The organism is Nocardioides acrostichi (assembly GCF_015319165.1).
Lineage (GTDB): Bacteria > Actinomycetota > Actinomycetes > Propionibacteriales > Nocardioidaceae > Nocardioides > Nocardioides acrostichi.
Genome location: NZ_JADIVZ010000009.1, coordinates 1 through 57,365, shown reverse-complemented (window position 1 = coordinate 57,365; position 57,365 = coordinate 1). Strand labels below are relative to the sequence as shown.

At 71.0% G+C, this 57,365-nt stretch carries 53 protein-coding genes and 1 pseudogene (1 of these 54 running past the window's edge); 42 read left to right on the top strand and 12 right to left on the bottom strand.

Annotation, left to right across the window (positions count from 1 at the left end):
• Together metH and ISG29_RS15425 are read left to right on the top strand one after the other, a co-directional pair.
• On the top strand, positions 1-3,528 hold the 3' portion of the coding sequence (gene metH, locus ISG29_RS15430; RefSeq protein ID WP_194504344.1) for a methionine synthase. 201 nt of this gene lie to the left of the window's left edge; 3,528 of the gene's 3,729 nt are visible here — the last part of the coding sequence; the start codon falls outside the window, past its left edge; its stop codon occupies positions 3,526-3,528.
• Positions 3,521-4,219 carry an HAD family hydrolase gene (locus tag ISG29_RS15425; RefSeq protein ID WP_194504343.1) on the top strand — a complete coding sequence of 233 codons (699 nt, stop codon included), beginning with the start codon at positions 3,521-3,523 and terminating at the stop codon, positions 4,217-4,219. Before metH ends, ISG29_RS15425 begins: the two co-directional genes overlap by 8 nt.
• Positions 4,220-4,253: 34 nt before the next feature.
• Here the strand turns inward: ISG29_RS15425 and ISG29_RS15420 are convergent, their stop codons facing one another.
• On the bottom strand, positions 4,254-5,117 hold the full coding sequence (locus ISG29_RS15420) for a RecB family exonuclease (protein WP_194504342.1): 864 nt from the start codon (positions 5,115-5,117) through the stop codon (positions 4,254-4,256).
• Positions 5,118-5,174: 57 nt separating this feature from the next.
• Between ISG29_RS15420 and ISG29_RS15415 the strand changes: the two genes are divergently transcribed.
• The 4 genes from ISG29_RS15415 to ISG29_RS15400 all read left to right on the top strand — a co-directional run bounded on the left by ISG29_RS15415 (position 5,175) and on the right by ISG29_RS15400 (position 10,009).
• Positions 5,175-6,314, top strand: a complete 1,140-nt coding sequence (locus ISG29_RS15415) for a site-2 protease family protein (RefSeq protein WP_194504341.1) — start codon at positions 5,175-5,177, stop codon at positions 6,312-6,314.
• Between the two features lie 99 nt (positions 6,315-6,413).
• Positions 6,414-7,316 carry a tRNA (adenine-N1)-methyltransferase gene (locus ISG29_RS15410; RefSeq protein ID WP_194504455.1) on the top strand — a complete coding sequence of 301 codons (903 nt, stop codon included), beginning with the start codon at positions 6,414-6,416 and terminating at the stop codon, positions 7,314-7,316.
• A gap of 91 nt (positions 7,317-7,407) precedes the next feature.
• Complete coding sequence (gene arc / locus ISG29_RS15405) at positions 7,408-9,189, top strand: proteasome ATPase (protein ID WP_194504340.1); 1,782 nt, start codon at positions 7,408-7,410, stop codon at positions 9,187-9,189.
• A gap of 124 nt (positions 9,190-9,313) precedes the next feature.
• The gene (locus ISG29_RS15400; protein ID WP_194504339.1) at positions 9,314-10,009 is read left to right on the top strand and encodes a hypothetical protein; all 696 of its coding nucleotides are present in this window, start codon (positions 9,314-9,316) and stop codon (positions 10,007-10,009) included.
• On the opposite strand, the gene ISG29_RS15395 is transcribed toward ISG29_RS15400, so the two are convergent.
• Positions 9,979-10,641 carry a class I SAM-dependent methyltransferase gene (locus ISG29_RS15395; RefSeq protein WP_235960037.1) on the bottom strand — a complete coding sequence of 221 codons (663 nt, stop codon included), beginning with the start codon at positions 10,639-10,641 and terminating at the stop codon, positions 9,979-9,981. The two genes, ISG29_RS15400 and ISG29_RS15395, sit on opposite strands and share 31 nt — an antisense overlap.
• 53 nt (positions 10,642-10,694) lie before the next feature.
• Here ISG29_RS15395 and dop point away from each other — a divergent pair, with 53 nt between their 5' ends.
• The 14 genes from dop to ISG29_RS15325 all read left to right on the top strand — a co-directional run bounded on the left by dop (position 10,695) and on the right by ISG29_RS15325 (position 25,201).
• Entirely contained in the window at positions 10,695-12,203 is a 1,509-nt protein-coding gene (gene dop, locus ISG29_RS15390; RefSeq protein WP_194504338.1) for a depupylase/deamidase Dop, read from the top strand.
• A 31-nt stretch (positions 12,204-12,234) separates the two neighbouring features.
• Positions 12,235-12,432 (top strand): ubiquitin-like protein Pup, encoded by a 198-nt coding sequence (locus tag ISG29_RS15385; protein WP_194504337.1) that lies wholly within the window; start codon positions 12,235-12,237, stop codon positions 12,430-12,432.
• Positions 12,429-13,310: a proteasome subunit beta gene (gene prcB, locus ISG29_RS15380; protein WP_194504336.1), complete on the top strand. Its 882-nt coding sequence runs from the start codon at positions 12,429-12,431 to the stop codon at positions 13,308-13,310. The genes ISG29_RS15385 and prcB overlap by 4 nt, the downstream gene beginning before the upstream one ends.
• A complete protein-coding gene (prcA, locus tag ISG29_RS15375) occupies positions 13,307-14,089 on the top strand; it encodes a proteasome subunit alpha (RefSeq protein WP_194504335.1) in 783 nt (260 codons plus the stop codon). The genes prcB and prcA overlap by 4 nt, the downstream gene beginning before the upstream one ends.
• Before the next feature lie 164 nt (positions 14,090-14,253).
• Positions 14,254-15,273, top strand: coding sequence for a hypothetical protein (locus ISG29_RS15370; RefSeq protein WP_194504334.1), 1,020 nt, complete (start codon positions 14,254-14,256; stop codon positions 15,271-15,273).
• A gap of 86 nt (positions 15,274-15,359) precedes the next feature.
• Complete coding sequence (gene pafA / locus ISG29_RS15365) at positions 15,360-16,721, top strand: Pup--protein ligase (RefSeq protein ID WP_194504333.1); 1,362 nt, start codon at positions 15,360-15,362, stop codon at positions 16,719-16,721.
• A 25-nt stretch (positions 16,722-16,746) separates the two neighbouring features.
• Positions 16,747-17,751, top strand: a complete 1,005-nt coding sequence (locus ISG29_RS21740) for an FKBP-type peptidyl-prolyl cis-trans isomerase (protein ID WP_194504332.1) — start codon at positions 16,747-16,749, stop codon at positions 17,749-17,751.
• A gap of 3 nt (positions 17,752-17,754) precedes the next feature.
• Positions 17,755-18,729: a helix-turn-helix transcriptional regulator gene (locus tag ISG29_RS15355; protein WP_194504331.1), complete on the top strand. Its 975-nt coding sequence runs from the start codon at positions 17,755-17,757 to the stop codon at positions 18,727-18,729.
• Complete coding sequence (locus ISG29_RS15350) at positions 18,726-19,736, top strand: helix-turn-helix transcriptional regulator (RefSeq protein ID WP_194504330.1); 1,011 nt, start codon at positions 18,726-18,728, stop codon at positions 19,734-19,736. Before ISG29_RS15355 ends, ISG29_RS15350 begins: the two co-directional genes overlap by 4 nt.
• Positions 19,737-19,814: 78 nt before the next feature.
• Positions 19,815-20,093 carry a Sec-independent protein translocase subunit TatA gene (tatA, locus tag ISG29_RS15345; RefSeq protein WP_235960034.1) on the top strand — a complete coding sequence of 93 codons (279 nt, stop codon included), beginning with the start codon at positions 19,815-19,817 and terminating at the stop codon, positions 20,091-20,093.
• A gap of 28 nt (positions 20,094-20,121) precedes the next feature.
• Positions 20,122-20,958 carry a twin-arginine translocase subunit TatC gene (gene tatC, locus ISG29_RS15340; RefSeq protein WP_194504329.1) on the top strand — a complete coding sequence of 279 codons (837 nt, stop codon included), beginning with the start codon at positions 20,122-20,124 and terminating at the stop codon, positions 20,956-20,958.
• Between the two features lie 47 nt (positions 20,959-21,005).
• Complete coding sequence (locus ISG29_RS15335) at positions 21,006-21,437, top strand: hypothetical protein (RefSeq protein WP_194504328.1); 432 nt, start codon at positions 21,006-21,008, stop codon at positions 21,435-21,437.
• Positions 21,438-21,453: 16 nt separating this feature from the next.
• A complete protein-coding gene (locus tag ISG29_RS15330) occupies positions 21,454-22,350 on the top strand; it encodes a diacylglycerol/lipid kinase family protein (RefSeq protein ID WP_194504327.1) in 897 nt (298 codons plus the stop codon).
• Positions 22,351-22,387: 37 nt separating this feature from the next.
• Complete coding sequence (locus ISG29_RS15325; RefSeq protein ID WP_194504326.1) at positions 22,388-25,201, top strand: DEAD/DEAH box helicase; 2,814 nt, start codon at positions 22,388-22,390, stop codon at positions 25,199-25,201.
• A gap of 7 nt (positions 25,202-25,208) precedes the next feature.
• Here ISG29_RS15325 and ISG29_RS15320 read toward each other — a convergent pair whose 3' ends face one another.
• Both ISG29_RS15320 and ISG29_RS15315 read right to left on the bottom strand, forming a co-directional pair.
• Positions 25,209-25,862 (bottom strand): NAD(P)H-binding protein, encoded by a 654-nt coding sequence (locus ISG29_RS15320; protein ID WP_194504325.1) that lies wholly within the window; start codon positions 25,860-25,862, stop codon positions 25,209-25,211.
• 10 nt (positions 25,863-25,872) lie between these two features.
• The gene (locus ISG29_RS15315; RefSeq protein WP_235960032.1) at positions 25,873-26,799 is read right to left on the bottom strand and encodes a 5'-3' exonuclease; all 927 of its coding nucleotides are present in this window, start codon (positions 26,797-26,799) and stop codon (positions 25,873-25,875) included.
• 88 nt (positions 26,800-26,887) lie between these two features.
• Here ISG29_RS15315 and ISG29_RS15310 point away from each other — a divergent pair, with 88 nt between their 5' ends.
• Complete coding sequence (locus ISG29_RS15310; protein ID WP_207793198.1) at positions 26,888-27,358, top strand: Lrp/AsnC family transcriptional regulator; 471 nt, start codon at positions 26,888-26,890, stop codon at positions 27,356-27,358.
• On the opposite strand, the gene ISG29_RS21735 is transcribed toward ISG29_RS15310, so the two are convergent.
• From ISG29_RS21735 to ISG29_RS15280, 5 genes are all read right to left on the bottom strand, one after another.
• On the bottom strand, positions 27,339-28,292 hold the full coding sequence (locus ISG29_RS21735) for a GNAT family N-acetyltransferase (protein WP_194504324.1): 954 nt from the start codon (positions 28,290-28,292) through the stop codon (positions 27,339-27,341). The two genes, ISG29_RS15310 and ISG29_RS21735, sit on opposite strands and share 20 nt — an antisense overlap.
• A gap of 27 nt (positions 28,293-28,319) precedes the next feature.
• Complete coding sequence (locus tag ISG29_RS15300) at positions 28,320-29,726, bottom strand: KamA family radical SAM protein (RefSeq protein ID WP_194504323.1); 1,407 nt, start codon at positions 29,724-29,726, stop codon at positions 28,320-28,322.
• A 595-nt stretch (positions 29,727-30,321) separates the two neighbouring features.
• Complete coding sequence (locus ISG29_RS15290) at positions 30,322-30,924, bottom strand: GNAT family N-acetyltransferase (protein ID WP_194504322.1); 603 nt, start codon at positions 30,922-30,924, stop codon at positions 30,322-30,324.
• Between the two features lie 3 nt (positions 30,925-30,927).
• A complete protein-coding gene (locus ISG29_RS15285; protein ID WP_194504321.1) occupies positions 30,928-31,461 on the bottom strand; it encodes a uridine kinase family protein in 534 nt (177 codons plus the stop codon).
• Between the two features lie 29 nt (positions 31,462-31,490).
• Complete coding sequence (locus tag ISG29_RS15280; protein WP_194504320.1) at positions 31,491-31,907, bottom strand: cellulose synthase; 417 nt, start codon at positions 31,905-31,907, stop codon at positions 31,491-31,493.
• A 78-nt stretch (positions 31,908-31,985) separates the two neighbouring features.
• Between ISG29_RS15280 and ISG29_RS15275 the strand changes: the two genes are divergently transcribed.
• The 7 genes from ISG29_RS15275 (at position 31,986) to ISG29_RS15245 (ending at position 36,918) form a co-directional block, all read left to right on the top strand.
• On the top strand, positions 31,986-32,519 hold the full coding sequence (locus tag ISG29_RS15275; protein WP_194504319.1) for an SseB family protein: 534 nt from the start codon (positions 31,986-31,988) through the stop codon (positions 32,517-32,519).
• Positions 32,520-32,676: 157 nt separating this feature from the next.
• Complete coding sequence (locus ISG29_RS15270; RefSeq protein WP_194504318.1) at positions 32,677-33,510, top strand: phosphatase PAP2 family protein; 834 nt, start codon at positions 32,677-32,679, stop codon at positions 33,508-33,510.
• 160 nt (positions 33,511-33,670) lie between these two features.
• Positions 33,671-34,387 (top strand): translation initiation factor IF-3, encoded by a 717-nt coding sequence (infC, locus tag ISG29_RS15265; protein ID WP_235960028.1) that lies wholly within the window; start codon positions 33,671-33,673, stop codon positions 34,385-34,387.
• Positions 34,388-34,433: 46 nt separating this feature from the next.
• Positions 34,434-34,628, top strand: a complete 195-nt coding sequence (gene rpmI / locus ISG29_RS15260) for a 50S ribosomal protein L35 (RefSeq protein WP_194504317.1) — start codon at positions 34,434-34,436, stop codon at positions 34,626-34,628.
• Between the two features lie 41 nt (positions 34,629-34,669).
• Positions 34,670-35,056: a 50S ribosomal protein L20 gene (rplT, locus tag ISG29_RS15255; RefSeq protein WP_194504316.1), complete on the top strand. Its 387-nt coding sequence runs from the start codon at positions 34,670-34,672 to the stop codon at positions 35,054-35,056.
• Positions 35,053-35,838, top strand: coding sequence for a TrmH family RNA methyltransferase (locus ISG29_RS15250; RefSeq protein ID WP_328829496.1), 786 nt, complete (start codon positions 35,053-35,055; stop codon positions 35,836-35,838). The genes rplT and ISG29_RS15250 overlap by 4 nt, the downstream gene beginning before the upstream one ends.
• Before the next feature lie 18 nt (positions 35,839-35,856).
• Positions 35,857-36,918 (top strand): sensor histidine kinase, encoded by a 1,062-nt coding sequence (locus ISG29_RS15245; RefSeq protein ID WP_328829394.1) that lies wholly within the window; start codon positions 35,857-35,859, stop codon positions 36,916-36,918.
• A gap of 50 nt (positions 36,919-36,968) precedes the next feature.
• Here ISG29_RS15245 and ISG29_RS21020 read toward each other — a convergent pair.
• Positions 36,969-37,664, bottom strand: a pseudogene (locus tag ISG29_RS21020) (DUF817 domain-containing protein); the annotation flags it as partial.
• A 102-nt stretch (positions 37,665-37,766) separates the two neighbouring features.
• On the opposite strand from ISG29_RS21020, the gene pheS reads away from it, so the two are divergent.
• Genes pheS through ISG29_RS15230 form a run of 3 tightly spaced genes read left to right on the top strand, consistent with a single transcriptional unit; the run spans position 37,767 to position 44,514 of the window.
• Complete coding sequence (gene pheS / locus ISG29_RS15240; protein ID WP_194504315.1) at positions 37,767-38,864, top strand: phenylalanine--tRNA ligase subunit alpha; 1,098 nt, start codon at positions 37,767-37,769, stop codon at positions 38,862-38,864.
• Positions 38,865-38,878: 14 nt separating this feature from the next.
• The gene (gene pheT, locus ISG29_RS15235; protein ID WP_194504314.1) at positions 38,879-41,368 is read left to right on the top strand and encodes a phenylalanine--tRNA ligase subunit beta; all 2,490 of its coding nucleotides are present in this window, start codon (positions 38,879-38,881) and stop codon (positions 41,366-41,368) included.
• A complete protein-coding gene (locus ISG29_RS15230; protein WP_194504313.1) occupies positions 41,365-44,514 on the top strand; it encodes an AAA family ATPase in 3,150 nt (1,049 codons plus the stop codon). The genes pheT and ISG29_RS15230 overlap by 4 nt, the downstream gene beginning before the upstream one ends.
• Before the next feature lie 32 nt (positions 44,515-44,546).
• On the opposite strand, the gene ISG29_RS15225 is transcribed toward ISG29_RS15230, so the two are convergent.
• Positions 44,547-45,383, bottom strand: coding sequence for an ABC transporter permease (locus ISG29_RS15225; protein ID WP_194504312.1), 837 nt, complete (start codon positions 45,381-45,383; stop codon positions 44,547-44,549).
• Positions 45,380-46,432, bottom strand: a complete 1,053-nt coding sequence (locus ISG29_RS15220; protein ID WP_194504311.1) for an ATP-binding cassette domain-containing protein — start codon at positions 46,430-46,432, stop codon at positions 45,380-45,382. The genes ISG29_RS15225 and ISG29_RS15220 overlap by 4 nt, the downstream gene beginning before the upstream one ends.
• 147 nt (positions 46,433-46,579) lie before the next feature.
• Here ISG29_RS15220 and argC point away from each other — a divergent pair, with 147 nt between their 5' ends.
• From argC to ISG29_RS15165, 11 genes are all read left to right on the top strand, one after another.
• A complete protein-coding gene (argC, locus tag ISG29_RS15215; protein WP_235960025.1) occupies positions 46,580-47,617 on the top strand; it encodes an N-acetyl-gamma-glutamyl-phosphate reductase in 1,038 nt (345 codons plus the stop codon).
• Positions 47,614-48,015 carry an ACT domain-containing protein gene (locus ISG29_RS21730; protein ID WP_194504309.1) on the top strand — a complete coding sequence of 134 codons (402 nt, stop codon included), beginning with the start codon at positions 47,614-47,616 and terminating at the stop codon, positions 48,013-48,015. Before argC ends, ISG29_RS21730 begins: the two co-directional genes overlap by 4 nt.
• Before the next feature lie 26 nt (positions 48,016-48,041).
• Positions 48,042-49,193 carry a bifunctional glutamate N-acetyltransferase/amino-acid acetyltransferase ArgJ gene (gene argJ, locus ISG29_RS15205; RefSeq protein ID WP_194504308.1) on the top strand — a complete coding sequence of 384 codons (1,152 nt, stop codon included), beginning with the start codon at positions 48,042-48,044 and terminating at the stop codon, positions 49,191-49,193.
• 62 nt (positions 49,194-49,255) lie between these two features.
• A complete protein-coding gene (argB, locus tag ISG29_RS15200) occupies positions 49,256-50,188 on the top strand; it encodes an acetylglutamate kinase (protein ID WP_194504447.1) in 933 nt (310 codons plus the stop codon).
• Positions 50,185-51,381, top strand: coding sequence for an acetylornithine transaminase (locus ISG29_RS15195; protein WP_328829389.1), 1,197 nt, complete (start codon positions 50,185-50,187; stop codon positions 51,379-51,381). The genes argB and ISG29_RS15195 overlap by 4 nt, the downstream gene beginning before the upstream one ends.
• 1 nt (position 51,382) lies before the next feature.
• A complete protein-coding gene (argF, locus tag ISG29_RS15190) occupies positions 51,383-52,348 on the top strand; it encodes an ornithine carbamoyltransferase (protein ID WP_194504307.1) in 966 nt (321 codons plus the stop codon).
• Positions 52,345-52,911, top strand: a complete 567-nt coding sequence (locus ISG29_RS15185) for an arginine repressor (RefSeq protein WP_194504306.1) — start codon at positions 52,345-52,347, stop codon at positions 52,909-52,911. The genes argF and ISG29_RS15185 overlap by 4 nt, the downstream gene beginning before the upstream one ends.
• A complete protein-coding gene (argG, locus tag ISG29_RS15180) occupies positions 52,908-54,338 on the top strand; it encodes an argininosuccinate synthase (RefSeq protein WP_194504305.1) in 1,431 nt (476 codons plus the stop codon). The genes ISG29_RS15185 and argG overlap by 4 nt, the downstream gene beginning before the upstream one ends.
• A gap of 15 nt (positions 54,339-54,353) precedes the next feature.
• On the top strand, positions 54,354-54,827 hold the full coding sequence (locus ISG29_RS15175) for an NUDIX hydrolase (protein ID WP_194504304.1): 474 nt from the start codon (positions 54,354-54,356) through the stop codon (positions 54,825-54,827).
• Entirely contained in the window at positions 54,824-56,272 is a 1,449-nt protein-coding gene (gene argH / locus ISG29_RS15170; protein WP_194504303.1) for an argininosuccinate lyase, read from the top strand. The genes ISG29_RS15175 and argH overlap by 4 nt, the downstream gene beginning before the upstream one ends.
• Positions 56,253-56,846, top strand: coding sequence for a DNA-3-methyladenine glycosylase (locus ISG29_RS15165; protein ID WP_194504302.1), 594 nt, complete (start codon positions 56,253-56,255; stop codon positions 56,844-56,846). Before argH ends, ISG29_RS15165 begins: the two co-directional genes overlap by 20 nt.
• Positions 56,847-57,365 lie beyond the last annotated feature (519 nt).

Below are 57,365 nucleotides of genomic sequence, written 5' to 3'. Positions count from 1 at the left end.
GCGCTCATCGAGGCGATCCACCAGGAGTACCTCGAGGCCGGCGCCGACATCATCGAGACCAACACGTTCAACGCCAACCGGGTCTCGCTGGCCGACTACGGCCTGGAGGAGCTCGCCTACGAACTGAACCTCGAGTCGGCGAAGCTGGCCCGGCGCGCCGCCGACGCCGTGGCCACCGACGACCAGCCCCGCTACGTCGCCGGCGCCCTCGGTCCCACGACACGCACGGCGTCCATCAGCCCCGACGTGAACGACCCGGCCGCTCGCAACATCACCTGGGACGATCTGGTGCCCGCCTACCTCGAGGCCGCCCGAGGCCTGGTCGACGGCGGCGCCGACCTCATCTTCATCGAGACGATCTTCGACACCCTGAACGCCAAGGCCGCGATCTTCGCCGTCGAGACCCTCTTCGAGGAGACCGAGCGGCGCTGGCCGGTCGTCATCTCCGGCACCATCACCGACGCCTCCGGCCGCACGCTCTCGGGCCAGACCACCGAGGCTTTCTGGAACTCGGTGCGCCACGCCAAGCCGCTCGCGATCGGTCTGAACTGTGCGCTCGGTGCGAAGGAGATGCGGCCCTACGTCGCCGAGCTCTCCCGCGTCGCCGACACCTTCGTCTCCTGCTACCCCAACGCCGGTCTGCCGAACGCGTTCGGTGAGTACGACGAGGCCGCCGAGGAGACCGCCCAGATCGTGGGTGGCTTCGCCGCCGACGGCCTGGTGAACCTGGTCGGCGGGTGTTGCGGCACCACACCGGCGCACATCGGTGCCATCGCCGGCGCCGTGGTCGACGCTTCGCCCCGCGAGCTGCCCGAACGTCCCGCGGCCATGCGCCTCTCGGGCCTCGAGCCGTTCACGATCGACGACGACAGCCTCTTCGTGAACGTCGGCGAGCGCACGAACATCACCGGCTCGGCGCGCTTTCGCAACCTCATCAAGGACGGCGACTACGACACCGCCCTCTCGGTGGCCGCACAGCAGGTCGAGAACGGCGCCCAGGTCATCGACGTCAACATGGACGAGGGCATGATCGACGGCGTCGCCGCGATGGACCGCTTCTTGCGGCTGGTCGCCTCCGAGCCCGACATCTGCAAGGTGCCGGTGATGGTCGACTCCTCGAAGTGGGAGGTCATCGAGGCCGGCCTGAAGAACGTGCAGGGCAAGCCGATCGTCAACTCCATCTCGCTCAAGGAGGGCGAGGAGGCGTTCGTGGCGCACGCCCGGTTGTGCCGCAAGTACGGCGCCGCGGCGGTCGTGATGGCCTTCGACGAGGACGGCCAGGCCGACAACCTCGGGCGGCGCCAGGCCATCTGCGAGCGGGCCTACCGGATCCTGGTCGACGAGGTCGGCTTCCCGCCCGAGGACATCGTCTTCGACCCCAACGTCTTCGCCGTCGCCACCGGCATCGAGGAGCACGCCACCTACGGCGTCGACTTCATCGAAGGCACCCGCTGGATCAAGCAGAACCTGCCCGGCGCCAAGGTGTCGGGCGGCATCTCGAACGTGTCGTTCTCCTTTCGCGGCAACAACCCGGTGCGCGAGGCGATCCACGCCGTCTTCCTCTTCCACGCCATCGAGGCCGGCCTCGACATGGGCATCGTCAACGCGGGCGCGCTCGTGGTCTACGACCAGGTCGACGCCGAGCTGCGGACGCGCATCGAGGACGTCGTGCTCAATCGCCGCGCGGACGCCGCCGAGCGGCTGCTCGAGATCGCCTCCGAGCACAACAGAGCCGGCGAGCAGGCGCAGGCCGTGACCGAGGCGTGGCGCGAGCTGCCGGTGGCCGAGCGCGTCACCCATGCCCTGGTGAAGGGCATCGACGCCCACATTGAGGCCGACACCGAGGAGCTGCGCGCCGAGATCGAGCAGCGCGAGGGCCGCCCCATCGAGGTCATCGAGGGTCCGCTCATGGACGGCATGGACGTCGTCGGCGACCTCTTCGGCGCCGGCAAGATGTTCCTGCCCCAGGTCGTGAAGTCCGCGCGGGTGATGAAGAAGGCGGTCGCCTACCTGATCCCCTTCATCGAGGAGGAGAAGCGGACAAATCCTGCGCTCGCCTCGGCCAAGGGCACCAACGGCACCATCGTGCTCGCCACCGTGAAGGGCGACGTGCACGACATCGGCAAGAACATCGTCGGCGTGGTGCTGGCCTGCAACAACTTCGAGGTCATCGACCTCGGCGTCATGGTGCCGGCCCAGAAGATCCTCGACACCGCCGCCGAGGTGGGCGCCGACGTCATCGGCCTCTCGGGTCTCATCACGCCCTCGCTCGACGAGATGGTCGGCTTCGCCACCGAGATGCAGCGCCTCGGGCTCGAGATCCCGCTGCTCATCGGCGGTGCGACCACCTCTCGTGCGCACACCGCGGTGAAGGTCGACGGCAAGTACGACGGTCCGGTCGTGTGGGTCAAGGACGCCTCGCGCTCGGTGCCCACCGTCTCCGCCCTGCTCAACCCGACTCGGCGCGAGACGCTGATGGCCAGTGTGGCCGAGGACTACGACGCGCTGCGCGCCCGGCACGCCGGCAAGTCCGAGCGCAAGCTACTCACGTTCGACGAGGCGAAGGCCCGCGCGCAGGTCGTGGAGTGGAGCGGCTACCAGCCGCCCGCGCCGCGCATGCCCGGCGTCCACGTGCTCGACGACTACGACCTCGCCGAGCTGCGCGAGTACATCGACTGGCAGCCGTTCTTCAACGCCTGGGAGATGAAGGGCAAGTTTCCCGACATCCTCAACTCGCCCTCGCACGGCGAGGCCGCGCGCAAGCTCTACGACGACGCCCAGGCGATGCTCGATCAGATGATCGCCGAGAAGTGGCTCACCGCCCGCGGTGTCTACGGGCTGCTCCCGGCCAACAGCGACGGTGACGACGTCGTGGTGTGGGCCGACGACGACCGCACCGAGGAACGCACGACGCTGTTCCAGCTGCGTCAGCAGGGCCAGCACCGCGAAGGCGTGCCCAACCGCTCGCTCGCCGACTACGTCGCCCCGGTCGGCAGCGGCCTGGCCGACCACGTCGGCGCCTTCGCCGTCACGGCCGGCATCGGCCTGCCGGAGCGGGTGCAGCAGTTCAAGGACGACCTCGACGACTACAACGCCATCCTCATCGAGGCGCTGGCCGATCGGCTCGCCGAGGCCTTCGCCGAGCGGCTGCACCAGCGGGTGCGCACCGAGTTCTGGGGGTACGCGGCCGACGAGAGCCTCGACAACGAGTCGCTCATCGCCGAGAGGTACGCCGGCATCCGGCCGGCACCGGGGTACCCCGCCTGCCCCGACCACACCGAGAAGCTCACGATCTGGAGCCTGCTCGATGTCGAGGCCAGCACCGGCATCGAGCTGACCGAGTCGATGGCGATGTGGCCCGGGGCCTCGGTCTCCGGCATCTACTACGGCCATCCCGACGCCCAGTACTTCGTGGTCGGTCGGTTGGGCCGCGACCAGGTCGCCGACTACGCCGGGCGCAAGGGCTGGAGCCTGACGGAGGCCGAGAAGTGGCTCTCACCCAACCTCGGCTACGACCCCGATGACTGAGCTCATCGGCGGCCTGCCGGCCGCCGTGCTCTGGGACATGGACGGCACGCTCGTCGACACCGAGCCGTACTGGATCGCGTGTGAGTTCGCCATGGCCGAGCGTCACGGCGGCACCTGGAGCCACGAGCAGGCGCTCGAACTGGTCGGCAACGACCTGCTGGAGTCCGGGCGCGTCATCCGCGACGGCATGGGCATCGACCGCACCCCTGCCCAGATCGTCGAGGAGCTTCTCGACGGCGTGGTCGAGCGCGTGCGCGACGAGGTGCCCTGGCGGCCGGGAGCCCGAGAGCTGCTGACCGACCTGCGTGACGCCGGCGTGCCCTGCGCGCTGGTGACGATGTCGTGGCGGAGGTTCGTCGACCCGATCCTCGAGCAGCTCCCCGACGAGGCGTTCGACATCGTCGTCACCGGCGACGCCGTCTCCGCCGGCAAGCCCGACCCCGAGCCCTACCTGATGGCGGCCCGTGGGCTGGGACTTGACCCGCAGGACTGCCTGGCGATCGAGGACTCCGGCACGGGCGCCACGTCGGCGTCGGCCGCCGGCTGCGGAGTACTCGTCGTGCCCCACCACGTAGCCGTGCCACCGGGTGAGCGTCGCGTCTTCGCCCCGGGTCTCGAGGGCCTGGACGCCGCCGCGATGGGTCGGCTGCACGCCGAGGCCCTCGCCGGCACGGGGCGCGCCGGAGCCTGACGCCTCCTGGACCGGCCCCCTGCTGGAGGAGAACCTACTGGACCGGCAGCGGTGGAGGTGTGCCCCCGAACTCCGGACACCGTGACTGGTGGGTGCACCACGAGCACGCGGCGCCGCGCCGAGGTCGCCAGTCCTGCTCGTCGGTGGCGCGTCGGATGGCCTCCCAGACCGCCTCGACCTTGCGCTCGGTCGCGAGCAGGTCGTGCTCGTCGGGCTCGTAGCGCAGCACCTCGCCGCTGCCGAGGTAGACGAGCTGGAGCACCGCGGGCACGACCCCGCGGGTGCGCCACAGCACCAGCGCGTAGAACTTGAGCTGGAACAGCGCCTTGGCCTCGAACCCGGGGCCGGGAGCACGACCGGTCTTGTAGTCGACGACCCGCACGGCACCGTCGGGGGCGACGTCGACCCGGTCGATGAACCCGCGCAGCAGCAACCGGGAGTCCAGCACCGTCTCGACGTAGAGCTCGCGCTCGGCCGGCTCGAGACGGGTCGGGTCCTCGAGGGTGAACCAGCGGTCGATGACGGTGCGGCACGACTCGAGCCACCGCTCGCGATCGGCACCGTCGAGCGCGTCGTCGAGCTCCTCGTCGAGAGCCGGAGTGGCCTCGAGGAGCGCCTCCCAGGACGGCGTCAGCAGTCTCGCGGCCTCCTCTGGTGTGCGCTCGTGGGCGGGCAGGTCGAAGAGCGTCTCGAGCACCTTGTGCACCACCGTGCCGCGCAGCTGGTCGGTGGTGGGCGGCTCGCTGATCTTGTCGACCGACCGGAACCGGTACATGAGCGGGCAGGACATGAAGTCCGCGGCCCGACTGGGTGAGAGCGCGCCCAGCACCTCGACACCGTCGACCGGGCTCGAGTGCGCCTCGGCGGGGGAGACCCCGGCCACTGCTGTCGTGCTCATGCTGCGACCCTAGACGCCGGGACCGACACGCTCGCCCCGCCACGCTAGCCTCACGGTGTGAGCCAGAGCCCCGCCCCGCGGCCGCCCGGCACCATCCGGGTCGGCAGCATCGCGGGCAGCGACGTGCTGGTGAGCTCGTCGTGGTTCGTCGTCGCCGCCCTCATCGCGGTCCTCATGGCGCCGGTCGTCGAGCAGACCCAGCCCGGCCTCGGGGCGTTGAAGTACGTCGCCGGCGTGGCGTTCGCCGTCCTGCTCTACGGGTCGGTGCTGCTGCACGAGGCCTCGCACGCGCTCATGGCGCAACGGTTGGGCCTGCCGGTCGGCGCGATCACGCTGCACTTCCTGGGCGGCATGACCACCATCGAGGGCGAGGCGCGGCGTCCGCGCGATGAGTTCCTCGTGGCCGTCGTCGGTCCGATCACCTCCATCGCCGTCGGCGGCGTCGCGCTGCTCCTGACCGGCGTCCTGCCGGGTGGACTGGTGCTGCTGGCGGCCCAGGGCCTGGCCGGCGCCAACCTGCTGGTCGGCGTCTTGAACCTCGTGCCCGGGCTGCCGCTCGACGGCGGTCGGGTGCTGCGCGCCGGCGTCTGGGGCCTCACGGGCAGTCCGCGGCGGGGCACGGTCGTCGCAGGCTGGGGAGGGCGCGTGGCAGCCGTCGCGGCGCTCGCCTGGCCGCTGGCCCAGGAGGCCCTCTTCGACACCCGCCCCGACATCGTCGACTGGGCGCTGGCTTTCATGGTCTCGGTGTTCCTCTGGACCGGGGCCACCTCGGCGATGACCACGGCCGCGATCCGGGCGCGGCTTCCCCGCCTGGTCGCACGCGATCTCGCGCGACGCTCCCTCGCGGTGCCCTCCGACCTGCCGCTGGCCGAGGCCGTGCGCCGGGCGCAGGAGGCCGAGGCCGGTGGCATCATCACCACCACTCCCGCCGGGGCGCCGGTGGGTGTGGTCAGCGAGGCCGCGCTGATGGCCACGCCCGAGGACCGGCGTCCATGGATCGCGACGGCCACCGTCGCCCGCACGCTCGTCGAGGGGCTGACACTGCCGGCGGGGCTGACCGGCGAGGATCTCGTGCGCGCGATCGGCCTGCACCCGGCGAGTGAGTACCTCCTGGTCGAGGACGACGGCAGCGTGTTCGGCGTGCTCGTCACCGACGACGTCGAGCGGGCCTTCTCCGCCGGCCGATCCGCCGACTGACACCTGCCGACCCGATTCGCCTAGGGTGCCGCCGTGCCCGAGAACGAGCCTGCCGAGAGCGAGACGCAGCCCGACGTGCCGGCGCAGGCCTGGTCCGGTGTGCACCGCGGTGTGCTGCGACCCGGTGAGTGGGTGCGCCTGGTCGACAGCAAGGGCCGCAAGCACAACTTCGCGCTCGAGGCCGGTAAGCGCTTCTTCTCCAACCGCGGACACCTCGACCACGACGAGCTGATCGGGCGCGAGGAGGGCTTCACCGTCACCACCTCGGCCGGTGGCGAGTACCTCGTGTTCCGGCCGCTGCTCTCGGAATTCGTCGTGTCGATGCCCCGCGGTGCGGCCGTCGTCTACCCTAAGGACGCCGCCCAGATCGTCGCCCTGGCCGACATCTACCCCGGCGCGCGGGTGGTCGAGGCCGGGGTGGGCTCCGGTGCCCTCACCTGCTCGCTGCTGCGCGCCGTCGGTCCGCATGGGCGCGTCGCCTCGTTCGAGCGCCGCGAGGAGTTCGCCGAGGTCGCCCGCCGCAACGTCGACCAGTTCTTCTCCGCCCCGCCCGGCGAGAGCCACCCGGCGTGGACCCTGACCGTCGGCGACCTCGCCGAGGCGCTGCCCGCCTCCGGCGAGCGCTGCGACCGGATCATCCTCGACATGCTCGCCCCGTGGGAGTGTCTCGAGGCCGCCGCCGACGCGCTGGTGCCGGGGGGCATCGTGTGTGCCTACGTGGCGACCACCACCCAGCTCTCTCGCTTCGTCGAGACCGTGCGCGTGCACGGCGGGTTCACCGAGCCCCAGGCCTGGGAGTCGCTGGTACGCGACTGGCACGTCGAGGGCCTCGCCGTGCGGCCGGGTCACAAGATGATCGGGCACACGGCCTTCCTCGTGACGGCTCGGCGGATGGCACCGGGTGCCCGCCCGCCGCGGCGCACGCGGCGTCCGGCTCCGGGCGCCTACGGCGTCGACTACCACGGGCCGCGTCCGGCCGACGTCGTGTCCACCGACGCCTGATCGTGACCGACGCCGCGCGAATCGCGACGTAATCCACCCTTCTCCGTGGCCCCGGCACGGGTAGGGTCCAAGGTCACGAGGAGGTGCGCAGATGACACCGTCGGAGCACGAAGACTTCCACCCCGCCCAGAGCGCCCGGGGGCGCGACCCCGAGCAACTGGCCAGCCAGGTGCGCTTCCTCGAGGCCGAGGTCGAGGATCTGCGGCGGCGACTCGCCGCCGGGCCCACCTCCTCGCGCTCGGTCGAGATGCGGCTGGCCGACGCCCAGCGCTCACTGGCGGCACTCACCAGCCAGAACGAGCGGCTCGCCGAGACGCTGCGCGAGGCCCGCGATCAGATCACCAAGCTCAAGGAGGAGGTCGACCGGCTCGCGCAGCCGCCGGCCGGCTTCGGCACCTTCCTCACCCGCAACGACGACGACTCCGTCGACGTCTTCACCGGCGGTCGCAAGCTGCGGGTGACCGTGAGTCCCGCCGTCTCGCTCGACGACCTCCAGCGTGGCCAGGAGGTCATGCTCAACGAGGCCCTCAACGTGGTCGCCGCGATGGACTTCGAGCGCGCCGGCGAGGTCGTGATGTTCAAGGAGCTGCTCGCCGACGGCGATCGCGCCCTCATCATCGCCAACGCCGACGAGGAGCGGGTGGTCAAGCTGGCGCAGCCGCTGCTCGGCGAGACCCTGCGTGCGGGCGAGTCGCTGCTGCTCGACTCGCGGTCGGGCTACGTCTACGAGAAGGTGCCCAAGTCCGAGGTCGAGGAGCTCGTGCTCGAGGAGGTTCCCGACATCGCCTACGAGTCGATCGGCGGCCTCTCGGGCCAGATCGAGCAGATCCAAGACGCCGTCGAGCTGCCCTACCTCTACCCCGAGCTGTTCACCGAGCACGAGCTGCGTCCGCCCAAGGGCGTGCTGCTCTACGGTCCTCCGGGCTGCGGCAAGACCCTCATCGCCAAGGCGGTGGCCAACTCGTTGGCCAAGAAGGTCGCGGCCAAGACCGGCGCCGAGGGCAAGTCCTTCTTCCTCAACATCAAGGGCCCCGAGCTGCTCAACAAGTACGTCGGCGAGACCGAGCGGCACATCCGCCTGGTCTTCCAGCGGGCGCGGGAGAAGGCGTCGGCCGGTACCCCGGTCATCGTGTTCTTCGACGAGATGGACTCCCTCTTCCGCACCCGCGGCACCGGCGTCTCCTCCGATGTCGAGAACACGATCGTGCCGCAGCTGCTCAGCGAGATCGACGGTGTCGAGCTGCTCGAGAACGTACTGGTCATCGGCGCCTCCAACCGCGAGGACATGATCGACCCGGCGATCCTGCGGCCTGGGCGCCTCGACGTGAAGATCAAGATCGAGCGCCCCGACGCCGAGTCGGCGCGCGACATCTTCTCCAAGTACCTCACGCCCGGCCTGCCCCTGCACCGCGACGACCTCGCCGAGTTCGGCGGCGACCGCGAGGCGTGTGTGGCCGGCATGATCCGCGCGACCGTCGAGCGGATGTACTCCGAGACCGAGGAGAACCGCTTCCTCGAGGTCACCTACGCCAACGGCGACAAGGAGGTCTTGTACTTCAAGGACTTCAACTCCGGCGCCATGCTGCAGAACATCGTCGACCGCGCCAAGAAGATGGCGATCAAGGACTTCCTCGACGCCGACCTCGACGAAGCACACAAGGGTCTGCGGGTGAGCCACCTGCTCCAGGCCTGCGTCGACGAGTTCAAGGAGAACGAGGATCTGCCCAACACCACCAACCCCGACGACTGGGCGCGGATCTCCGGCAAGAAGGGCGAGCGGATCGTGTTCATCCGCACGCTCATCACCGGCAAGCAGGGCACCGAGCCGGGTCGTTCGATCGAGACGGCGTCGAACACGGGCCAGTACCTCTGATCCATCCCTGACCTGATGGTGACCCAGGTGGACTAACCCCGGTTGACCATGGCGCTCATGAGAGAAACCTGAGTGGAATGGACCGGTTCACCCAATCGGGTGAGCTTGACCACCAGGGAGCCTCATGTCCAAGCCATCACGCGCCGCGGTCGTCGCCACCGTCCTCAGCGCAGCCCTCCTCGCCGTCACCGCCAACACCGTCTCGTACGCCGCGGGCGGCAAGAGCGTCCTTCTCGGGAAGACCAACAAGTCCGCCAGCACGACGACGCTGAAGTCCACCAGTACCAAACCGCCGCTCAAGCTGGTCGGTCCGGGCGTGCCGATGAAGGTCGGCAACTCCAAGAGGATCGACAAGCTCAACGCCGACAAGCTCGATGGGTTCGACGCCAGCGACCTCTCGCCGACGACGCTCGTGGACACCGTGGGCGCGCCAGGAGATCCGGCGCCGGAATACTCCTCGGCCGAGACCACCTACGCCCTCACACCGGGGCTCTACCGCGTCGATCTGAACTTCGTGCTCGAGGGGTCGACCGCCGGTGACCCCTACTGCTACGTGTTCCCGACCGACCAGGTTCTCGTGAGCAGCGACTACTCCAACATCCTCGGCACCAGTTCGACGCAGACCTTCTTCCCGGTCTCGATCTCCGGCGTCGTCGAGGTACCGGAGGGCGACTCGCTCACGTTCGGATGCGAGGGATCGAGTGGCTACACGATGCACAGCGCGGGTCGTTTCGCGGTGGAGCCGGTGGCCTCGATCGGCGCGATCGCACCGGCGTCCATCCGGGCCGATCAGTCCTCCGGGAGGCCGATCGCCCGGTAGCAGTAGGCCCACGGACGTCCGATGCGGGGTCCGGGCAGGTAGCGCTGCTCGGACTCGCGCACGGTGAACCCGCCGGCGCACAGCAGGGCCAGAGGGTCGCGGGTCAGATGACAGCCGCCCGCGACCCGGCGCTCGATCGGGTCCAGCCGGTGCTGCCAGCGCGCCACGCCGGCGTCGGGGGAGAGGCCGTGCTCGAGCACGTGGAACGCGCCACCGGGGCGCAGGACGCGGCGTAGCTCCGCGACGGCGAGCGTCGGGTCGGGGATGGTGCACAGCGAGAACGTGCAGAGCACCGCGTCGTAGGAGTCGTCGTCGGCCGCGAGATCTCGACCGTCGAGGCCGATGCGATCGATGCGCAGCGCGGTGTCGGTGCGTGCCGCGACAGAGCGCTCCCAACCGACCTCCGAGGGCTCGACGGCATCCAGCGACGTCACGTCGGCGGGGAGGAACGGGAGGTTCAGCCCGCTGCCGAAGCCGATCTCGAGCACCCGGCCGGAGAGGCCGGCGCACGTCTGCGCACGGAGCTTCTTGATCTGACCCGACCCGAGGGCGACCTCGACCAGTCGGGGCACGACGCGTCGCTCCCACCACGACGTCTCCAGGGCCGACATCTCCGTGGCCGACATCTCCATGGCCGGCACTCTAGGGTGCGGACCGCGTCGGCGCCCCCGCGTAGGCTCGTGGCATGAGCGTTCGACGGGTGATGGGCTCCGAGGTGGAGTACGGCATCTCGGTGCAGGGTCAACCCCAGGCGAACCCGATGGTGGCGTCCTCGCTGGTGGTGAACGCCTACGCCTCGGCCACGGTGAGGGCCCGCCGGGCGCGGTGGGACTTCGAGGAGGAGTTCCCGCTGCGCGACGCGCGCGGCTTCGACATGTCGCGCCAGGTGGCCGACCCCACCCAGCTCACCGACGAGGATCTCGGCCTGGCGAACGCCATCCTCACCAACGGTGCCCGGCTCTACGTCGATCACGCGCACCCCGAGTTCTCCACCCCCGAGGTCACCACGCCCCTCGACGCCGTGCGCTGGGACAAGGCGGGGGAGCAGGTCATGCTCGACGCCCAGCGCCGGGCAGCGACGCTGCCCAACGGCCAGCCGATCCTCCTCTACAAGAACAACACCGACGGCAAGGGTGCCTCCTACGGGGCACACGAGAACTACTTGATGCGACGCTCCACGCCCTTCGCCGACATCGTCAAGCACCTCACGCCGTTCTTCGTCAGCCGGCAGGTCGTGTGTGGCGCCGGTCGGGTCGGCATCGGCCAGGACGGCCGCGACTCCGGCTTCCAGCTCTCCCAGCGCGCCGACTTCTTCGAGGTCGAGGTCGGCCTCGAGACCACGCTCAAACGGCCGATCATCAACACCCGCGACGAACCGCACGCCGACCCCGAGAAGTACCGACGCCTGCACGTCATCATCGGGGACGCCAACCTCGCGGAGGTCTCCAGCTACCTCAAGCTGGGCACCACGAGCCTGGTGCTGGCGATGATCGAGGACCGCTTCCTCACCCGCGACCTCAGCGTCGAGGGCCCGGTCTCCGCGCTGCGCGCCGTGTCGCACGACCCGTCTCTGCAGCACACGGTGACGCTGCGCGACGGCCGCACCCTCACCGCCGTCCAACTCCAGATGGAGTACCTCGACCTGGCACGCAAGTACGTCGAGGACCGCTACGGCGCCGATGCCGACGACCAGACCCGTGACGTCCTGGCGCGCTGGGAGTCGGTACTCGATCGGCTCGAGCGCGACCCGATGTCGCTGTCGGCCGAGCTCGACTGGGTCGCCAAGCTGAAGCTGCTCGAGCAGTACCGCGACCGCGACGGGCTGGAGTGGGACGACGCGAAGCTCGCGCTCATCGACCTTCAGTACTCCGACATCCGGCCCGAGAAGGGGCTCTACCACCGGCTGGTGCGAGCGGGGCGCATCGAGCGGCTGCTCGACGACGCCCTCGTGGAGTCGGCCATGCACGACCCGCCCACCGACACCCGCGCCTACTTCCGGGGGCGCTGTCTGGAGAAGTATCCCGACGCCGTCGCGGCGGCCTCGTGGGACTCCGTCATCCTCGACCTCCCCGGGCGCGAGTCGCTCCAGCGGATCCCCACGCTCGACCCCCTACGCGGGTCGCAGGCGCATGTGGGTGCGCTGCTCGACCGCTGTGAGAACGCCGAGCAGATGTTCACGGCCCTGACCCGCTGACCTCGTGGGTCGAGGGGGATAGGGTCGAGGCATGGCACAGGAGCAGAAGCAGCCGAAGCGATCCTCGGAGACGGAGGAGACCGTCGAGGCCGCGCCCGAGACCGATGTCGCCGAGCGCAAGGAGGCGCTCGACTCCGACGTCGACGACATCCTCGACGAGATCGACGATGTGTTGGAGGCGAACGCCGAGGACTTCGTGAAGTCCTTCATCCAGAAGGGCGGCCAGTGACCGGAGAACTCACCGGCCATGGGCGGCTACCGGCCGCGTTTCTGTCCCCGGGCACGTCGTCGTTCACCGAGTTCCTGAGCCGAGAGGCCCCCGACCTGCTGCCGGCCGGCCGTGCCCTGCCGCCGGGCCAGGCAGGTGACCTCGCCCCGCACGGCACCACCATCGTGGCCCTCGCCTTCCCGGGCGGTGTGCTGCTGGGGGGAGACCGCCGCGCCACGATGGGCAACCTCATCGCCTCACGTGACATCGAGAAGGTCTTCTCGACCGACGAGTACTCCGCGGCCGGCATCGCGGGCACGGCGGGCCTCGCCGTCGAGATGGTGCGCCTCTTCCGCGTCGAGCTCGAGCACTACGAGAAGATCGAAGGCAGTCCACTCAGCCTCGACGGCAAGGCGAACCGGCTCTCGGCCCTCATCCGCGGCAACCTGGGCATGGCCATGCAGGGCCTGGCCGTCGTGCCTCTGTTCGTCGGCTACGACCTCGCGCACGCGGGCGGTCGGATCTTCTCCTACGACGTCACCGGTGGCCGTTACGAAGAGACGGGCTACCACGCCGTCGGGTCGGGCTCACTGTTCGCGCGCGGGTCGCTGAAGAAGCTCTACCGCCCCGACCTCGACGAGACCGGCGCCGCCATGGTGGCGCTTCAGGCGCTCTACGATGCCGCCGACGACGACTCCGCGACCGGCGGCCCCGACCTGACGCGCCGGATCTTCCCGATCCTGCACGTCATCACCGCCGAGGGCGGCCACACCCTGGCCGACGACATCGTCTCGGACCTGGCCGACCAGGTCATCGCCGGTCGCATGGGTCGCCCCGATGGACCGGTCGCCCCACTCGCCGTCCGAGGTGGGGCCGACAGCGAAGGAGGCGCCTCGTGAGCACCCCGTTCTACGTCTCGCCCGAGCAGTTGATGAAGGACCGCGCCGACTTCGCGCGCAAGGGCATCGCCCGCGGGCGCTCGGTGGTCGTGGTCCAGTACGCCGACGGCGTCCTCTTCGCCTCCGAGAACCCCTCGCAGGCGTTGCACAAGGTCTCCGAGATCTACGACCGCATCGCCTTCGCCGCCGTGGGTCGCTACAACGAGTTCGAGAACCTACGCATCGCCGGGGTCCGCTTGGCCGACATGCGCGGCTATTCCTACGACCGGCGCGACGTCACCGGCCGTGGCCTGGCCAACGCCTACGCCCAGACCCTCGGCACCATCTTCTCCTCAGGTGGTGAGAAGCCCTACGAGGTCGAGCTGTTCGTGGCCGAGGTCGGCGACGACGCGACCGGTGACCAGATCTACCGCCTCACCTACGACGGCCAGGTCGCCGACGAGCACGGGTACGCCGTCATGGGTGGCGCCACCGAAACCGTGACCGGCTACCTCGCCGAGCGCTACGAAGACGGCCTCGACCTCGACGCCGCTCTCCGGCTCGCGGTCGCCGCGCTCGGGCACTCCGACTCCGACGACCGGGTCATCGCCCCCGGCGACCTCGAGGTCGCCGTCCTCGATCGCACCCGGAGCCGACAGCGCAAGTTCAGCCGTCTCGCCGAGGCGCGCCTGGTCGCGATCCTGGGGGCGACGCCCCCGACGCCCCCGGCATCGGCCGAGCCGTCCGCCGCTCCCGCATCTCCCGACGACGACCCGCCGATCGCGCCGCCGGTGAGCTGATCCCCTGGCCCCCGGCGGGGCGGGGCGTGGCGTGGCATCGTTTGGTCCCAAACGTGAGCAAAATCGAGCGCCGGGTTGCAGTTACCGCCCAAACGTGGGGCGGGTTGTCCACAGATGCCGACCGGGCACTGGCAGGAGATCGCCTCGAAGGACAGGCTCGGGTCATGGACGAATCCGATCCGGCAACCGTGCCAGAGGCGCTGCGTGGTCACTTCCGATTGGCGACGCTCGATCGAGTCTCGTGGGGTCTCTTCCTGCCGCGACGCGACGGGTTGTCCGAACTCGAAGCATGGCATCGAGAGCTGATCGCACTCCGCGAGGTCATGCCGAAGCACGCCGTGTTCACGCACGTGACCGGGGCTCGACTTCGCGGCTGGCGACTGCCGCGCCTTCAGGGCACGGTGCCCGTGTTCGCGGCCGTGCGGGAGGGTGATCGGAGCCCGCGTCGACACGGCCTGATCTGTTCGCGACTTCGTCGCGATCCGCCCCACCTCAAGGGCGTGGTAGCGCGACCTACCCTTGACGACGACGGGCTGCCCCGACCCGGTCTCCTCGAGACCGACGCCCCAGCCGAGATCCTCCTGCGGGCTGCGCGAGACCTCGGCACCCTCGATCTGGTCATCATGATCGACAGTGCTCGCCGGCTCGGCGACCTCGAGCCGGGCGACCTGGACGCCGTGCTCGGATCCGGTCGGCCCGGCGTCAACCTCCTGCGTGGAGCCTGGCAACTGTCGGACCCTCGCACCGAATCGGTCCCTGAGTCACTGCTGCACTGCTTCCTCCGGTGCCTGGGGGTAAAGGTCGAGCCCCAGGTTGCGTTGGCCGACGAGGACGGCGTTCAGTTCGGCCGCGGCGACTTCGGAGTCGAGGGAACATCACTGGTCTATGAGTACGACGGCGCCGAGCATCGCACTGCCCGCAGACAGACCGCCGACCTGAGGCGGGAGCGCCGGATGGGCGCAAACTACATCCGCAAGGCGTGGACCTTGGATGAACTTCTGAATCATCCGGCCGTTGTCGCGCACGAGATCGACCGTGATCTCGGTCGCCCGCACCGGCCCGACGACGTCCGCGCCTGGAAGCATCTCGTCGACAACTCTCAGTACGGTGAGATCGGTCGTCGCAGGACGATGAATCGGTGGTGGCGGAACTCGGGGCTCGACGATTGGTCGAGAACTGCATGACCCGGGCCTGATTTTACCGTCGTTTGGGATCAAACGGCGTGGTCGACAGCGGCCCCAACCCACCCGCGACCCCGTAGGCTCAACCCATGGACCGGCGCATCATGGGGATCGAGAACGAGTACGGAGTGACGTGCACGTTCAAGGGGCAGCGCCGGTTGAGCCCCGATGAGGTGGCGCGCTACCTGTTCCGCAAGGTGGTGAGCTGGGGGCGCAGCAGCAACGTGTTCCTGCGCAACGGGGCACGGCTCTACCTCGATGTCGGCAGCCACCCCGAGTACGCGACCCCGGAGTGCGACGACGTCGTCGATCTGGTGGCGCACGACAAGGCGGGCGAACGGGTGCTCGAGGGCCTCTTGCTCGACGCCGAGCAGCGGCTGCACGACGAGGGCATCGCGGGCGAGATCTACCTGTTCAAGAACAACACCGACTCCGCCGGCAACTCCTACGGGTGCCACGAGAACTACCTGGTCGGTCGCGGGGGAGAGTTCAGCCGGCTGGCCGACGTGCTCATCCCGTTCCTGGTGACGAGGCAGATCGTCGTCGGTGCCGGCAAGATCACCCAGACGCCGCGGGGTGCGGGGTTCAGCGTCAGCCAGCGCGCCGAGCACATCTGGGAGGGTGTGAGCAGCGCGACCACACGCAGCCGCCCGATCATCAATACGCGCGACGAACCGCACGCCGACGCCGAGAAGTACCGCCGTCTGCACGTGATCGTGGGCGATTCCAACATGTCCGAGACCACGACCATGCTCAAGGTCGCCTCGTGCGACCTGGTGCTGCGCATGATCGAGGAGGGCGTGGTCATGCGCGACCTCACGCTGGAGAACCCGATCCGCGCGATCCGGGAGATCTCCCACGACGTCTCCGGACGCCGCAAGGTGCGGTTGGCGAACGGGCGCGAGGCGAGCGCCCTGGAGATCCAGGGGGAGTACCTGGGCAAGGCACGCGACTTCGTCGATCGGCGTGGCATCTCGACGCCGGTGATCGAGCGCACCCTCGACCTCTGGGAGCGTGGCCTGAAGGCGGTCGAGTCGGACGACCTGGGACTGGTCGACACCGAGATCGACTGGGTCATCAAGTGGAAGCTCATCGAGGCCTACCGCGCCAAGCACGGCCTGCCCCTGGGGCACGCCCGCGTCGCCCAGCTCGACCTCGCCTACCACGACATCCACCGCGGCCGCGGGCTCTACTACCTGCTCGAGAAGCGGGGCAAGGTCGCCAGGGCGACGACGGACCTGAAGATCTTCGAGGCCAAGTCCGTGCCTCCTCAGTCGACCCGGGCGCGTCTGCGCGGCGAGTTCATCCGCCGGGCCCAGGAGCGCCGACGCGACTTCACCGTCGACTGGGTGCACCTGAAGCTGAACGACCAGGCCCAGCGCACCGTGCTGTGCAAGGATCCCTTCCGCGCCCACGACGAGCGTGTCCAGCGCCTCATCGACGGCATGTGACTCGGTGCGTTATAGGGTTCCGCGCGTGACGCCTCGACACCCTCGCCGCGCCCTCGCCCTCCTGGCGGCCCCGTTGCTGCTGGCCACCGGACTCGCCGGGTGCGGCGGCTCCGACGACGCCGAGAGCTCGGCCGCGATCGGCGGCGCGACGGTCACCGGTGAGGTGGGAGTGGTCCCGAAGGTCGACTGGGGCAAGGACTTCACGGCCTCCGAGGACGTCGAGAGCACCACGCTCGTGCCCGGTTCCGGGCCCGAGGTCACCAAGGACAGCGACGTCATGGTCCAGTACTGGATCGGCAACGGCTACACGCAGGAGAAGGCGATCAGCACCTACGGCGAGAAGCCGGAGGTGCTCGACCTCTCCAGCAGCGAGGTTCCCGAGGCTCTCACCAAGCCGCTGATGGGCGTCAAGGTGGGCAGTCGCGTGGCGGCCACGGTGACTGCCGACGCGCTCTTCGGCGACGTCGGCAACGCCCAGCTGGGGATCAGCAACCACGACCCGCTGCTCATGGTCTTCGATGTGCTCGGCCCCTACGAGGTGGGCGTCCCGTTCTCCGAGGAGGGCACCGGTTTCGCTCCCGACCTCGTGCTGGACGACGACGGCAACCCCACGGCCATGCGCTTCAAGGGGCGCCCCGCCCCGACCGGCAAGCTCCAGGTCGACACCCTCGTCAACGGTGGCGGCGAGAAGGTGCAGGCCGGCGACTTCGTGGAGGTGAACTATGTCGGTGAGGTGTACGCCAAGCCGAAGCCGTTCGACTCCAGCTTCGACAGCCAGCCGCTGGTCGCCTCGCTCGCGCAGGGCGGCGTGATCCAGGGCTGGGTCAAGGGGCTGGTGGGCCAGACCGTCGGCAGCCGCGTCTGGCTCGCGATCCCGCCGTCGCTCGGCTACGGCGCGCAGGGCAACTCCGACGCCAAGATCAAGGGCACCGACACGATCTACTTCGTCATCGACATCCTGGGCCGGGCGCCCCAGGCGGCTGCGGACGACGCCACAGAGCCCTCGGGGTCCGCCAGCCCCACGGAGTGACGCATGGCCCTGCCCAAGAGCGAGCGGCTGATGAACCTGCTCATCATGCTCCTCGTGCAGCGCCACTACGCGCCCAAGCACCGCATCCGTGAGGTGCTCTACCCAGAGACCTCCGACGAGGCCTTCGAGCGGATGTTCGACCGCGACAAGGAGGAGCTGCGCAGCCTCGGTGTGCCCATCGAGGTCGGTCAGATGGATGCCTACTTCGACGACGAGCCCGGCTACCGGATCAGCGCCGAACAACTCCAGTTGCCCGAGATCGAGCTGACCGCCGACGAAGCGGCCGTCATCGGCCTCGCGACGCGCGTCTGGCAGCACCAGGCACTGGCCGAGGCCACGAGCGGCGCCGTCCGCAAGCTCGGGGCGCTCGGGGTCGACGTCGACACCTCGGCGCTCGACACCGTCGTGCAGCCGCGGCTGAGCGCCGACGAGCCGGCCTTCGGTGTGATCTGGGAGGCGATCACGCAGCGTCGCGCCGTGGTCTTCGACTACCGCCGTTCCGGTTCGGCCGAGGTGACCACACGTCATCTCCAGCCCTGGGGCGTCGGGCGCTACGCCGGCCGCTGGTACGTCACCGGCCTCGACACCGACCGCGGTGAGGAGCGGGTCTTCCGGCTCTCCCGCATCCAGGGCGAGGCCCGGGCCGTGGGCCGGCCCGGCGTCTACACCGTGCCGCCGGACACCGACGTCTCGGCGTTGGTGCGCCGTCTGGCGCCCGAGCCCGTGCGCGAGGAGGCGGTGCTGCTCGTGAGGCGTGGGGCCGGCCACAGCCTGCGGCGCTCCGCCGACCGCACCGAGAAGGGCGTCGCCGGCCCCGACGGCACCGCGACCTGGGACCGCGTGCACCTGACCCGGACATCCCAGGGCCTCGACGACGAAGTGCTCGCCCACGGAGTCGATGTCGTCGTCGAGGCGCCGGCCGACCTTCGTGCGCGGGTCGTGAGACGGCTGGAGGCCTACGTAGGGGAGTCCGGGTGAGCGGCCAGTCCGGCGCGGGCGCGCAGGTCGGCCGCCTGTTGGCCCTGGTGCCCTACCTCTACTCTCGAGACCGGGTGCGGCTGGCCGACGCCGCGGACCACCTCGGCACCACGCCCAAGCAGGTGCTCGCCGACCTGCGCGTGCTGTTTCTCTGTGGCCTGCCGGGCGGCTACCCCGACGATCTCATCGACGTCGACCTCGACGGTCTCGCCGACGACGAGGGGAGGGCCGACGACGACGGCGTCGTGAGCGTGTCGAACGCCGACTATCTGGCTCGACCCCTGCGGCTGAACCCCACCGAGGCCACGGCCATCGTCGTCGCGCTGCGGGCGCTGCGCGCGGGAGCGGATGCCGATACGCTCCCCGTGCTCGATCGTGCCCTGGCGAAGGTCGAGGGCGCCGCCGCCGAGGGCTCCGCCGCCGCGCAGGTCGACCCCGGTCTCGAGGGTCCGGACGTCGACGAGGCACGGCTCGAGGCTCGGCTGCGGCAAGCCGTCGAGGCGGGCCGTCAGGTGCGCCTGACCTACTTCGTGCCGACCCGCGACGAGGAGTCCGAGCGGGTCGTCGACCCTCGCGGGCTCTCCCGCACGGGCGGCGCCCTCTACCTCGACGCCTACTGCCACCGGGCCGAGGCGCCGAGGCTGTTCCGACTCGACCGGATCCGCCGCGCCGAGGTGCTGGACACGCCCGTGCGAAGTGAGCCGTCGCACCCGAGAGATCTCTCCGAGGGCGCACTCGTCTCGGCCGACGACGCGGTCGCGGTCACCCTTCGGATCGAGCCCGCGGCGGCCTGGATCGTCGACTACTACGCCGTCGACGACGTCCGCCCGGCCCGCGACGGGGCCGCCGACGGCGTGCTCGAGGTCGACCTGCGGGTCGCCGACGCGCGGTGGCTGACGCGGTTCCTGCTGCGCCTGGCGCCCGCCGCCCGGGTCCTTGGTCCCCTGGGGTTCACAGAAGATTCCCAGGCGGCTGCCTCAGCAACGCTCCTTCACTACCGATCCTGACGACGTACAGTGAGGTGTGGAACTCCCTGGGGTAACCCGCGGAGCATCACCGTGAACCCATTGAGAAGGTTGTGACCCATGATCCCCATGCTGGAGATGCCCGGCGCCCCCGAGCTCATCCTCATCCTGGTCGTCGTCGTGTTCCTCTTCGGCGCCGCCAAGCTGCCCGACCTGGCGCGAGGCACCGGTCAGGCCCTGCGTATCTTCAAGGCCGAGACCAAGGGCCTCATGGACGACGAGTCGGAGAAGGAGAAGGGCTCGAAGAAGTCCTCCACCGCGCCGGCCGCCGAGCTCCCCGCCCAGCGCACCGAGGAGACAACGCAGGCCGAGCGGGACACCGACCAGCAGCACGGCTGAGCCGCACGACGCAGGATCCGACCCGCCCATGGCCATCTCAGGAGTCGTCCGACTCTTCGTCATCAGGCCGGTGCACCCCGTGGGTGCCGACGGCAAGATGGCGCTCTCCGACCACCTACGAGAGCTCCGGGCGCGCATCCTCAAGGTTCTCCTCGCGGTCTCCGTAGCGTTCGTCGTCGCGCTGTTCTTCTTCGAACAGCTCTACGACCTGGTCTACGGTCCCTACCAGCAAGCGGTCGAGGCGTTGCCCGACCAACAGACCATCGCCTCCACCAGTGGGGCCGGCGGCGGTCTCATGCTGTACCTGAAGCTCTGCGGCTTCGCGGCCCTGATCGGCACCAGTCCCATCTGGCTCTACCAGATCTGGGCCTTCATCCTGCCCGGGTTGCACGCCAACGAACGCAAGTGGTCGCGCATCTTCATGGGCATCGCGACACCACTCTTCGTGGCCGGCCTCGCGCTCGGCTACTTCACGCTCCCCAAGGGGCTCGAGATCCTCATCGGGTTCAACCCCAAGGGCATCACGAACATCGTGGAGTTCTCCGAGTACCTGCAGTTCTTCACTCGCACGCTGCTGATGTTCGGGATCGCCTTCGAGATCCCGCTCTTCGTCGTGCTGCTCAACCTGGCCGGTGTGGTCTCGGGGAGGCAGCTGGGGCAGTACCGATCCTGGATCATCGTCTTCGTGTTCGTCTTCGCCGCCGTGGCCACGCCGTCGACGGACCCCTTCACCATGTGCTTCATGGCCATCCCGATGGTCCTCTTGTTCATCGTCGCCGAGGGCATCGCACGCTGGAACGACAAGCGCCGCGCCCGCAAGCGGCCCAACGCCGGCCTCTCGCCCGACGAGATCTCGCCCCTCTGAGACCCTGCCTGTGACCAGCGCCGCGCGGCGCCGGTAGGTTCGCCTCCGTGAGCGACGACGTTCCCGCCCTCGTCGAGGTCGACCCGTTCGACCTGCCCGACTGGCTGGGCACGAGCGACGTCGTGTGGACGGCGGACACCGGGTTGCGCACGGGTCACCGGGTCACGGGGTCGCTCCAGGCCTCCGACCCGGCCCGCGTACCCGAAGCCGGGGTGCAGCCGTGCGACCTGCTCGCGGTCGACGAGGCCCACCCCGTGCCCGTGGCCCCCGAGGGGGTGCGGACGCGCACGCACCTCTCGTGGCGACTCGGCCAGGTGCTGCTCGTCGCCCGCGACGAGCCCGCGGCGCGGCTGACCCTCGCCGTGCCCGGCTCCTCGTTCAGCGCCGACCTGGTGCTCGACGCGGTGGCCCGCCTGGCCCGGGCCGTGGGCGGGTCGCCCGAGCGCTACACCGTGGCGCTGCGTATCGGAGAGCACTGAAGGGGGTGCGTTGACGATGGCAGGCTCCGAAGAGAGGCGCGTTCTGCGTGAGGTCGCGTTGCTGACGAACCCGACGGCGGGGAAGGGCCGAGGTGCCCGCGCCCGCGCCGAGGCCATGGCCGTGCTGAGCCGGGCCGGAGTCACCGTCCGCGATCTCGTCGGACGCGACCGCATGGAGGCGGAGTCCCTCGCACGCGCCGCTGTGGCCGGCGGTGTCGATGCTCTCGTCGTCGTGGGTGGCGACGGCATGGTGCACCTCGGCGCCCAGGTGGTCGCCGGCACCGCGACCCCGCTCGGTGTGGTGCCTGCCGGCACCGGCAACGACGTCGCCCGCTACGTCGACCTCTCTCGCACCGACGCGGCCGCGGCCACGCGGCGACTGCTCACCGGGGAGGTCCGCGAGATCGACCTGGCGGTCAGCGAGGGCCGCTACTACGCCACCGTGCTGTGCGCGGGGTTCGACGCCGCCGTCAACGAGCGTGCGAACCACATGACCTGGCCGCGTGGGCAGATGCGCTACAACCTGGCCACGCTCGCCGAGCTGCGCACCTTCTCACCGCTCGACTACGTGCTCGACCTCGACGGCACCGAGCTGCGCGTGACGGCGCTGATGGTCTCCGTGGGCAACGGCCCCTCCTTCGGGGGCGGGCTGCGCATCACCGAGGGAGCCGAGCTCGACGACGGGCTGCTCGACGTGGTCATCATCAAGCCGCTGAGCCGTCTGGAGCTCGTGCGCACCTATCCCAAGCTGTTCTCCGGCACCCACACCACCCATCCGCAGTACGAGCACCACCGGGTGCGGCAGGTGCGCATCGAGGCGAGCGGGGTGGTCAGCTATGCCGACGGCGAACGCTTCGGCCCGCTGCCCCTCACCGTCGAGGCCGCACCCCGCGCGCTGCGCCTGCTGTGTTGATGCGCCCCTCGACTTGAGGGCTGCGTAGGTTGGAGCCATGAGCGCCGAGCAGCATCCCGACGCGTCCAGCCCCGCCGAGCGCTACGCCGCCTACCGTGAGCAGCGCCCGCACCCGGTGCTCAAGGACTTCCGCGCGCTCTACCCGTTCGGCCTCGACGACTTCCAGATCCGCGCCTGCCAGGAGGTCGAGGAGGGCCGCGGTGTGTTGGTCGCCGCTCCCACGGGCTCGGGCAAGACGGTGGTGGGCGAGTTCGCGATCCACCTGGCGCTGGCCCAGGGCCGCAAGGCCTTCTACACGACGCCGATCAAGGCGCTGTCGAACCAGAAGTACGCCGACCTCGTCGCCCGCTACGGCCCCGACCAGGTCGGTCTGCTCACCGGCGACGACACCGTCAACGGCGAGGCCTCAGTGGTCGTGATGACCACCGAGGTGCTGCGCAACATGATCTACGCCGGCTCGCGCACCCTCGACCGGCTCGGCTACGTGGTCATGGACGAGGTGCACTATCTCGCCGATCGCTCCCGAGGTGCGGTGTGGGAGGAGGTCATCATCCACCTGCCCGAGTCGGTCAGCGTGGTCTCCCTCTCGGCCACCGTCTCGAACGCCGAGGAGTTCGGCGACTGGCTGGCCACCGTGCGTGGCGAGGTGACCACCATCGTCGAGGAGCGGCGTCCGGTGCCGCTGTTCCAGCACGTCATGGTCGGACGACGCCTGCTCGACCTCTTCGCCTCCTCCGACGTCGACGCGGCCGCGGGTTTCGTCAAGGAGGGAGCCCCGGTCAACGAGGATCTGCTCAAGGTGGCCCGCGACGACTGGGCCGCCTCGCGCATGAAGGACCGTCGCAACCCCCGCGGCAAGCGTGGTCAGCGTGGTGGGCCCCGCCAGTCGGGCAACGGGCGCCGCGTCTGGGTGGCGAGCCGGCCCGACGTGGTCGATCGCCTCCAGCGCGAGAACCTGCTCCCGGCCATCACGTTCATCTTCAGCCGGGCGGCCTGCGACGCTGCCGTCAAGCAGTGTCTGGCCGCCGGCACCCACCTCACGACGCCGCAGGAGGCCGGCGAGGTGCGCACCTTCGTCGAGAGCGCCACAGCACACCTCGATGCCGAGGATCTGCACGTGCTCGGCTACCACGACTTCCTCGACGGGTTGATGCGCGGCGTCGCGGCGCACCACGCGGGCATGCTGCCGGCGTTCAAGCAGATCGTCGAGGAGCTCTTCCGCCGTGGACTGGCCAAGGTCGTGTTCGCCACGGAGACCCTGGCGCTGGGTATCAACATGCCGGCGCGCACCGTGGTCATCGAGAAGCTCTCGAAGTGGAACGGCGAGACCCACGCCGACATCACGCCGGGGGAGTACACCCAGCTCACCGGCCGCGCGGGGCGTCGCGGTCTCGACGTCGAGGGGCATGGTGTCGTGCTGTGGCAGCCGGGCACCGACCCGCGTCAGCTCGCCGGCCTCGCCTCGACCCGCACCTATCCGCTGCGCAGCTCGTTCCGGCCGTCGTACAACATGGCGGTCAACCTGGTGCACCGCTTCGGCCGCGAGACCTCTCGAGAGCTGCTGGAGCAGTCCTTCGCCCAGTTCCAGGCCGACCAGGCGGTCGTCGGCCTCGCTCGCCAGCTGCGCAAGTCCGACGACGCGCTCGCCGGGTACGCGGAGGCCGCCGCCTGTGGTCGTGGCGACTTCATGGAGTACGCGCGGCTGCGCCAGCGCGTCTCCGAGATCGAGAAGGGCGCGAGCCGGGCCCGGCGGGCCGACCGGCGCGAGGAGGCCCTGGAGTCGCTCAAGCACCTCAAGCGGGGCGACGTGATCTCGGTGCCCACGGGCAAGTTCGCCGGGTATGCCGTGGTCATCGACCCGGGCTGGCACCCAGAGACGCCCCGACCGCTCGTCGTGACCACCGGCAAGCAGTCGCGCCGGCTCGCCATGATCGACTTCCCGACGCCCGTCGAGGCCCTGACCCGCGTCAAGGTGCCGAAGACCTTCGACGCCCGCAACCCGCAGATGCGCCGCGACCTGGCCCACATGGTGCACCTGCGCACGCGCGACCTCGACGGCGCGCCCCGAGCGCCCCGACGGGCCGCGGCTGCCCAGGCCAGCGGTGTGAATGCCGAGGTCGACGAGTTGCGAAGGCAGCTCAAGGCGCATCCGTGCCACGAGTGCCCCGAGCGAGAGGACCACGCCCGCTGGGCCGAGCGCTGGTTCAAGCTCGAGAAGGACGCCGCCACGCTGCGCCGGCGCATCGAGAACCGCACGAACACCGTGGCGCGGCAGTTCGACCGGGTCTGCGACGTGCTGACCTCACTCGGCTACCTCACCGCGGTCGGCGCCGACACCCAGGTGACGGCCCAGGGCCGACACCTGATGCGCCTCTACGGCGAGAGTGACCTGCTCGCCGCCGAGTGCCTGCGTCGCGGTATCTGGGAGGGCCTCTCGGCCTCGGGGCTGGCGGCGGCGCTCTCGGGGCTGGTCTTCGCCTCGCGGCGGCCCGACGACGCCGGGCCGCCGCGCGTGCCGGGCGGGGCCACGCAAGACGCCGTCGCCGAGATGGTGCACGTGCACGCCGAGCTGGACCGGCTCGAGCGCGACCACCGGCTGCACCTGCTCCGCGCCCCCGATCTCGGTTTCGCCTGGATGGCCTACCGCTGGTGCGAGGGCGACGACCTCGACGATCTGCTGGGAGGCAGCGACCTCACCGCCGGTGACTTCGTGCGGTGGATGAAGCAGGTGCTCGACCTCGCCGGCCAGGTGGCCGACGCCGCCGGTGACACCCCCCTGCGACGGACCGCACGCGAGGTGACCCAGCGGCTGCGCCGCGGCGTCGTGGCCTATTCGGGTCTCTCGGAGTAGAGCAGGCCTAGAGCGCCGCGACGGCTTCGGGCACCGGCACGTCGCCGGCCACGAGGTTCGCCTGCTTGCCGATCGCGCCGGGCACGTCGAGCACGGCCGCCACGACGGCGGCGACGTCGGCGCGAGTCACCTCGGCCCGCTCCACCTGCTCGCCGAGCGCGACGAGACCGGTCTCGACCTCGTCGGTGAGCCGCCCGGGGCGGATGATCGTCCAGTCCAGACCAGACGCTCGCAGGGCGCTGTCGGCGTCCCGCTTCGCCTCCACGTAGACGCGCCAGACCTCGTCGGTGCCGTCGGGCACCGGCTCGTCGACGCCGATGGCACTGATCTGCACGAATCGCGCGACTCCGGCCCGCTGTGCCCCCTCGATCGACTTCAGCGAACCACCGAGGTCGACCGTGCGCTTGCGTTCCACCCGACCGTCCGGCCCGCCGCCCGCGGCGAACACGACGGCGTCGCAACCGGCGAAGGCGGCGGCGAATGCGTCCGCTTCCTCGGACTCGATGTCGAGCAGGGCGACCTCGGCTCCCAAGGACTCCAGCTCGGCTCGGTAGTCCGGGTTGCGCACGAGGGCCACGGGCGTGTGCCCGGCGGCGACCAGATGACGGTGGAGGTGCAGGGCGATCTGCCCGTGCCCTCCGACGACGGCGATACGACTCATGATCTCGACGCTACTGGGCGGCCAACACCTCCCGTAGCCGCCCGACGGGTGAGGCCAGGTTGTAGCGAGCTGCGAGCTCGTCGAGTCGCTCGGGGTGCGCGGGCTCGGCGGGCAGCGCGTGCCCGGTGCGCGGCACCTCGAGCGTGCGCCGCACCGCCACGACCTCGGGTGCGACGTCGAGATAGTCGGCTGCGTCGACGAGCTTGCGCCGGACGCCGGGAGCCAGGTCGGCGTTCGGGTCGGCCGCCGCGGCCCGGATGCCGGCGAGGTCATCGAAGCGCTGGAGCAGGGTGGCGGCCGTCTTCTCGCCCACGCCCTTGACCCCGGGCAGGCCGTCGGAGGAGTCACCGCGCAGGGTGGCGAAGTCGGCGTACTGGTGCGCCGAGACGCCGTACTTGTCGCGCACCCAGGCGTCGTCGACGCGTTCGTGGTTGCCGACTCCCCGCGCGATGTAGAGCACCCGCACGGACCGAGCGTCGTCGACCACCTGGAAGAGGTCGCGGTCGCCGGTGACGACGTCGACCGGGCAGCCGGCGTCGGTGGCCAGGCTGCCGATGACGTCGTCGGCCTCCGCTTCGGGGGCGCCGACACGCGAGAGCCCCAGGGCCTGGAGCACCTCGACGATGACGGGTACCTGGACCTCGAGCGGGTCGGGCACCTCCTCGACGTCGGGCGCCGACTGAACCTCCTCGATCACGCGGTGGGTCTTGTAGGTCGGCACGAGGTCGACGCGCCACTGCGGGCGCCAGTCGTCGTCCCAGCAGCACACGAGATCGGTCGGCCGGTACTGCTCGACCAGGCGGCTGACGAAGTCGAGAAAGCCACGCACGGCGTTCACGGGCGTGCCGTCCTCGGCCAGGATCTCCGGGACGCCGAAGAAGGCGCGGAAGTACATGGAGGCGCTGTCGAGGAGCATGAGGCGGGGCTCGGTGGGCATGGGCGCAGTGTGTCAGCCGGGAAGATCCGGTGCCCGCAGCGTGGACGCACGGTGGCCGAAGATCCTGCGGTGGCACTAGCCTGCGACGATGAGCGACAACGGGGTGGAGGCGAAGGATCGCAAGATCCTGGAGCTCCTGGCCACCGACGGCCGGATGTCCTTCACCGACCTGGGCAAGGCCACCGGCCTCTCGACCTCGGCGGTGCACCAGCGGGTCAAGCGACTCGAGCAGCGCGAGTTGATCCAGGGGTACGGCGCCACGATCAACCACGCCGAGATCGGCCTGCCGCTCACCGCGTTCATCTCGATCCGGCCGATGGACCCCTCCCAGCCCGACGACTGCGCGACCCGACTGGAGCCGATCGAGGAGATCGAGTCGTGCTGGTCGGTCGCGGGCGAGGAGTCCTACATGCTCAAGGTGCGGGCCACCTCACCGGCCGATCTCGAGGATCTCCTGGCCCGCATCCGCGCGGCCGCCAACGTGTCGACACGCACCACGATCGTGCTCACCACCTACTACGAGAACCGTCCGGTCGTGCTCAGCCACGGCGCGGTCTGATCGGCACGACCACGCCGCACTCCACCGGCTGGTACCCCAGGGAGTCGTAGAGGGCGCGCGCGGTGTCGTTGTAGGCGAACACGTTGAGCCCCAGCGCGCGGACCCCCCGAGCCTGGCACCAGGCGGCGCCGGCGTCCATCGTCGCGCGCCCCAGGCCTCGTCCGCGGCGCTCCGCGTCGAGACGGACGTCGTAGACGTACCCGGCTGGGGCGCAGAGCGACACCCAGAGGGTGCCGACTCGCTCGCCGTCGACCTCGGGGGCCAAGAAGGCGTGGCCCGGCGTCGCCGCGCCTCGAGGGAGGATCCGTGCATGGGTGGCGTGGGACTGCGCCAGCGACTCCGACTCGTCGAGCCAGGGTGAGTCCCTGCGCAGGGTGGCCGCGAACCGCTGCACCGCCGTCCCGAGGTAGGCGTCGGTCCCGGCGGCGCTGAGCGAGCGGAGCGTGACCGGACCCCTCGTGGTGCCAGGCGGGTCGGTCAGGTCGAGCCGCATCCGGGTGGCGACGGGGTCCATGGGCCCGGCCGCGGCGAAGGCCCGGTGGGCGGGGTCGGCCGGCAGCATCGTGAGCACGAGACGGCGCACCTGGTGGTCGCGGCAGCGCTGCTCCAGCCGCGTACGGACGGCGCTCGCGTCCGCGGGATCGGTCAACGCGAGGTCGAGCACCTCGAGCTCGTCCGGGGAGGCCTGCCCGAGCCACACCCATCCGGCCGGCCGCCCCTCGAGACGCACCTCCTCGACCACCTGGCCCGGCCCGGGGCGACCGTCGACCAGCCGAGCTGCGAACCGCTGGTGCGTCCGGCTCTCGGCCACCGGCGCGAGGGCGGCGTCCTCACCGGTCATCGGCAGCTGTCGCAGCAGCAGGTCGCGCTGCCGCGCCTGGGCGCCCCAGTCGCCGAGCTCGCCGTCGACCAGAGGGGAGAACTCGACGCTCACCCCATCAGGGTAGGAGCCCGACCGAACTCAGCGCGAGACCTGCTCCCACCACGCCTGGCCGCTCTCGGGCAGGGTGTGGATCGGGTCGTAGTAGGTGTAGCTCTGCGAGAGCACGTCGTGCTGGTCGACCGCAGTGGGGCCCTGCTCGATGGAGGTGCGGTAGTTCTTGGTCCAGTACGAGATGCCGCGCTCGCGGTCGTACTCGGCGAGCTGGTGTACCCACCGCTTGCCGACGTAGGGCACGTCGCACACGATGCGCGGCGTGGCGAAACCGGGCAGGTAGCCCATGAGGTCGTGCTGCAACGCCTGCGCGTGGGCGACCGAGACCCGCCAGTGCTCGGCGTTCGGGATCATGTCGCACATGTAGAAGTAGTAGGGCATGACCCGGGCGCCGTCGAGCAGGGCGAAGCAGAGGTCGAGCAGGTCATGGGCCTCGGCGTTCACCCCCGCCATCAGCACGCCCTGGTTGCGCACGTCGCGCAGGCCGGCGTCGAGCAGCGCGCCGGTGGCGCGGGCCACGATCGGGGTGATCGACTGGGCGTGGTTGGCGTGCGTGTGTACCGCCAGCGAGACGCCGCGCTCACGCGCCATGGTGGCCACCCGACCGACGCCGTCGACGACCTCGGGCTGGAGCCAGTGCTGCGGCAGCCCGATCAGCGCCTTGGTGGCGAGCCGGATGTCGCGGATGTTCTCGATGGCGAGCAGCTCGGTGATGAAGGCCTCGAGGCGTGGCCACGGCATGTTCGCCACGTCGCCGCCGGAGACCACGACGTCGCGCACCGCCGGGTTGGCGCGCAGGTAGTCGGTCATGGCCGCGAGGCGGTCGACGGGCTTGCCGATCAGCTTGAGCTTCTCGACCTGAGGGGTGGAGTTCCCGACGAGGTCCATGCGGGTGCAGTGGCCGCAGTACTGGGGGCAGGTGGGCAGCAGCTCGGCGAGCACCTTCGTGGGGTAGCGGTGCGTGAGGCCCTCGACCGCCCACATCTCGTGCTCGTGCAGGGAGTCGCGCTCGGCGTGCGGGTGGCTGGGCCAGTCGGTGCGTCGGTCGGAGTGCACCGGGATCATGTACCGGCGGATCGGGTCGGCGTAGAACGCCTCGGTGAGGCTGCCGGCACCGCGTGGCTGCGTGCTCGGGGCCATCGTGTTCATCATCTGCGGCGGAACGAGCATCGACATGGTGGCGCGCTCGCGCTGGTCACGTTCGAGGTCGGCGTAGAACCGCTCGTCGATCAGGTCGCCCATGAGGGCGCGGAGTTGACGCACGTTCTTGATGCAGTGCGCACGCTGCCACTGCACCGACTCCCACTGTTCCGGGGTCACCTCCGCCCAGCCGGGGAAGCGGGTCCATTCCGGCTCCACGAGCTGCGGACGGCGGTAGGAGTAGGGCTGTGCAGCCGGCGAGGCGACACCCGGAGCTGCGGTCTCGATCGTCATGAGCCCACGGTGACAGAAGATTTGCGGCTTGTCGAACACCAGGCGAGAGATCTTCTTGTCTTCTGGCACGTGCGCCGTGAAGATCTAGGCTGCCGGTATGCAGGACGACGTGGTGGCCTGGCTGCTCGAGGGCGACCCCGCCCTGGTCTGGCAGGTCGAGCGTGACCTGCTCGACGCGCCAGAGGAGCAGTAGCGGGCCACCCGGGCCCGCCCGGCCACCGAGGGCTTCGGTGCGAGACTGCTCGCCGCAGAGGAACTCGACGGGCAGTGGGCTGGCGGAGCGTTCTTCCCCGCGGGTTTCGACTTCGCCTCGATGGGCGAGGTCGGTCAGCCCTGGACGGCCACCACCTGGGCGCTGAAGGGCCTGCGCGAGTTGGGACGTCCCGGCATCCGCCCTCGGCGACACGGCCGCACGCATCGGTGCGTCGTGCGCAGGCGGCCGTCGACCTCGTGCGAGCCGATCGACGACCCGACGGTCGATGGCTGCGGGGTTAGGCCCCCGGTGGGGCCGTGTGGTTCGACGTCGACGAGCCGGTAGGCGAGCCCTCGCGCTGGCTGACGCTGGTGGCCGGCCGCGTGCTGCGCTGGTGGGAGGTCAGCTGAGGCTGGCCAGCGCACGCTGCACAGCGGGGTGGTCGGCCGGCACCTCGTAGCGCAACGTCATGGCCGCGAGCAGCACGTCGGCCGCCGGTGGGGTGGGGCCGCCGTCGAGCACCCGGCACATCAGGCGCAGGGCCGGGTCGTGGCCGTCGAGGTCCGCGCCATGCGGCGGCGCGTAGTCGCGCACGGGCAGCAGCACGCCACCGTTGCGCTCGTAGAAGGCGATCCGGCGGCGGTGCTCCTCGACGTGGGCGGCCGAGAGGCCGGGCTCGTCGGGATCCTCGACATCCCACACCAACAGCGCGCCGCCCTCGCCGGCCAGCAGGGCACAGAGCTCGTCGAGCATCGCCGAGCCGATGCCACCTCCGCGCACCCCCACGGCGTAGTAGCGCAGGAAGGTCCATCCGGTGTCGCCGAGGGCCCGCACCAGGGCGAACCCCTCCGGGGCGCCGCCGGCGTCGACCCGGACGACGAGCCGATCGCTCAGCAGGCTCTCGAAGTCGGCCCGCAGGTCGGCCGGGAAGGCGTCCTCGTAGATGGCGCGGACGCCGGCCAGCGTCGCGGCGTCCCGGGCCGCGGCCTCGATCAGCCTGCTCATGCCTCAGCCCTCCTCGTGGTCGGTGTCCAGCACCAGGTCCGCGTGGGTGCGGGTGCCGTTCGTCGCGAAGTGTGCCTCCTCGCGACGAGCCCAGTCACCCCACCTGGCTGCGAACACCTCGCCGTCGCGGGCGATGCCGCGCACGCGTCGCAGGGGAGCCGGAGCCTGCATCCACACGAGCACCGTGTGCAGGTGCCGCCACGGGGCCGAGCCCGCACCGACGCCCTCGAGCACGACCAGTGGCGAGGGCGGCACCGTCACGTCCTCGGCCCAGTCGCCGACGAGCCAGTCGTAGCGGCGATACCGTCCCGACCGCCCGGCGGCCAGCGGCTCGAGCAGGGTGCTCAGCTGGGCTGCTACGCCCGCCAGTCCCTCCCAGCCCTCGTAGAGGTCGTCCATGTGGACGACCAGGGCGTCGGGCGAGGAGGCCGCCAGGGCTCGTGCCAGGGTCGTCTTACCGCTGCCGGAAGGTCCGTCGACGCACACCAGACGGCCGGTGTCCAGCGTGGGCGGGCGCCGTCGCGCCAGGTCGAGCACGGCGCGCGCCGCCGCCTCGACGCCCTCGCTCAGGAGATGCCCCGCTGGCGGAGCAGGTCCTCGATGTCTCCCAGCTCGTCGCGGTCGTCGGGGTCGTGGCGGCCGGAGACGGCGGGCTGTCCGCGGGTCGGCGCGGCCGTCACTGCGGGGCGGCGGGCGGCAAGAAGCCGCGCGAGCACGAGCAGCACCAGTGAGACCCCTGCCAGCGCGACTCCGGTCCACACGCGCGGCGAGAAGACGAGGCCGGTGGCCCAGTCGCCCACGGCGTCGGCGATGCGGGTGAACATGCGCAGGGTACGGGTCGCCCAGGCGGCCGGCACCAGCAGCGTGATCGCCGCCGCGCGCAGCCCTGCTACGGCGCCGCGTCGGCGCCAGAGCCACCAGGTGCCGGCGCCGCCGAGCAGAGTGAGCGTGAGGGCGAGAGCACTCCAGGCGGCGTCGTCCACCTCTCCAGCCTGCCACAGAGGGGCCTCCTCGCAAGGCCCCGATCCGGCCGGCGTCGGCGAGAGCGGGAGAATGGCGCGATGGACGACGGTGGACGGCGGCTGCTGGGGTCTGGCTTTCCCGGTGACCTCGGCGCAGCGGACCCGGCATTGGAGCGGGCCCTGGCCGATTACCACCGAGCTCCGGGGGCAGACGCCCACGCCCGGGTGGTGGCCGCTCTGGCGTCCGCTCGATTGCTGGTGCCCGTGGTGGCCGTGCTGGGGGAGTCGGAGGTCGACGCGGCGGGGCTGGTGAGTGACAAGTCCAGCGAGATGGCGGCGGTGCTGCTCACCGGCCGTGACGGCCGTCGGGCTCTCCTGGCCTTCTCCGGCATGACCCCGCTGCGGGCCTGGCGGGCCGATGCCCGGCCGGTGCCGGTGACGGCGCGAGACGCCGCTCGATCGGCGCTCCAGGAGGGCGCGGACGCGCTGGTGGTCGACGTCGCCGGCCCCGCGCTGCTCGTCGTGGAGCGCGCCGACCTCGAGGGTCTCGCGCGAGATTGGCAGGTCGCCTGGATGGACGGGTCCGCGGTGTGGCTCGCGCCCGACGATTCCGAGTCGGGGAATGAAAGCTAGATTGGTTGTATTGAAGCAACTGACTCTCGCGGAGTTCGGGCACGTGCCGCTCGGGTGTGGTGCCGGGGTGGAGCGAGGGAAAACCCTGATGCTCAGATGACAACCCCTCTGCTGGACTGAGCGTCATCCCCGAGGAGCCCCCCTGCCGAGGAGCACGATGACCGTTCACCTGACGAGCCCCACGACCGCTGCTCGTCCGACGGCCTCGGCAGTCGCGCCCCGCCGCCTGCCGGTCCTGGCGGCAGGCGTGGTCGAGCTAGGCCTGATCGCGGCACTGTACGTCGGGTACAGCGCCGGTCGCACCCTGGCCGACAACGACCTCGGGCTCGCCACCGGCCACGCGCTGCGCATCGCCCGGCTCGAGCAGCTGACCCACGTGCACATCGAGGCGAGCTGGGTGTCCTGGCTCTCCGAGCACCTCGTGCTCGCCGTCGCGGCGTCCTACTGGTACTCGGTGGCCCACTACGCCGTGACCGGCGCCGTCATGCTCCTGCTCTGGTGGCGCCGACGGGCCGTCTACGTGCGCGAGCGTCGCACCCTCGTCCTCGCCTCGGTGGTCGCGCTGGCCGTCTACATCACGATTCCGGTGGCACCGCCGAGGCTGCTCGCCGGGTACGGCGACGTACTGGCCCTGACCGCGCCGTGGGGCTGGTGGTCCTCGCACGCCTCGGCTCCTGCCGGCCTCGGCTACTTGACCAACGAGCTGGCCGCCATGCCCTCCCTCCACGTGGGCTGGGCCGTCTGGGTCGCCCTCGTCGTGTGGCGGGCCGTCCCGCGCGCCTGGGTCCGCGTGCTCGCGGTGGCCTACCCACTGACCACCTCGATGGTCGTCATCGCCACCGGCAACCACTGGGTGCTCGACGTCCTCGCGGGGGCCGGCCTCATGCTGCTCGCCGATCTCGTCGTGATGCGCCTGGCGCCGCGCGTCCAGGCTGCGTTGCTGGCGCGGATTGGCAGCCATCGGGAATCGTCGGCTAGCATCAACCGTTGACCGATCAGGTGCGCCTTGCGGCGTGCCCGATCCACAAGCGGTGACCACGAGTCTCCCACCCGCATCGACCGCCAGGTCGTCGGGTCCGGTCCGGCGGACGACGCCAGCATCATCGGTTCGTCCTCCTCGGTGCTCCGCGCACCGGCGACTGGGGTTCCGCTTGGATGCCCACCAGACGTCGCTCCCAGGAGGACACATCAGCACCGAGCTTCGAATCAACGACCGGATCCGCGTCGCAGAGGTCCGGCTCGTTGGCCCCAACGGCGAGACCGTCGGCATCGTGCCGACGGCCGATGCGCTGCGCCTCGCGCAGGAGGCCGACCTCGACCTGGTCGAGGTGGCTCCGACCGCGCGACCGCCGGTGTGCAAGCTCATGGACTACGGGAAGTTCAAGTACGAGAACGCCCAGAAGGCCCGTGAGGCGCGCCGGAACCAGACCAACGTGGTCATCAAGGAGATGAAGCTCCGCCCCAAGATCGACCAGCACGACTACGAGACCAAGAAGGGCCACGTCGTCCGGTTCCTCAAGGCCGGCGACAAGGTCAAGATCACCATCATGTTCCGCGGTCGCGAGCAGCACCGCCCCGAGTTGGGCTTCCGGCTGCTCCAGCGTCTCGCCGAAGACGTCGACGACCTGGGTTTCGTGGAGAGCAAGCCCAAGCAGGACGGCCGCAACATGATCATGGTGCTCGGCCCGCACAAGAAGAAGTCCGAGGCCAAGGCCGAGGTGAAGGCCGCCAAGAGCGCCGCCGCCGCCGAGCGCGCGGCGTCCGAGGCCGAGGAGAAGGCCGAGCGCACCGCGGCGAACGCCCAGCGCGGCACCACCAAGAAGGAGCGCGGCCGCTCCGAGAACCTCGACCCCGAGATCGACGCCTGACCCCGCAGGGTCAGCGCGAAGAAGCGAAGAGCAGAAAGGCACGACCATGCCCAAGAACAAGACGCACTCCGGTGCTTCCAAGCGTTTCCGCGTGACCGGCTCCGGCAAGATCCGTCGCCAGAAGGCGGGGCTGCGCCACAACCTCGAGAAGAAGCCCTCGAAGGTGACCCGCCGGATGTCCGGCACGACCGAGGTCGCCAAGGCCGACGTCCCGCGCGCCAAGAAGCTGCTCGGTCGCTGAGCGCCCGCGACCACCACCCACATCGTTAAAGGAGTCATCTGATGGCACGCGTCAAGCGGGCAGTGAACGCCCAGAAGAAGCGTCGGACCACCCTCGACCGCGCCAGCGGCTACCGCGGACAGCGCTCGCGCCTCTACCGCAAGGCCAAGGAGCAGGTCACCCACTCGCTGGTCTACAACTACAACGACCGGCGCAAGAACAAGGGCAACTTCCGGCGCCTCTGGATCCAGCGCATCAACGCCGCCGCCCGTGCCCAGGGCATGACCTACAACCGCTTCATCCAGGGCCTGAACCTGGCCGGCGTCGAGGTCGACCGCAAGATCCTCGCCGACCTCGCCGTCAACGACATCGCGGCGTTCAATGCCCTCGTCGAGACCGCCAAGGCCGCCCTGCCCGACGACGTCAACGCGCCGAAGGCCTCGGCCTGAGCGTCGCGCCGCTCTCCGCGGGCAACGCCCGGGTCAAGCAGCTACGTCGGCTGAGCCGCCGTTCCGAGCGATCGGAGCGGCGGCTCTTCCTCGCGGAGGGTCGCAACGCCGTCGTGGCGGCGCTCACGGCCGGGGTCGTCGTCGAGGTGCTCGCCCTGCCGGGGCGCGAACACCTGCTGCCCGACCTGCCCGAGAACCTGCCACTCACCCTCGTCGACCAGCGCGCGCTCACGGCGCTCACCGATACGGTGACCCCAGCCGGGGTGGTGGCGCTGTGCCGCTTTCTCGACGTACCGCTCGAGCAGGCGCTCACGGGCCCGTTCGTCGCGATCTGCGCCGACGTCGCCGACCCAGGTAATGCGGGCACGGTCATCCGCTGCGCCGACGCGGCCGGTGCCTCCTCCGTGGTGCTCGCCGGCAACGCGGTCGACCTCTACAACCCGAAGACCCTCCGGGCCTCCGCCGGCAGTGCGTTCCACCTGCCGGTGCACGTGGCGGCGGAGGTACCCGCGGTCATCGCGGCCGCGCAGGCGGCCGGTTTCCAGGTGCTGGCCACCCAGGCGGCTGGCGACGTCGATCTCTTCGCCGCAGACGATCTGCTGGCCCGGCCCACGGCCTGGCTCTTCGGCAACGAGGCGCACGGGCTCGCCCCGGAGCATGCCGCACTCGCCGACCACCGGGTCTCGATCCCGATCCACGGCCGCGCCGAGTCGCTCAACCTCGCCACGGCCGCCGCGGTGTGTCTGTACGCCAGCGCGCGGGTGCGTCACGCTCGCGGATGAGTGAACTACCCTGCCGGAGTGCCTTCACGTAGCGCGCAAGAGGTCATCGACGCGCTGCCCGACGCCGTCCTCCTGGCCGGCCCGGACGGCGTGACCATGCTGTCCGCGGGGGCGGCGCGGATGCTGGCCGTCGATGCCGACGAGGCCGTGGGCCGCCCGTTGGCCGACGTCCTGCGCCTCACCGACCGTGACGGGTGCACCTGGATCTCGGTCAACACGCCGTTCGGGGGCCTCGCCACTCGGTCGGGCGTTCCCGAGCAGTCGTGGCTGCTGCCCGACGGGACCGAGGTGCTGACCACGGCCAGGCTCCGACGGCACGCATCGCGAGGGCCGGTGGCCGAGGTCGCCGTGACGCTGCGCAGCGGGCGCGGTCGGGCTCGTCTCGACCGCGAGCGGTCCGACCTCGTGGCCACCGTGGCGCACGAGCTGCGTTCGCCGCTGACCGGGGTCAAGGGCTTCGTGCAGGCGCTGCTCAACCGGTGGGACAAGCTCAACGACGAGCAGAAGAAGCTGATGCTCACCACCGTGCACGCCGACTCCGACCGGCTCAGCCGGCTCATCGCAGAGCTGCTCGACGTCGCACGCATCGACACCGGGCGGCTCCAGCTGCACCCGCGACCGACCGACGTGGTCATGATCGCCGAGCGGGTCGTCGCCTCGGTGTCCGCGGGCACCTCGGCCGCGGTGAGCATGGTCTGCGAGAGCGACGACCTCCCGCGCATCCTCGCCGACCCCGACAAACTCCACCAGGTGCTCACCAACCTGGTCGAGAACGGTGTGCGCCACGGCGCCGGCGCGGTCACGATGACCCTCGGGCGCGGTCAGTTGCGCGACGGGGGCGAGGCCGTCACCGTCACGGTCGACGACGAGGGCGAGGGCATCGCGGAGGAGATCCGGCGACGGGTGTTCACGAAGTTCTGGAAGCACGGCGCGAGTGGCGGGTCCGGTCTGGGCCTCTACGTCGTGGGTGGGCTCACCCGCGCCCACGGAGGCTCGGTCTCGATCGACGACGCGCCGTCCGGTGGCGCCAGGGTCGTCGTGCGCTGGCCGGCCGCCTCGCTCGGCGTCGATCCCGTGTAGAGGCGACCCTCGCCGCGCTTCACGGTGGCCACGAGCACGAAGCTCATGGTCACCAGGAGCGCCCAGGCGCCGATCTTCGTGGTGTGCACGGCGTGCCAGCCGTTCTCCTGGTCGGGGTAGGCCCACGCGCCGAGCAGGGTGGCTGCGTTCTCCGCGACCCAGAGGAAGAAGCCGATCAGCAGGAACGAGAGCGCGAGCGGCATCCGGTAGCGGTCGCGACCCACCGTGAACAGCACCCACGTGCGGCGCAGCACCACCACCCCGGCCACGGCGAGCGGCAGGCGCAGATCCCAGATCCAGTGGTGGGTGAAGAAGTTGGCGTAGACCGCCACGGCCACGACCGTGGCAGGCAGCACCGGGTAGACGGTGACCCGGAGGTCGAACCGGCGCCAGGCCTGGCAGATGTAGGAGCCGACCGAGGCGTACATGAACCCCGAGAACAGCGGCACGCCCCAGACCTTGGTCACGGCCTCGCCCGGATAGCTCCACGAGCCCTCGTGCACCTTGAACAACTCCAGGCCCAGGCCGAGCAGGTGGAAGGCCAGGATCACCAGCACCTCGCGCCAGGTCTCCAGGCCGAGCGCCCAGAAACCCAGCGTCACGGCCACGCACCACACGAGCATGGCGTCATAGGCCGCGATCGGCAGTGGCACCAGATACGTGACGAGGAGTCCGCCGATCACGGCGGCCGCGAACAGGCACGACTGCGCCTCGGTCCAGGCGAAGCGCAGCAGCTGTGCGAGCACCCGGCCGGGGGCTATCCGGTTCGCGGTCACCGGCACCGCCTTCCTAGACTGCGAGCGCGTCCCTTCGGGGGCGTCGCCCACGTTCCGCACCGAAAGGCTGCCATGTCCGGCCCCAACTCCTCCTTCGACCCGGTCGAGGTCGCCGCACTCTCCGAGGAGGAGGTGTCGAGGGCGGTGGACGCCGCGACGGCGGCGTTCGCGGCGGCGGCGACGCTCGAGGAGCTGAAGCAGGCGCGCATCGACCACGCCGGCGACCGCTCGGCGCTCGCGCTCGCCAACCGCGAGATCGGCGCCCTGCCACCGCAGGCCCGCAAGGACGCCGGCCAGCGGGTCGGCCGCGCCCGCGGGCAGGTCAACCAGGCGCTGGCGGCCCGCCAGGAGGTGCTCGAGGCCGAGCACGAGGAGCGCATGCTGGCCGAGGAGACGGTCGACGTCACCCTGCCCACCACGCGGCGTCCCCGAGGCGCTCGACACCCGATCACGCTCCAGTCAGAGCTCATCGCCGACATCTTCGTGGCCATGGGCTGGGAGATCGCTGAAGGGCCGGTCGTCGAGGCGGAGTGGCTGAACTTCGACGCCCTCAACCTCGGCCCCGACCACCCGGCGCGCACGATGCAGGACACGTTCTGGACAGAGCCGGCGGACCGACACGTCGTCCTGCGCACCCAGACCTCGCCGGTCCAGGCACGCACCATGCTCACCCGGCAGCCCCCCATCTACGTCGCCTGCCCCGGGCGGGTCTTCCGCACCGACGAGTACGACGCCACGCACAGCCCGATGTTCCACCAGGTCGAGGGGCTGGTCGTCGACGAGGGCATCTCGATGGCCCATCTGAAGGGCTCGCTCGACCACCTCGCCGCCCGGCTCTTCGGCGAGGGCATCGACACCCGCTTCCGGCCCTCGTACTTCCCCTTCACCGAGCCGTCGGCCGAGGTCGACGTCCGGTGCTTCGTGTGCCGCGGCGTGGGAAGCGATGCCTGCCGCACGTGCCGCGGTGAGGGTTGGATCGAGTGGGGAGGGTGCGGCGTCGTGAACCCGCGCGTCCTCACGGCCTGTGGGGTCGACCCCGAGCGCTACTCGGGTTTCGCGTTCGGCATGGGCATCGACCGCAGCTTCATGTTCCGCCACGGCCTGGAGGATCTGCGCCCGCTCTTCGAGGGCGACGTGCGATTCAGTGCCGCGTTCGGCACCGAGATCTGACGAGGAGACCACCAGTGAAGACATCGAAGTCCTGGATCCTCGACTACGTCGACGTGCCCGAGGGCACCACGACCGAGGACATCACGGCCGCCCTGACCCGCACCGGTCTGAAGCTGGAGGCCATCGAGTCGGCGGGCGCAGAGATCAGCGGTCCGCTCGTGGTGGGCCGGGTGCTCACGATGGAGCCGGAGCCGCAGAAGAACGGCAAGACCATCAACTGGTGCACCGTCGACGTGGGCGATGCGAACGGGTCGGGCGACCCGCAGGGCATCGTGTGCGGTGCGCACAACTTCGCGCCCGGCGACCTGGTCGTCGTCGTGCTGCCCGGCGGCGTCTTGCCGGGCGGTTTCGAGATCAGCGCCCGCAAGACCTACGGCCACGTCTCCGCGGGCATGATCTGCTCGGCTCGCGAACTCGGCCTCGGGGAGGACCACGACGGCATCATCGTGCTGCCCCAGGATGCGGGCGAGCCCGGCCAGGACGCCCGAGGGGTGCTCGGTCTCGACGAGGAGGTCATCGAGCTCGAGGTCAACCCCGATCGCGCCTACGGACTCTCGCTGCGCGGCATCGCCCGAGACGTCGCCCTCTCGGTGTCGGGTGCGAGCAACTTCCGCGACCCCGCGCTACGCGAGGTGCCCCCGGCCGACGACCAGGGTCACCCGGTGGTCGTCGACGACCCCACCGGTTGCCCCGTGTTCGTGGCCCGGACCGTCTCGGGCTTCGACCCCACCGCGGCCACCCCGGACTTCATCTCGGCGCGGCTCACCGCCGCCGGCATGCGCCCCATCTCGCTGGCCGTCGACGTGACCAACTACGTGATGCTCGAGACGGGCCGTCCGATCCACGGGTACGACGCCGACAAGGTGCAGGGCGCGCTGCGGGTGCGTCGTGCACGCGCCGGCGAGCGGCTCACCACGCTCGACGGCACCGACCGCGAGCTCTCCGCCGAGGATCTCGTCGTCACCGACGACTCCGGCCTCATCGGCCTCGGCGGCGTCATGGGCGGCGAGACCACCGAGATGTCGGCCTCCACCAGTCGGGTGCTGATCGAGGCCGCGCACTGGGACGCCGTCTCGATGTTCCGCACCGGCAAGCGACACAAGATCAGCTCCGAGGCCGGGAAGCGCAACGAGCGCGGTGTCGACCCGACCATCTGCGAGGCGGCCGCCGATCGGGTCGTCGAGCTACTCACCACCTACGGCGGTGCGACCGCCGACCCCGGGCACACCGTCGTCGGGACGCCCCCGCCGATGGCAGCCGTCACGATGGGCCTCGACCGGCCCGCCCGGGTGTCCGGCCTGCCCATCGACGCCGACACGGTCCTCGCCCTGCTCGAGGCCGACGGCTGCGTGGTCGCGCGCGAGGGCGACGCCCTCACCGCCACGCCGCCCCCGTGGCGGCCCGACATCACCGACCCCCACGACCTCGTCGAGGAGGTCGTGCGCCTGGTCGGCTACGACGAGATCCCCTCCGTGCTCCCGCCCGCACCGGGCGGCCGCGGCCTGACCCGCGTGCAGGCGCTGCGCCGTCGCATCGGACGCACCCTGGCCGGAGCCGGCTGGGTCGAGGTGGTCGACTTCCCGTTCGTCGGCGAGCGCGACCTCGACGTGCTGGGCATTCCTGCCGCCGACCCGCGCCGTCAGGTCCTGCGGCTCTCCAACCCGCTCTCCTCCCAGGCCCCGGCGATGACCACCACCCTGCTGCCGGGCCTGCTGCGCGCAGCCGCCCGCAACGTGGGGCTGGGCACCACCTCGGTCGCGCTGTTCGAGGCCGCTCCGGTGGTCCTGCCGCGCGGCACCGAGGCGGCACCGATCCTGCCCGTCGACCGGCGCCCGACCGACGCCGAGTTCGACGCGCTGCTCAAGGCGCTGCCCGACCAGCCCCTGCACTTGGGTCTGGTGGCCACGGGAGACGCCGAACTGCCCGGCTGGTGGGGCACCGGTCGCGGGGTGGACTGGTCCGACGCGGTGGATGCCGTCCGCGCGGTGGCCGACGCCCTCGGGGTCCAGCTCACCGTGGCCGCCGCCGCCGAGGCCCCGTGGCACCCCGGTCGGTGCGCCGAGCTGCGGGTGGGGGAGCACCTGGTCGGTCACGCCGGTGAGCTGCATCCCAAGGTCTGCGACGCCGTCGACCTGCCGCGGCGCTCCATCGCCGCCGAGGTCGACCTCGACGTCCTCATCGAGGCGGCCGTGCACCTGCGGCCGGCGCCGTCCTTCTCCGACTACCCGGCCGCCAAGGAGGACGTCGCCCTCGTCGTCGACGAGCGCACACCCGCCGCCGCGGTCGAGGCGGCACTGCGCGAGGGCGCGGGACCGCTGCTGGAGTCGGTGCGGCTCTTCGACGTCTACCGGGGCGAGCAGGTGGGCGCCGGGCAGGTCTCACTGGCCTTCGCGCTGCGCTTCCGGGCCCCCGACCGCACGCTGACCGACGAGGAGACCGCCGGCCTGCGCGAGGCCGCCGTCGTCGCCGCCACGCAGCGCACCGGCGCCACCCAGCGGTCGTGATCCGGCTCCGGCTGCTCGACGACGTCGCATTCGACGACGTCGGGCTGCCGGCCGGCCGGGGGCACGCCCTCCTGGCGGTCCTCGCCACCGCCGGCGGGCGCCCGGTGCCGCAGGAGCGGCTGGTCGAGGAGTTGTGGGGCCGAGACGACCGGCCCGCCAACCCGGCCAAGGCGCTCCAGGTCGTCGTCTCGCGGGTGCGGGCGCAGACGGCTCCCGGGGTCGTCCAGCGCGTCGAAGGGGGCTACCGGCTGGGGCTGGCCGCGGAGGCAGTCGACGTCCTCCAGGCGCGCGACCGGCTCCGGTCGGCCATCCGGGCCGAGGGGGCCGGCGACGCTACGACGACCATGGACGCCGCCCGCGCCGTGCTCAAGCTGAACGTCTCGCCGGCCGGGGAGGGCCCGGTGGCGATGCTGCGAGACGCCGCGCGCGCCGACCGGTCCCGTGCCGAGGCCCTGCTCGGGCGGGCGCTCACGGCGTTGGCCCAGCACGCCGAGGCGCTGCCCCTGCTGGAGTCCGCGCCCGTCGACGACGAGGCGACCCAGCTCGCGCTGCTGCGGTCCGAGGCTGCGGTGCGCGGCGCGCCCGCGGCCCTGCACCGCTACGAGCAGTTGCGCGCGGACCTGGCGGAACGGCTCGGCGTCGACCCCGGCCCACGGCTCCAGGCCCTCCACGGCGAGCTGCTCGCCGCCGACCACCCCGTCCGCGAGGGGTTGCGCTACGACGCCAGCACCCTCGTCGGCCGCGACGGCGACCTGGCCACGCTCCGCGCCCTGGCCTTCGAGCACCGGGTCGTCTCGGTCCTCGGGCCGGGCGGTCTCGGCAAGACCCGGCTGGCGCACCTCCTCGGACGCACGGCGCAGGAGTCGCAGGTGCACCTCGTCGAGCTCGTCGGCGTCAGCGACCCCGCCGACGTGGTCGGCGAGGTCGGCTCGGCTCTCGGGGTGCGCGACTCCGTCGCCGGAAGGGGGGTGCTGACCCCGGCCCAGCGGGCGGACGTGCGAGGCCGCATCGCGACCCAGGTCGACCAGGGCTCCACGCTGCTGATCCTCGACAACTGCGAGCACGTGGTGGAGGCGGTCGCGGACCTCGTCGCCTACCTCGTTGCCGTGTGCCCGCGGCTCCACGTGGTCACCACGACCCGAGCGCCCCTGGCGATCGGCGCCGAGCACGTGTTCGCGTTGGGAACCCTCTCCGAGGACGACGCCGTGCGCCTCTTCCTGGACCGGGCCAGAGCGGCCCGGCCCGGCACGCACCTGGTCGTCGAGGAGGTTCGACGGGTCGTCGACAGGCTCGACGGGCTGCCGCTGGCCATCGAGCTCGCCGCTGCGAAGGTGCGCGTGATGTCGGTGGCCGACGTGGCGCGCCGCCTCGGCGACCGGTTCGCCCTGCTACGCGGTGGAGACCGCTCCGCGCCGGACCGCCATCGGACCCTGCTGGCCGTCATCGACTGGTCGTGGGCACTGCTCGAGGAACCCCAGCGCCGTGCCCTGAGACGCCTCGCGCTGTTCCACGACGGCATCTCCGTGGGGGCGGCCGAGTCGGTGCTCGACGACCCCGACACCTGGGAGGTGTTGGCGAGCCTGGTCGACCAGTCCCTGCTCACCGTCGTCGAGACCGATGCGGGCGTCCGGTACCGGATGCTGGAGTCGGTGCGCGAGTTCGGCCGCCTCAGGCTCGAGGAGGCGGGTGAGTCCGCGGAGGCCTCGGCGGCCCTGACCGTCTGGGCGACCCGGCTGGCCGAGGAGTGCGGGCGCGACATCTGGGGCATCGACCAGCTGACCGCCGTCGACCGGTTGCACGCCGAGGAGGGCAACCTGGCCGAGATCCTGCGCCGCTCGCTGGCGGCGCCCGAGCCGGCGGTCGCCGTCCGTCTCCTGGCGGCGCTCGGCGCCCTGTGGACCGTGCGCGGCGACCACCCCCGCGTCATCGCTCTGACCGGTGCCTTCGACACCGCCCTCGAGGGGTGGGATCCGCCCGATGAGCTGGTCGACGCCGCGGTCGGAGCGGCACTCATGGTGCAGACCAACTCCGCCGTGGCCGACGTGCGGCGCTCGCGCCACGCCCGCCGTCTGCTCGAGCACTACGCGCAGCGCGTGGAGCAGCCCGTCGTGTCCGCGCTGGCGCGGGTGCTTGGCGGGCTGGACCCGCACGAGATGGAGCACTGGGAGGAACGGCTCGCCGGCCTGTGCGAGGACCCGGATCGCCGGGTGGCGATGCTCGCCCTGCAGTGGTCCAGCCACGGCAAGGAGAACGCCGGCGACCCCCGCGGCGCGGTCGAGGTGGCCGAACGCGCGCTGGCGCTGTGGCGTCCCGAGGACGGGCCGTGGGGGCGTGGGCAGCTCCTCGCCCAGCTCACGGGGCTGCATGCCCAGCTGGGGGAGCGCGAGGCCTCCCGTCGTCGGGCCCACGAGGTGCTGCCCCTCCTGGGCCGCCTGGGCGCCCACGACGACGCCGTCCAGGTGCGCTCGGTGCTGGCGGTCGCGGCGCTCGTCGAGGGCGACCTCGAGACCGCCCGCGTCGAGGCGGCCGCCGTGACCGGCCTGGCCGCCCGGGCGACGGGCGGCCTCGGCTCCCGGATCGCCGTTGGCCCTCTCCAAGCCGAGCTGTCCCTGGCCGAGGGGAGGCTGGAGGAGGGGCTGGACCGCTACCTGCGTGCCGTCGAGTCGGTCCGCGGCCTCGTTCTGCCGGGACTCGAGGCCAGGTCGGGGCTCGAGCCCTGGGTGATCTTCACCGAGGGGGCGGCGTGCGCGGCCCTCGCCCGTCACGCGGCCCCGGACGACGACCGGGCCGTGCACCTGCGCGACGCCCTGGCCGTCAAGGCCGGACGCCTGCTCGAGGGGGGTCGCGTCGGCAACGACCTGCCCGTGATCGGGATCGCCGTCTTCGCGCTGGCCGCGTGGGAGGTGCTCCGGGGCCAGGGGAGCGACCGGGTGACCCTGGGTGTGAGGGGGCTGGTCCTCGCCGACGCGTTCGGCTACCCGCGCTACAGCCCCTCCCTGGACTGGACGCGCTGGGCCGCGGAGGCCGAGGCTCGTGCGCCGGGCGAGCTGGGCGAGGCGACCCGGGCGCTGGCCGGCCGACGAGGGCCCGAGCTCCTGGCGCGGGCCCGGGCCCTCGTCGCTCGGATCGCCCCTCCGGGAGGCTGACCCGGGCCCCACCTCCCGGGCGGCGCGCAGACTCACATCTTGCGACCGTAGGAGCGCACCGCGAGAGGCGCGAAGACCGCCACCACCACGGCGCAGCCGAGCAGGGCCCAGCCCACCTCACCGGTCACGGTCCCGTCGTTCATGAGGGCACGCACGGCCGAGACGACGTGACTGACGGGGTTGACCTTGACGAAGGCCGCGAGCCAACCCGGGAGGGTGTCGACCGGCACGTAGGCGTTGGAGAGGAACGTCAGCGGGAACAAGATCATCATCGAGATGCCCTGCACGCTCTGGGCGGTGCGCGCGACGGTGCCCAACCACGTGAAGATCCACGCCAACGACCAGCCGGCGGCCACCGTCAGCACGATGCCGCCGACGACGCCGAGCACGCCGCCGCCGGGTCGAAAGCCCATCGCGAGGCCGACGGCGACGGTGAGCACCGCGGCGAGGGAGTACCGCAGGAGGTCGGCGACCATGGGCCCGGCCAGCGGCGCGATGCGCGCGATGGGCAGCGACTTGAAGCGGTCGAACACGCCCTTGTCCATGTCCTCGCGCAGCTGCACGCCGGTGGCCATGCAGGCGGTCAGGGCGGTCTGGGCGAGGACGCCCGGGATCACGATGGGCAGATAGGAGGCGACGTCTCCCGAGACGGCGCCGCCGAAGATGTACGCGAACATCGCGGTGAAGAGCAGCGGCTGGATCGTGACGTCGAAGAACTGCTCCGGGTTGCGGCGCATCTTGAGCGTGGCCCGCCACGCCATCGACAACGTCTGTGCCACGGTCGCCCTCAACGACACGTGGCGCGCGAGTTCCTCGGGCGTCGGCCTGGTGGCTGTGGCAGCGGGTTCGGGAGCGACGAGGGTGGTCATGAGCGGGCCTCCGTGGCGTTCGGGATCTGGTCGGGCGTCGGGTCGGTGGTCGGGTCGGCGGTGTGGCCGGTCAGTGTCAGGAAGACCTCGTCGAGGGTGGGCTTGGCGACCGTGACCGAGGCGATCGAGAGGCGTTCCTCGCGCAGCGCGATGAGGACGTCGGCGGCTCGGTCGGGATCGGTGAGCGCCACGTTGAGGGCACCCGACTCCGGAGTGGCGACGGGCTCCTCGCCCAGCACCCGACGGCAGAGCGCCGCGGCCGCGGTCGTGTCCGAGGCGTCGACCACCCGCAGCTGCAGCGTCGAGCTGCCGACCTGCCCCTTGAGGTCGTCCGGCGTGCCCTCGGCCACCTTGCGTCCGCGGTCGATGACGGCGATCCGGTCCGCCAGCTGGTCGGCCTCGTCGAGGTACTGGGTCGTGAGGAGGACGGTGCACCCCTGGTCCACCAGCTCGCGGATCGTGTCCCACATCTGACCCCGGGTGCGTGGGTCCAGGCCCGTGGTCGGCTCGTCGAGGAAGATCAACGGCGGTCGTGAGATGAGACTGGCGGCGAGGTCGAGGCGACGTCGCATCCCGCCCGAGAAGGCCGAGATCGGGCGGTCGGCCGCCTCCTCCAGGTCGAAGCGACCCAGCAGGTCGACGGCGGTGCGCCGTGCGGCGCGCCCGTCGAGCCCGAGGAGTCGCCCGAACAGCCGCAGGTTCTCCTGCGCCGTCAGGTTCTCGTCGACCGACGCGTACTGCCCGGTCACACCCACGAGTTGGCGCACCGTGTGGGGGTGGGCGGCGACGTCGACGCCGAACACCTCCGCGCGTCCGCCGTCGATGGGCGAGAGGGTCGCGAGCATGCGTAGCGTGGTGGTCTTGCCCGCACCGTTGGGGCCCAGCACTCCGAAGACCTGGCCCGGTGCCACCTCCAGGTCGATGCCGTCGACGGCGGTGAAGGAGCCGTAGCGCTTCACCAGGCCGTGGGCCCGGACTGCGGGGGTGGGCGTGGGCGAATCGGTGCGCTCGCCCGGGGCAGAGGTCGCTGAGCAGGGGATCGTGGTCATGTGGCCACCTTCGGTCAGCGGGGTTTCACTGCGCCTTCGCCCTGGTTTCACCGGGTTTGGCGGACCGTCCCGCAGGCGGACGCCGTCGTGATCGCGCTGCGAGGTACGGCACCCGATTTCCCAGTCCATGCACTCGCACGTATAGTTATGCGCATGACGAAGAAGCGCGTCGCTGTCGCCGGAGCCAGTGGGTACGCCGGGGGAGAGGTGCTGCGCCATCTCCTCGCCCATCCTGACGTGGAGGTGGGCGCCGTGACCGGCGCCTCGAACGCCGGGCAATCACTGGGAGCCCTGCAGCCGCATCTGGTGCCGCTGGCCGATCGGGTGCTGGCGGAGACCACCGTGGACACCCTCTCGGGGCACGACGTGGTGGTGCTGGGTCTGCCGCACGGGCAGTCCGGCGCGGTGGCCGCCCAACTGCCCGACGACGTCGTGGTCATCGACTGCGGCGCCGACTTCCGACTCGCCGACGCCGCGCTGTGGGAGCAGTTCTACGGGGGAGAGCATGCCGGAACCTGGCCCTACGGGCTGCCAGAGCTGCCCGGCCAGCGCGAGGTGCTCGGTGGAGCCACGCGCATCGCCGTCCCCGGCTGCTACCCGACCGTCTCCACGCTCACGCTCGCCCCGGCGATCGCGTCAGGCGTCGTCGACCCCGAGGTGGTCGTCGTCGCCGCCAGCGGTACCTCGGGTGCAGGCAAGGCGGCCAAGCCACACCTGCTCGGTAGCGAGATCATGGGCAACGCCAGTGCCTACGGTGTCGGCGGCGTCCACCGGCACACTCCCGAGATCATCCAGAACCTCTCGACGCTGGTCGACGGCACCGTCTCGGTGTCGTTCACCCCGCTGCTCGTGCCGATGGCGCGCGGGATCCTCGCCACCTGCTCTGCGCCGCTGCGCGGGGGCATCAGCGCCGAGGACGCCTACGAGGTCTACAGCAAGGCCTACGACGACGAGCCGTTCGTGCACGTGCTGCCGCCGGGGCAGTGGCCGCAGACCCAGTCGGTGACCGGCTCCAACAGCGTGCACGTGCAGGTCACCGTCGACGAGGCCGCCGGTCGGCTGGTGGCGGTCGGCGCCGTCGACAACCTGGCCAAGGGCACGGCCGGCGCCGCCGTGCAGTGCATGAACCTCGCCCTGGGCCTCGAGGAGACCACGGGGCTGACGACCGTGGGCCTGGCGCCGTGAACGAGGTGACCCTCGAGCAGCACGCGGAGCCACTCGCCGTCGTCCGGCTCGCGCCGGGCGCCGAGGTACCGGAGTGGGCAGGTTCCTCCAGCATCCTCTCGATCAGCGCCACGGCGACGGAGACCTCCGTCGTCTGCTCGGCGGCGACGGTGCCGGTCAAGTCCCGCCACGAGGGCCCCTTCACCGCCTTCTCGGTCGTCGGGCCGCTCGACTTCGCGCTCACGGGCGTGCTCGCGGGTCTGCTCACCCCTCTCGCAGAGGAGCAGATCAGCGTGTTCACACTCTCCACCTTCGACACCGACTGGGTGCTGGTGCCGGCCGATCGGGCCGAGCAGGCGGCCGAGGCGTGGCGACGAACCGGGCGCACCGTGCGCCCCGTTCAGCCCGCCATCGACTGACCACCTTCGTCACCTAGGAGCACCCCATGAGCGTCACCCATCCTCGCGGCTTCACCGCCTCCGGCGTCGCCGCCGGCCTGAAGTCCACCGGCGCGAAGGACGTCGCCCTCGTCGTCAACACCGGCCCCGCCTTCGACACCGCCAGCGTGTTCACCGCCAACCGCTGCCAGGCCAACCCCGTGCTGTGGAGCAAGGAGGCCGTCCGGGACGGCGTCGCCCGCGCCGTCGTCATCAACTCCGGCGGCGCCAACTGCTACACCGGCCCCGAGGGGTTCCAGACCACGCACCGCACCGCCGAGCTCGTCGCCGAGAAGCTCGAGATCGGTGCGGTCGATGTCATCGTCTGCTCCACCGGACTCATCGGTCTGCTCAACGACCGCGACGACCTCCTCGCCGGCGTCGCCGCCGCCCATGCGGCGCTGGACACCGACGGTGGCCAGGCGGCGGCCGAGGCGATCATGACCACCGACTCGGTGAGCAAGACCGTGGTCGTCGAAGGGTCCGGCTGGAGCATCGGCGGCATGGCCAAGGGCGCGGGCATGCTCGCGCCCCAGCTCGCCACGATGCTGGTCGTGCTCACCACCGACGCCGTGGTGCCGGCGTCCGACCTCGACACCGCGCTGCGCGCGGCGACCCGGGTCTCCTTCGACCGCCTCGACTCCGATGGCTGCATGTCGACCAACGACACCGTCTCCGTGCTGGCCAGCGGCGCCAGCGGGATCACGCCGAGCCTCGACGACTTCACCGAGGCGCTCACCCAGGCCTGCACCGATCTCGCCATGCAGCTGCTCAAGGACGCCGAGGGCGCCGACCACGAGATCGCGATCACCACCCTCCACGCCGCCAGCGAGGACGACGCGGTCGAGGTCGGCCGCAGCGTGGCGCGCAGCAACCTCTTCAAGGCGGCGATCTTCGGCAACGACCCGAACTGGGGCCGGGTGCTCGCCTCGATCGGCACCACGGGTGCCGTGTTCGACCCCGCCGATCTCGACGTCGCCATGAACGGCGTCTGGGTGTGCCGGGAGTCGACGCCGCACGCCGACCCGCAGGAGGTGGACCTCACCGGCCGCGAGGTCAGCGTGACCATCGACCTGAAGGCGGGCGACGCCCGGGCCACCGTGTGGACCAACGACCTCACGCACGCCTACGTGCACGAGAACAGCGCCTACTCCAGCTGAGGACCGAGAGACTCCAGATGAGCGATCAGAACCCGACCAACCCAGCCCTGGACCCCGCGAACATGGTGTTCAGCGAGGTCCGGCCCGCCGACCCCGACAAGGCGAGCGTGCTCGCCGGCGCGCTGCCGTGGCTCAAGCGCTACCACGGCAAGATCGTCGTGGTGAAGTACGGCGGCAACGCCATGACCGACGAGAGCCTCAAGCAGGCGTTCGCCGAGGACATCGCCTTCTTGCGCTTCGCCGGCTTCAAGCCCGTCGTCGTGCACGGGGGCGGGCCGCAGATCTCGCAGATGCTCGACAAGCTGGAGATCGAGTCCGAGTTCCGCGGCGGTCTGCGCGTCACCACACCAGAGGCCATGGACGTCGTGCGCATGGTGCTGACCGGCAAGGTGCAGCGCGAGCTGGTGGGCCTCATCAACTCGCACGGTCCGCTCGCCGTCGGCATGTCCGGCGAGGACGCCGGCCTCTTCACGGCCGAGCCGACCAACACGATCGTCGACGGCGAGGAGGTCGACCTCGGTCTCGTGGGCGAGGTCGCCAAGGTGCGGCCCGAGGCCGTGCTCGACATCATCGAGGCGGGCCGGATCCCGGTCGTGTCCTCCGTGGCCCCCGACGTGCACGGTGCCGTGCACAACGTGAACGCCGACACCGCGGCCGCCGCTTTGGCGGTGGCGCTGGGAGCCGACAAGCTGCTGGTGCTCACCGATGTCGAGGGTCTGTACCGGGACTGGCCCGACAGCGACGACGTGATCTTCGAGATCAGCCCCGAGACGCTCGGCTCGCTGCTGCCGACCCTGGCCAGCGGCATGGTGCCGAAGATGGAGGCCTGCCGCAAGGCGGTCGCCGAGGGCGTCCCGAGGGCGACCGTGGTCGACGGGCGCGAGCCGCACGCCGTGCTGCTCGAGCTGTTCACCGCCGAGGGCGTGGGCACCCAGGTGCTGCCCGGTGTCGACACCAAGGTGCGCAAGGCCCGGCAGAAGGCGGTGCAGAAGTGAGCACCCCGGAGACTGCCCAAGAGCAGCTGAAGCAGCGCTACGGCGCGGCCCTGATGAACACCTTCGGCCCGCCGAAGCTGGTGCTCGCGCGGGGCGAGGGAGCCCACGTATGGGACGTCGACGGCCGCGAGTACGTCGACTTCCTCGGCGGCATCGCCGTCAACACCCTGGGGCACAACCACCCGGCCCTCGTCGCCGCGGTGAGCGATCAGCTGAGCACCCTCGGGCACACCTCGAACTTCTTCACCACGCGGCCGGCGGTCGAGCTGGCCGAGCGGCTGCTGTCGATCTGCTCGCAGCCGGATGCGCCCGAGGGGCGGGTCTTCTTCGCCAACTCCGGCTCCGAGGCCAACGAGGCCGCGATCAAGCTCTCGCGCCTGACCGGCCGTACCAAGATCGTGGTCATGCAGGACGCCTTCCACGGGCGCACCATGGGCAGTCTGGCGCTCACCGCGAAGGCTGCCTACCGCGAGCCCTTCGAGCCGCTGCCGGGCGACGTCACGTGGATCCCGTTCGGCGACGTCGAGGCGCTGCGCGGCGCCGTCGATGAGCAGACCGCCGCCGTCGTGATCGAGCCGCTGCAGGGCGAGGCCGGCGTCAACGTCGCGCCCACCGCCTACCTGCGTGCGGCCCGTGAGGTCACGTCCGCAGCCGGGGCGCTGTTGTGGTTCGACGAGGTGCAGAGCGGCATGGGCCGTACCGGGCACTGGCTGGCCAGCGCGCCGAGCGGCGTGCAGCCGGACGTCGTCACCCTGGCCAAGGGTCTCGGCGGTGGACTGCCGATCGGCGCCTGCCTGGCCTGGGGCGAGGCGGCGCACCTCTTCGGCCCCGGCAACCACGGCACCACGTTCGGTGGCAACCCGGTCGTGTGCGCTGCCGCGCTCGCCGTCCTCGACACCATCGAGAAGGAGTCACTGCTCGACCATGCGACAGCGGTGGGGGAGCGGCTGCGCGCAGGCGTCGGGGCCGACGCCCGCGTCACCGACGTCCGCGGCGAGGGCCTGCTCGTGGGTCTGACCCTGGCGGCCGAGAAGGCGCCCGAGGTGGTGGCCGCGGCGCAGGACGCCGGGTGGATCGTCAACGCCACCGGCGGCGACCGGGTGCGGATGGCGCCGCCGCTGGTGGTCTCGTTCGACGACGTCGACGCGCTCGTCGCCGCCTGGCCCGGCATCCTCGATGCCGCGGGAGCCTGACATGACCGCACCCACGACCCCGGCGGGCCTGCGGCACTTCCTCGCCGACGACGACCTCTCGCCGTCCGAGCAGAGCGTCGTGCTCGACCTGGCCGCGGCGATGAAGGCCGAGCCGTTCGGCGCCAAGCCCCTGGCCGGGCCGCAGTCGGTCGCGATGATCTTCGACAAGCCGACGCTGCGCACCCAGACCTCCTTCGGTGCCGGCATCGCCGAGCTCGGCGGCAACCCGATGCTCGTCGAGGGCCGCCTGGCCGGCATCGGCGTACGCGAGTCGGTCGAGGACGTCGCCCGTGTGCTCGGCCGCCAGGTCGCGGTGGTCGTCTGGCGCACGTTCCTCCAGTCCGACCTCGAGACGATGGCCTCCCATGCGGGTGTCCCGGTCGTCAACGCGCTGACCGACGACTTCCACCCCTGCCAGCTCATCGCCGACCTGCTCACCGTGCGTGAGCGGCACGGCCGTCTGGCCGGGCTCACCGTCGCCTTCGTCGGCGACGGCGCCTGCAACATGGGCAACTCCTGGCTGCTCGCCGGCGCGACGGCCGGCATGCACGTGCGCATCTGCGCCCCCGAGGGGTACCTCCCGACACCCACGATGTTCGAGCGCGCCTCCGCCGTCGCGGCGCAGACCGGCGGCTCGGTCCGTGCCGTGCACGACCCGAAGGAGGCGGTGGCCGGGGTCGACGTCGTGGTCACCGACACCTGGATCTCCATGGGCAAGGAGGCCGAGGAGGAGGCCCGCACCCGGGTCTTCGCCGACTACGCGCTCACCACCGCTCTGCTCGCGGGCGCCTCACCCGAGGCAGTGGTGTTGCACTGCCTGCCGGCCTACCGCGGCAAGGAGATCGCCGAGGACGTCCTCGAGGGGCCCCAGAGTGCCGTCTGGGACGAGGCCGAGAACCGTCGGCACGCTCAGAAGGCGGTGCTGGCGTTCCTGCTCGACGTGAGCACGGGAGGTGGCACCCGATGAGCGAGGAGGTGCTACGCCCCGCCACCAAGAACGCCCGCCACCAGCTGATCGTCGGCCTCGTGGGCACCCGCGGGGTGCGTTCCCAGGCCGAGCTCGCCTCGCTGCTGGGCGAGAACGGCGTGCACGTCACCCAGGCCACCCTGTCGCGAGACCTCGTCGAACTCGAGGCGGTCAAGGTGCGCACATCGTCGGGGGCGCTGGTCTACGCGGTCCCGGCCGAGGGCGGCGACCGCACCCCCGCCGTCCCGAGCGACACCGCGGCCGGGCGGGCGCGGCTGGCCCGCCTGCTCGGTGAACTGCTCGCCACCGCCGAGGCCAGCGGCAACCTGGTCGTGCTGCGCACCCCGCCCGGCGCGGCCCAGTTCCTGGCCTCGGCGTTCGACAAGGCCGACCTGCCCGAGGTGCTCGGCACCATCGCCGGCGACGACACCGTGCTCGTGATCGGCCGCGAGCCGACCGGGGGCGCGGCCCTCGCCCAGCGCTTCATCGAGCTCGCCGACCACGCGGCTGCCGCCCCCCTCCCACATCCCGATGCACCGCACGACCCGAAGGAGTACTTGTGAGCAAGGTTCTGACCAGCCTGCCGAAGGGAGAGCGAGTCGGTATCGCGTTCTCCGGAGGTCTCGACACCTCGGTCGCCGTGGCCTGGATGCGCGACAAGGGCGCCGTCCCGTGCACCTACACCGCCGACATCGGCCAGTACGACGAGCCCGACATCTCCGGTGTGCCCGGCCGCGCCATGGAGTACGGCGCCGAGCTCGCGCGCCACGTCGACTGCCGGCGTCAGCTCGTCGAGGAGGGCTTCGCGGCCATCGCCTGCGGCGCCTTCCACATCCGCTCGGCCGGCCGCACCTACTTCAACACCACGCCCATCGGCCGTGCAGTCACCGGCACCATGCTGGTGCGCGCGATGCAGGAGGACGACGTCGACATCTGGGGCGACGGCTCGACCTTCAAGGGCAACGACATCGAGCGGTTCTACCGCTACGGCCTCATGGCGAACCCCGACCTGCGCATCTACAAGCCGTGGCTCGACGCCGACTTCGTGCACGAGCTCGGTGGGCGCGACGAGATGAGCCGGTGGCTCACCGAGCACGGCCTGCCCTACCGCGACTCGGCGGAGAAGGCGTACTCCACCGACGCCAACATCTGGGGCGCCACGCACGAGGCCAAGACGCTGGAGCACCTCGAGGTCTCCCTCGAGACCGTCGAGCCGATCATGGGGGTGAAGTTCTGGGATCCCTCCGTCGAGATCGCCTGCGAGGACATCACCGTCACCTTCGAGGCGGGTCGTCCCGTGGCCATCAACGGCCTGCGCTACGACGACCCCATCGCCTTGGTGCACGAGGCCAACGCCATCGGTGGTCGGCACGGGCTCGGCATGTCCGACCAGATCGAGAACCGCATCATCGAGGCGAAGTCGCGAGGCATCTACGAGGCCCCGGGCATGGCGCTGTTGTGGATCGCCTACGAGCGGCTGCTCAACGCCATCCACAACGAGGACACCATCGCGCAGTACCGCGACCAGGGCCGCCAGCTCGGCCGGCTGCTCTACGAGGGTCGATGGCTCGACCCGCAGGCGTTGATGATCCGCGAGGCCGTCCAGCGCTGGATCGCCTCCCTGGTCACCGGCGACGTGGTCATCCGGCTGCGCCGCGGGGAGGACTACACCGTGCTCTCGACCGAGGGCCCGGCGTTCTCCTACCACCCCGACAAGCTGTCGATGGAGCGCACCGAGAACGCCGCGTTCGGTCCCCTCGACCGCATCGGTCAGCTCACGATGCGCAACCTCGACATCGCCGACTCCCGCGACAAGCTCGAGCAGTACGCCGGGCAGCCGCTCGACCAGAGCCTCGTGCTCGTCGAGAACGGCACCCTCTACGGCGAGCTGCCCTCGGGGGGTTACGACCGCATCACCCGGCGCGAGAACGAGCAGGACGTCGACGACCAGGCGCTCGACCAGGCGGCCATGGAGTACGGCACCGACTGAGGGCGGGTCGAGGAGATGAGCGAGCCGATCTTGAGGATCACGGCGCGGGTGCTCCCGGTGAGCGAACGTGGCGAGGTGCTGCTGCTGTGCGACCAGGATCCCGGTCACCCCGGCGACCTGCGTTGGGGAACGATCGGGGGTGCCGTGGACCCGGGGGAGAGCCTGCCCGAAGCCGGGGTGCGCGAGATGTTCGAGGAGACCGGCGTGGTGGTCGATGCAGGTGCCCTCGTCGGCCCGGTGCACCAGGACCGGCTGGAGTTCAGCTACGACGGCACCCGCTACCTGGGCGACTCGACGTTCTTCGCCGTGCCCCTGGCCCGTGACGTCGAGGTGAGCTTCGCCCATCTCGAGCCGGCCGAGGTCGGCAACGTGCTCGAGGCCCGCTGGTGGCGACCCGCCGACGTGCGCGACGACGGCCGGCTGGTCTCACCGGACCTGCCCGACATCATGGAGTTGGCCATCGCGGCCATCGAGAGAGGAAGCGCGTGAGCGAGAACGAGTCCGGGACCAACACCGGCAAGCTGTGGGGCGGCCGGTTCGCCGGTGGCCCGTCGCCGGAGCTGGACGCCCTGTCGCGTTCGACGCACTTCGACTGGCGGCTGGTGCCCTACGACCTGGCCGGATCCCGCGCCCACGCCAACGCCCTGCGCCGCGCCGACCTGCTGAGCCAGGCTCACCATGCCGAGCTTCTGCGCGGCCTGGACGCGCTGGGGGAGCGGTTCGCCTCCGGCGAACTGCGCCCTGCCCCGAGCGACGAGGACGTGCACGGGGCCCTCGAGAGGCTGCTGCTCGAGGAGGTCGGGGCGGAGGTCGGCGGACGGCTGCGCGCCGGGCGCTCGCGCAACGACCAGATCGCCACGCTGTTCAAGGTGTTCCTGCGCGACCACGCCCGCACGATCGGGAACCTGGTGCTCGAGCTCGTGGACGTGATCGCCGTGCAGGCCGAGGCGCATCTGGGCACGGGCGGCACCGGCCCGGCGATCATGCCCGGCCGCACGCACCTCCAGCACGCGCAGCCCGTGCTCCTCTCGCACGCTCTGATGGCGCACGCGTGGCCGCTGGTGCGCGATGTCGGGCGACTGGTCGACTGGGACGCTCGCGTCGCCGCGGACTCGCCCTACGGATCGGGTGCGCTGGCCGGTCAGTCCCTCGGTCTCGACCCCGAGGGCGTGGCCGCCGAGCTGGGCTTCACCGGTGCCAGCGCGAACTCCATCGACGGCACGGCCGCCCGTGACTTCGTGGCCGAGTTCGCCTTCGTCGCCGCCCAGATCGGCGTCGACGTCAGCCGGATGGCCGAGGAGGTCATCCTCTGGGTCACACACGAGTTCGGGTTCGCCCGGCTGCACGACTCCTGGTCGACCGGCTCGAGCATCATGCCGCAGAAGAAGAACCCCGACATCGCCGAGCTCGCGCGCGGGAAGGCCGGCCGTCTCATCGGCAACCTGACCGGCCTCCTCGCCACGCTCAAGGCCTTGCCACTCGCCTACAACCGCGATCTGCAGGAGGACAAGGAGCCGGTCTTCGATTCCGTGGACACCCTCGAGGTGCTGCTACCGGCCTTCAGTGGCATGGTCGCCACGCTCGCCTTCGACGTCGAGCGGATGGCCGATCTGGCGCCTCGCGGCTTCTCGCTCGCCACCGACGTGGCCGAATGGCTGGTGCGCCAGGACGTGCCCTTCCGGGTCGCCCACGAGCTCGCCGGCGCGTGCGTTCGCAGGTGCGAGGAGCTGGGCTGTGAGCTCGACGAGCTCTCCGACGAGGATCTGAGGAACCTCTCGCCGGCGTTGACACCCGCCGTGCGGGAGGTGCTGACGGCCGCGGGCTCCACGGCGTCGCGCTCGGGGCGGGGCGGGACGGCGCCGGCCCGGGTGCGGGAGCAGCACGCCGAGCTGGTCTCGCGGAGCGCTGAGTTGCGTGCCCTACTCCTCGGCTGAGGTGCGCGCGCGCCTGGCGGCGCCGGTCGACCAGGTGGCTCCCTGGTTGCTCGGCGCCGTGGTGACCCACGACGGGGTGGCGGTGCGCCTCACGGAGGTGGAGGCCTACGGAGGACCAGACGACGCAGGCTCGCACGCCTTCAACGGCCGGACCCGACGCAACGGCTCGATGTTCGGGCCACCCGGTCACTGGTACGTCTACCTCGTCTACGGCATGCACGAGTGCCTCAACCTGGTGACCGGGCCCGAGGGCGACCCCGCTGCCGTCCTCCTCCGTGCCGGGGAGGTGATCTCGGGCCTGGACGCCGCGCGCGCACGGCGTCCGAAGGTGCCGGACGCTCGCCTCGCCAGCGGCCCGGGAGTGCTGACGCGCGTCCTCGGGGCGGGCCGGAGCCTCGACGGGAGTGACGCCCTGACCGGGCCTCTGCACCTCGAAGGACCGGCGCGGCCAGGGCCGGCCGCGGTGTCGTCGGGCCCCCGGGTGGGGCTTCGCGGAGCACCCGACCGACCGTGGCGGTGGTGGCTCGCCGACGCCCGATCGGTGACCTCCTACCGCGCTGCGAAGCCACGGTGAGCGCCCACCCGAAGGGGTCTTGCACCCCCGATTTGATGGCCCCGCAACACGTGTGTAATGTTCCTTCTCGTTGCGGCGCGGACGGAACACTCTCGATGAGGCGATCAGCCCCACGAGAGCCACACCGGCCGAATCGCGACCAGGAACTTCCGAAGCGCCAACCGGGTCGGCCACGAGTTGACCAGGGGCTGACGGAGGAGTAAGTTTCTGCAGGTTGCCCCGGAGCCGGAGCGAAAGTTTCTCGGCACGGTGTGCGTCTGATTCTTGAGAACTCAACAGTGTGTCATAGTCGACGGATTGATTTGTGCCCGTCGTCTCGGCTGGTTTGCTCATGTTTTGTGGGTGGGTTGGTTGGGGTGATGGTTTCTTTGATGAATGATTCTGGTTGACCATTTTTATGGTTTGTCGGGGTTTGTTTGTCAGGTTTTGGATTGTTTGTTGTGCCGATTGTTGTGCATGCTTTTGTGTGTATGGTTTTTGGTTTTCAATGGAGAGTTTGATCCTGGCTCAGGACGAACG

Excerpts from the sequence above, each read along its gene's own strand:
- rplT (WP_194504316.1), top strand. The coding sequence starts at position 34,670 with ATGGCACGCGTCAAGCGGGCAGTGAACGCCCAGAAGAAGCGTCGGACC.
- ISG29_RS15370 (WP_194504334.1), top strand. The coding sequence starts at position 14,254 with ATGGACGAATCCGATCCGGCAACCGTGCCAGAGGCGCTGCGTGGTCAC.
- argJ (WP_194504308.1), top strand. The coding sequence starts at position 48,042 with ATGAGCGTCACCCATCCTCGCGGCTTCACCGCCTCCGGCGTCGCCGCC.
- ISG29_RS15220 (WP_194504311.1), bottom strand. The coding sequence starts at position 46,432 with ATGACCACGATCCCCTGCTCAGCGACCTCTGCCCCGGGCGAGCGCACC.
- ISG29_RS15320 (WP_194504325.1), bottom strand. The coding sequence starts at position 25,862 with ATGAGTCGTATCGCCGTCGTCGGAGGGCACGGGCAGATCGCCCTGCAC.
- ISG29_RS15330 (WP_194504327.1), top strand. The coding sequence starts at position 21,454 with ATGGCAGGCTCCGAAGAGAGGCGCGTTCTGCGTGAGGTCGCGTTGCTG.
- ISG29_RS15185 (WP_194504306.1), top strand. The coding sequence starts at position 52,345 with ATGAGCGAGGAGGTGCTACGCCCCGCCACCAAGAACGCCCGCCACCAG.
- ISG29_RS15395 (WP_235960037.1), bottom strand. The coding sequence starts at position 10,641 with ATGGAGATGTCGGCCACGGAGATGTCGGCCCTGGAGACGTCGTGGTGG.
- ISG29_RS15300 (WP_194504323.1), bottom strand. The coding sequence starts at position 29,726 with ATGACGATCGAGACCGCAGCTCCGGGTGTCGCCTCGCCGGCTGCACAG.
- ISG29_RS15310 (WP_207793198.1), top strand. The coding sequence starts at position 26,888 with ATGAGCGACAACGGGGTGGAGGCGAAGGATCGCAAGATCCTGGAGCTC.
- pafA (WP_194504333.1), top strand. The coding sequence starts at position 15,360 with ATGGACCGGCGCATCATGGGGATCGAGAACGAGTACGGAGTGACGTGC.
- ISG29_RS15225 (WP_194504312.1), bottom strand. The coding sequence starts at position 45,383 with ATGACCACCCTCGTCGCTCCCGAACCCGCTGCCACAGCCACCAGGCCG.
- tatA (WP_235960034.1), top strand. The coding sequence starts at position 19,815 with ATGATCCCCATGCTGGAGATGCCCGGCGCCCCCGAGCTCATCCTCATC.
- arc (WP_194504340.1), top strand. The coding sequence starts at position 7,408 with ATGACACCGTCGGAGCACGAAGACTTCCACCCCGCCCAGAGCGCCCGG.
- argB (WP_194504447.1), top strand. The coding sequence starts at position 49,256 with ATGGTGTTCAGCGAGGTCCGGCCCGCCGACCCCGACAAGGCGAGCGTG.
- ISG29_RS15275 (WP_194504319.1), top strand. The coding sequence starts at position 31,986 with ATGGACGACGGTGGACGGCGGCTGCTGGGGTCTGGCTTTCCCGGTGAC.
- ISG29_RS15325 (WP_194504326.1), top strand. The coding sequence starts at position 22,388 with ATGAGCGCCGAGCAGCATCCCGACGCGTCCAGCCCCGCCGAGCGCTAC.
- ISG29_RS15355 (WP_194504331.1), top strand. The coding sequence starts at position 17,755 with ATGGCCCTGCCCAAGAGCGAGCGGCTGATGAACCTGCTCATCATGCTC.
- ISG29_RS15385 (WP_194504337.1), top strand. The coding sequence starts at position 12,235 with ATGGCACAGGAGCAGAAGCAGCCGAAGCGATCCTCGGAGACGGAGGAG.
- ISG29_RS15400 (WP_194504339.1), top strand. The coding sequence starts at position 9,314 with ATGTCCAAGCCATCACGCGCCGCGGTCGTCGCCACCGTCCTCAGCGCA.
- tatC (WP_194504329.1), top strand. The coding sequence starts at position 20,122 with ATGGCCATCTCAGGAGTCGTCCGACTCTTCGTCATCAGGCCGGTGCAC.
- ISG29_RS15175 (WP_194504304.1), top strand. The coding sequence starts at position 54,354 with ATGAGCGAGCCGATCTTGAGGATCACGGCGCGGGTGCTCCCGGTGAGC.
- ISG29_RS15315 (WP_235960032.1), bottom strand. The coding sequence starts at position 26,799 with ATGCCCACCGAGCCCCGCCTCATGCTCCTCGACAGCGCCTCCATGTAC.
- ISG29_RS15420 (WP_194504342.1), bottom strand. The coding sequence starts at position 5,117 with ATGAGCACGACAGCAGTGGCCGGGGTCTCCCCCGCCGAGGCGCACTCG.
- pheS (WP_194504315.1), top strand. The coding sequence starts at position 37,767 with ATGTCCGGCCCCAACTCCTCCTTCGACCCGGTCGAGGTCGCCGCACTC.
- dop (WP_194504338.1), top strand. The coding sequence starts at position 10,695 with ATGAGCGTTCGACGGGTGATGGGCTCCGAGGTGGAGTACGGCATCTCG.
- argC (WP_235960025.1), top strand. The coding sequence starts at position 46,580 with ATGCGCATGACGAAGAAGCGCGTCGCTGTCGCCGGAGCCAGTGGGTAC.
- ISG29_RS15290 (WP_194504322.1), bottom strand. The coding sequence starts at position 30,924 with ATGAGCAGGCTGATCGAGGCCGCGGCCCGGGACGCCGCGACGCTGGCC.
- ISG29_RS15270 (WP_194504318.1), top strand. The coding sequence starts at position 32,677 with ATGACCGTTCACCTGACGAGCCCCACGACCGCTGCTCGTCCGACGGCC.
- rpmI (WP_194504317.1), top strand. The coding sequence starts at position 34,434 with ATGCCCAAGAACAAGACGCACTCCGGTGCTTCCAAGCGTTTCCGCGTG.
- ISG29_RS15425 (WP_194504343.1), top strand. The coding sequence starts at position 3,521 with ATGACTGAGCTCATCGGCGGCCTGCCGGCCGCCGTGCTCTGGGACATG.
- argF (WP_194504307.1), top strand. The coding sequence starts at position 51,383 with ATGACCGCACCCACGACCCCGGCGGGCCTGCGGCACTTCCTCGCCGAC.